General features: G+C 69.5%; 52 protein-coding genes (1 of these 52 running past the window's edge). 25 read left to right on the top strand and 27 right to left on the bottom strand.

The genetic code is table 11. From position 1 onward, the window contains the following. The 6 genes from HPO96_RS36570 to HPO96_RS36545 form a co-directional block, all read left to right on the top strand. Positions 1–1,206, top strand: partial view of a glycoside hydrolase family 76 protein gene (locus HPO96_RS36570; protein WP_171679070.1) — the 3' portion only. It extends 249 nt beyond the left edge of the window; 1,206 of the gene's 1,455 nt are visible here — the last part of the coding sequence; the start codon falls outside the window, past its left edge; it ends in the stop codon at positions 1,204–1,206. Between the two features lie 9 nt (positions 1,207–1,215). After that, entirely contained in the window at positions 1,216–1,626 is a 411-nt protein-coding gene (locus HPO96_RS36565) for a hypothetical protein (protein WP_171679069.1), read from the top strand. Positions 1,627–1,657: 31 nt separating this feature from the next. Continuing rightward, positions 1,658–2,812, top strand: a complete 1,155-nt coding sequence (locus tag HPO96_RS36560) for an ROK family protein (RefSeq protein ID WP_171679068.1) — start codon at positions 1,658–1,660, stop codon at positions 2,810–2,812. A gap of 73 nt (positions 2,813–2,885) precedes the next feature. Next, a complete protein-coding gene (locus HPO96_RS36555; protein WP_171679067.1) occupies positions 2,886–6,431 on the top strand; it encodes a DUF8189 domain-containing protein in 3,546 nt (1,181 codons plus the stop codon). A gap of 28 nt (positions 6,432–6,459) precedes the next feature. Then, entirely contained in the window at positions 6,460–6,948 is a 489-nt protein-coding gene (locus HPO96_RS36550; protein ID WP_171679066.1) for a DUF2505 domain-containing protein, read from the top strand. A gap of 109 nt (positions 6,949–7,057) precedes the next feature. Beyond that, positions 7,058–7,243 carry a hypothetical protein gene (locus HPO96_RS36545; RefSeq protein ID WP_171679065.1) on the top strand — a complete coding sequence of 62 codons (186 nt, stop codon included), beginning with the start codon at positions 7,058–7,060 and terminating at the stop codon, positions 7,241–7,243. Here the strand turns inward: HPO96_RS36545 and HPO96_RS36540 are convergent. Then, entirely contained in the window at positions 7,240–8,124 is an 885-nt protein-coding gene (locus HPO96_RS36540) for an alpha/beta fold hydrolase (protein WP_171679064.1), read from the bottom strand. The genes HPO96_RS36545 and HPO96_RS36540 overlap by 4 nt on opposite strands. Before the next feature lie 139 nt (positions 8,125–8,263). Here HPO96_RS36540 and HPO96_RS36535 point away from each other — a divergent pair, with 139 nt between their 5' ends. Continuing rightward, the gene (locus HPO96_RS36535) at positions 8,264–8,896 is read left to right on the top strand and encodes a TetR/AcrR family transcriptional regulator (RefSeq protein WP_171679063.1); all 633 of its coding nucleotides are present in this window, start codon (positions 8,264–8,266) and stop codon (positions 8,894–8,896) included. Positions 8,897–8,920: 24 nt separating this feature from the next. Here the strand turns inward: HPO96_RS36535 and HPO96_RS39980 are convergent, their stop codons facing one another. The 3 genes from HPO96_RS39980 to HPO96_RS36520 form a co-directional block, all read right to left on the bottom strand. Then, complete coding sequence (locus tag HPO96_RS39980; RefSeq protein WP_171679062.1) at positions 8,921–9,109, bottom strand: hypothetical protein; 189 nt, start codon at positions 9,107–9,109, stop codon at positions 8,921–8,923. A 204-nt stretch (positions 9,110–9,313) separates the two neighbouring features. Beyond that, on the bottom strand, positions 9,314–9,553 hold the full coding sequence (locus HPO96_RS36525) for a hypothetical protein (protein ID WP_171679061.1): 240 nt from the start codon (positions 9,551–9,553) through the stop codon (positions 9,314–9,316). 230 nt (positions 9,554–9,783) lie between these two features. Beyond that, on the bottom strand, positions 9,784–10,149 hold the full coding sequence (locus HPO96_RS36520; RefSeq protein WP_171679060.1) for a hypothetical protein: 366 nt from the start codon (positions 10,147–10,149) through the stop codon (positions 9,784–9,786). A 128-nt stretch (positions 10,150–10,277) separates the two neighbouring features. On the opposite strand from HPO96_RS36520, the gene HPO96_RS36515 reads away from it, so the two are divergent. Then, positions 10,278–11,159 carry an NAD-dependent epimerase/dehydratase family protein gene (locus HPO96_RS36515; protein ID WP_171679059.1) on the top strand — a complete coding sequence of 294 codons (882 nt, stop codon included), beginning with the start codon at positions 10,278–10,280 and terminating at the stop codon, positions 11,157–11,159. A 145-nt stretch (positions 11,160–11,304) separates the two neighbouring features. After that, entirely contained in the window at positions 11,305–14,601 is a 3,297-nt protein-coding gene (locus HPO96_RS36510; RefSeq protein WP_171679058.1) for a S8 family serine peptidase, read from the top strand. Positions 14,602–15,738: 1,137 nt separating this feature from the next. Here HPO96_RS36510 and HPO96_RS36505 read toward each other — a convergent pair. Beyond that, positions 15,739–16,800 (bottom strand): hypothetical protein, encoded by a 1,062-nt coding sequence (locus HPO96_RS36505; RefSeq protein ID WP_171679057.1) that lies wholly within the window; start codon positions 16,798–16,800, stop codon positions 15,739–15,741. 77 nt (positions 16,801–16,877) lie between these two features. Then, on the bottom strand, positions 16,878–18,506 hold the full coding sequence (gene pruA, locus HPO96_RS36500; protein ID WP_171679056.1) for an L-glutamate gamma-semialdehyde dehydrogenase: 1,629 nt from the start codon (positions 18,504–18,506) through the stop codon (positions 16,878–16,880). A 125-nt stretch (positions 18,507–18,631) separates the two neighbouring features. Between pruA and HPO96_RS36495 the strand changes: the two genes are divergently transcribed. Continuing rightward, positions 18,632–19,498 (top strand): alpha/beta fold hydrolase, encoded by an 867-nt coding sequence (locus HPO96_RS36495; RefSeq protein WP_171679055.1) that lies wholly within the window; start codon positions 18,632–18,634, stop codon positions 19,496–19,498. Here HPO96_RS36495 and HPO96_RS36490 read toward each other — a convergent pair. Genes HPO96_RS36490 through HPO96_RS36475 form a run of 4 tightly spaced genes read right to left on the bottom strand, consistent with a single transcriptional unit; the run spans position 19,495 to position 22,848 of the window. Beyond that, entirely contained in the window at positions 19,495–19,944 is a 450-nt protein-coding gene (locus tag HPO96_RS36490) for a VOC family protein (protein WP_171679054.1), read from the bottom strand. The genes HPO96_RS36495 and HPO96_RS36490 overlap by 4 nt on opposite strands. Before the next feature lie 15 nt (positions 19,945–19,959). Next, positions 19,960–20,859 carry a non-homologous end joining protein Ku gene (gene ku / locus HPO96_RS36485; protein WP_171679053.1) on the bottom strand — a complete coding sequence of 300 codons (900 nt, stop codon included), beginning with the start codon at positions 20,857–20,859 and terminating at the stop codon, positions 19,960–19,962. A 13-nt stretch (positions 20,860–20,872) separates the two neighbouring features. Further along, a complete protein-coding gene (locus HPO96_RS36480; RefSeq protein ID WP_171679052.1) occupies positions 20,873–21,391 on the bottom strand; it encodes a DUF6912 family protein in 519 nt (172 codons plus the stop codon). After that, positions 21,388–22,848 (bottom strand): WS/DGAT/MGAT family O-acyltransferase, encoded by a 1,461-nt coding sequence (locus HPO96_RS36475; protein WP_171679051.1) that lies wholly within the window; start codon positions 22,846–22,848, stop codon positions 21,388–21,390. Before HPO96_RS36475 ends, HPO96_RS36480 begins: the two co-directional genes overlap by 4 nt. A 172-nt stretch (positions 22,849–23,020) precedes the next feature. Between HPO96_RS36475 and HPO96_RS36470 the strand changes: the two genes are divergently transcribed. After that, positions 23,021–23,506 carry a cupredoxin domain-containing protein gene (locus HPO96_RS36470; protein WP_171679050.1) on the top strand — a complete coding sequence of 162 codons (486 nt, stop codon included), beginning with the start codon at positions 23,021–23,023 and terminating at the stop codon, positions 23,504–23,506. Next, the gene (locus tag HPO96_RS36465) at positions 23,503–24,831 is read left to right on the top strand and encodes a hypothetical protein (RefSeq protein ID WP_171679049.1); all 1,329 of its coding nucleotides are present in this window, start codon (positions 23,503–23,505) and stop codon (positions 24,829–24,831) included. Before HPO96_RS36470 ends, HPO96_RS36465 begins: the two co-directional genes overlap by 4 nt. On the opposite strand, the gene HPO96_RS36460 is transcribed toward HPO96_RS36465, so the two are convergent. The 5 genes from HPO96_RS36460 to HPO96_RS36440 all read right to left on the bottom strand — a co-directional run bounded on the left by HPO96_RS36460 (position 24,792) and on the right by HPO96_RS36440 (position 29,562). Continuing rightward, positions 24,792–26,027 (bottom strand): glycosyltransferase 87 family protein, encoded by a 1,236-nt coding sequence (locus HPO96_RS36460; RefSeq protein WP_337796953.1) that lies wholly within the window; start codon positions 26,025–26,027, stop codon positions 24,792–24,794. The genes HPO96_RS36465 and HPO96_RS36460 overlap by 40 nt on opposite strands. Beyond that, positions 26,024–26,683, bottom strand: a complete 660-nt coding sequence (locus tag HPO96_RS36455) for an HAD family hydrolase (protein WP_171679048.1) — start codon at positions 26,681–26,683, stop codon at positions 26,024–26,026. The genes HPO96_RS36460 and HPO96_RS36455 overlap by 4 nt, the downstream gene beginning before the upstream one ends. Before the next feature lie 57 nt (positions 26,684–26,740). Next, entirely contained in the window at positions 26,741–27,529 is a 789-nt protein-coding gene (locus tag HPO96_RS36450; RefSeq protein WP_171679047.1) for a DUF4097 family beta strand repeat-containing protein, read from the bottom strand. Positions 27,530–27,634: 105 nt separating this feature from the next. Next, on the bottom strand, positions 27,635–28,903 hold the full coding sequence (locus HPO96_RS36445; RefSeq protein WP_171679046.1) for a CpaE/TadZ family protein: 1,269 nt from the start codon (positions 28,901–28,903) through the stop codon (positions 27,635–27,637). Then, positions 28,903–29,562 (bottom strand): SAF domain-containing protein, encoded by a 660-nt coding sequence (locus HPO96_RS36440; protein ID WP_171679045.1) that lies wholly within the window; start codon positions 29,560–29,562, stop codon positions 28,903–28,905. The genes HPO96_RS36445 and HPO96_RS36440 overlap by 1 nt, the downstream gene beginning before the upstream one ends. 175 nt (positions 29,563–29,737) lie before the next feature. Here HPO96_RS36440 and HPO96_RS36435 point away from each other — a divergent pair, with 175 nt between their 5' ends. After that, positions 29,738–29,986, top strand: a complete 249-nt coding sequence (locus tag HPO96_RS36435; RefSeq protein WP_171679044.1) for a helix-turn-helix domain-containing protein — start codon at positions 29,738–29,740, stop codon at positions 29,984–29,986. Between the two features lie 3 nt (positions 29,987–29,989). Here HPO96_RS36435 and HPO96_RS36430 read toward each other — a convergent pair whose 3' ends face one another. After that, complete coding sequence (locus HPO96_RS36430) at positions 29,990–30,535, bottom strand: hypothetical protein (RefSeq protein WP_171679043.1); 546 nt, start codon at positions 30,533–30,535, stop codon at positions 29,990–29,992. Positions 30,536–30,692: 157 nt separating this feature from the next. Here HPO96_RS36430 and HPO96_RS36425 point away from each other — a divergent pair, with 157 nt between their 5' ends. The 10 genes from HPO96_RS36425 to melA all read left to right on the top strand — a co-directional run bounded on the left by HPO96_RS36425 (position 30,693) and on the right by melA (position 41,023). Then, positions 30,693–31,979, top strand: coding sequence for a LysM peptidoglycan-binding domain-containing protein (locus tag HPO96_RS36425; protein WP_202886866.1), 1,287 nt, complete (start codon positions 30,693–30,695; stop codon positions 31,977–31,979). A gap of 1 nt (position 31,980) precedes the next feature. Continuing rightward, a complete protein-coding gene (locus HPO96_RS39435; protein ID WP_171679042.1) occupies positions 31,981–32,811 on the top strand; it encodes an Rv3235 family protein in 831 nt (276 codons plus the stop codon). Between the two features lie 146 nt (positions 32,812–32,957). Continuing rightward, complete coding sequence (locus HPO96_RS36415; protein ID WP_171679041.1) at positions 32,958–33,995, top strand: hypothetical protein; 1,038 nt, start codon at positions 32,958–32,960, stop codon at positions 33,993–33,995. A 30-nt stretch (positions 33,996–34,025) separates the two neighbouring features. Continuing rightward, a complete protein-coding gene (locus tag HPO96_RS36410) occupies positions 34,026–34,724 on the top strand; it encodes a helix-turn-helix transcriptional regulator (protein WP_337796952.1) in 699 nt (232 codons plus the stop codon). A gap of 198 nt (positions 34,725–34,922) precedes the next feature. Then, entirely contained in the window at positions 34,923–35,744 is an 822-nt protein-coding gene (locus tag HPO96_RS36405) for an endo alpha-1,4 polygalactosaminidase (protein WP_171679040.1), read from the top strand. A gap of 34 nt (positions 35,745–35,778) precedes the next feature. After that, positions 35,779–37,071, top strand: coding sequence for an ABC transporter substrate-binding protein (locus HPO96_RS36400; RefSeq protein WP_171679039.1), 1,293 nt, complete (start codon positions 35,779–35,781; stop codon positions 37,069–37,071). Then, positions 37,071–37,994 carry a carbohydrate ABC transporter permease gene (locus HPO96_RS36395; RefSeq protein WP_171679038.1) on the top strand — a complete coding sequence of 308 codons (924 nt, stop codon included), beginning with the start codon at positions 37,071–37,073 and terminating at the stop codon, positions 37,992–37,994. Before HPO96_RS36400 ends, HPO96_RS36395 begins: the two co-directional genes overlap by 1 nt. After that, the gene (locus tag HPO96_RS36390) at positions 37,991–38,803 is read left to right on the top strand and encodes a carbohydrate ABC transporter permease (protein ID WP_171679037.1); all 813 of its coding nucleotides are present in this window, start codon (positions 37,991–37,993) and stop codon (positions 38,801–38,803) included. The genes HPO96_RS36395 and HPO96_RS36390 overlap by 4 nt, the downstream gene beginning before the upstream one ends. A gap of 1 nt (position 38,804) precedes the next feature. Then, positions 38,805–39,731: a carbohydrate kinase family protein gene (locus tag HPO96_RS36385; protein ID WP_171679036.1), complete on the top strand. Its 927-nt coding sequence runs from the start codon at positions 38,805–38,807 to the stop codon at positions 39,729–39,731. After that, complete coding sequence (gene melA / locus HPO96_RS36380) at positions 39,728–41,023, top strand: alpha-glucosidase/alpha-galactosidase (protein ID WP_171679035.1); 1,296 nt, start codon at positions 39,728–39,730, stop codon at positions 41,021–41,023. Before HPO96_RS36385 ends, melA begins: the two co-directional genes overlap by 4 nt. Here the strand turns inward: melA and HPO96_RS36375 are convergent. From HPO96_RS36375 to HPO96_RS39830, 8 genes are all read right to left on the bottom strand, one after another. After that, the gene (locus HPO96_RS36375; RefSeq protein ID WP_171679034.1) at positions 40,987–41,943 is read right to left on the bottom strand and encodes an NAD(P)H-dependent flavin oxidoreductase; all 957 of its coding nucleotides are present in this window, start codon (positions 41,941–41,943) and stop codon (positions 40,987–40,989) included. The genes melA and HPO96_RS36375 overlap by 37 nt on opposite strands. A gap of 202 nt (positions 41,944–42,145) precedes the next feature. After that, positions 42,146–45,073 carry a preprotein translocase subunit SecA gene (secA, locus tag HPO96_RS36370; protein WP_171679033.1) on the bottom strand — a complete coding sequence of 976 codons (2,928 nt, stop codon included), beginning with the start codon at positions 45,071–45,073 and terminating at the stop codon, positions 42,146–42,148. Positions 45,074–45,258: 185 nt separating this feature from the next. Further along, positions 45,259–46,470, bottom strand: coding sequence for a winged helix-turn-helix domain-containing protein (locus HPO96_RS36365; RefSeq protein ID WP_171679032.1), 1,212 nt, complete (start codon positions 46,468–46,470; stop codon positions 45,259–45,261). 1 nt (position 46,471) lies between these two features. After that, entirely contained in the window at positions 46,472–47,752 is a 1,281-nt protein-coding gene (locus HPO96_RS36360; RefSeq protein WP_171679031.1) for a BTAD domain-containing putative transcriptional regulator, read from the bottom strand. A gap of 127 nt (positions 47,753–47,879) precedes the next feature. Beyond that, complete coding sequence (locus tag HPO96_RS36355; RefSeq protein WP_171679030.1) at positions 47,880–48,284, bottom strand: AfsR/SARP family transcriptional regulator; 405 nt, start codon at positions 48,282–48,284, stop codon at positions 47,880–47,882. A 30-nt stretch (positions 48,285–48,314) separates the two neighbouring features. Further along, positions 48,315–49,682: a BTAD domain-containing putative transcriptional regulator gene (locus tag HPO96_RS36350; protein WP_171679029.1), complete on the bottom strand. Its 1,368-nt coding sequence runs from the start codon at positions 49,680–49,682 to the stop codon at positions 48,315–48,317. Positions 49,683–49,714: 32 nt separating this feature from the next. After that, the gene (locus HPO96_RS36345; protein ID WP_171679028.1) at positions 49,715–51,244 is read right to left on the bottom strand and encodes a BTAD domain-containing putative transcriptional regulator; all 1,530 of its coding nucleotides are present in this window, start codon (positions 51,242–51,244) and stop codon (positions 49,715–49,717) included. After that, the gene (locus HPO96_RS39830; protein ID WP_171679027.1) at positions 51,241–52,590 is read right to left on the bottom strand and encodes a BTAD domain-containing putative transcriptional regulator; all 1,350 of its coding nucleotides are present in this window, start codon (positions 52,588–52,590) and stop codon (positions 51,241–51,243) included. The genes HPO96_RS36345 and HPO96_RS39830 overlap by 4 nt, the downstream gene beginning before the upstream one ends. A gap of 184 nt (positions 52,591–52,774) precedes the next feature. Between HPO96_RS39830 and HPO96_RS36335 the strand changes: the two genes are divergently transcribed. Next, positions 52,775–53,557: a hypothetical protein gene (locus HPO96_RS36335; RefSeq protein ID WP_171679026.1), complete on the top strand. Its 783-nt coding sequence runs from the start codon at positions 52,775–52,777 to the stop codon at positions 53,555–53,557. A 115-nt stretch (positions 53,558–53,672) separates the two neighbouring features. Next, complete coding sequence (locus tag HPO96_RS36330) at positions 53,673–54,473, top strand: S1 family peptidase (RefSeq protein ID WP_171679025.1); 801 nt, start codon at positions 53,673–53,675, stop codon at positions 54,471–54,473. 65 nt (positions 54,474–54,538) lie between these two features. On the opposite strand, the gene hpf is transcribed toward HPO96_RS36330, so the two are convergent. The 3 genes from hpf to HPO96_RS36315 all read right to left on the bottom strand — a co-directional run bounded on the left by hpf (position 54,539) and on the right by HPO96_RS36315 (position 57,545). Further along, complete coding sequence (gene hpf, locus HPO96_RS36325; RefSeq protein WP_171679024.1) at positions 54,539–55,162, bottom strand: ribosome hibernation-promoting factor, HPF/YfiA family; 624 nt, start codon at positions 55,160–55,162, stop codon at positions 54,539–54,541. A gap of 249 nt (positions 55,163–55,411) precedes the next feature. Beyond that, positions 55,412–55,786: a ComF family protein gene (locus HPO96_RS39825; protein ID WP_337796951.1), complete on the bottom strand. Its 375-nt coding sequence runs from the start codon at positions 55,784–55,786 to the stop codon at positions 55,412–55,414. Positions 55,787–56,486: 700 nt separating this feature from the next. Next, positions 56,487–57,545 carry an LpqB family beta-propeller domain-containing protein gene (locus HPO96_RS36315; RefSeq protein WP_272954793.1) on the bottom strand — a complete coding sequence of 353 codons (1,059 nt, stop codon included), beginning with the start codon at positions 57,543–57,545 and terminating at the stop codon, positions 56,487–56,489. Positions 57,546–57,671: the final 126 nt, after the last annotated feature.

Genomic DNA, 57,671 nt, shown 5'->3' with positions numbered 1-57,671 from the left:
CCCGGTGACGAGGTCTGGCTGGACCGCTCGATGGACGGCGGCCGCAGCTGGAGCGGCGGCAGCAAACTCGGCGCCACCACGACGCCGGCCGGCCAGCGCGGCTGGCGTACCCAGATGTACAACGTCGACGACTGGCAGAACCTAGGCGTCGGCGCGCTGCGCGTCTGCGGTAAGGCCAACGGCCGCCCCGAGATCACCTGCTCCCCCTGGGCCCGGACGACGTGGAACGCGTGGGACCGGCGTACGGCGGCCGCCACCGCTCTCATGCAGGACTACAACCTCACCACCGGCCTCTTCCGGACGACGGGCTGGTGGAACTCGGCGAACGCGCTGAACGCCCTGATCGACAACATCCGGGTCAGCGGCATGCAGAGCTACAAGTACGCCATCGGCCGCACCTACGACCTCAACCTGAACGCGCACCAGGGCCAGTTCCGCAACGACTACATCGACGACACCGGCTGGTGGGGCCTGACCTGGATCGCGGCGTACGACCTGACCGGCGAAACGCGCTACCTGCAGACAGCACGGATCGACGCCGACCACATGGCCGCGCACTGGGACAACGTCTGCGGTGGCGGCGTCTGGTGGAGCCAGGCGAAGACGTACAAGAACGCGATCACCAACGCGCTCTACATTCAGCTGAACGCCGCACTGCACAACCGGATGCCAGGTGATACCACCTACTTGCAGCGGGCGCAGAGCGGTTGGACATGGTTCCAGCAGACCGGAATGATCAACAGCGCGAACCTGGTCAACGACGGCATCGACCTGTCGACCTGCCGCAACAACGGCGACACCACGTGGACCTACAACCAGGGCGTCCCGATCGCCGCACTGACCGAACTGCACAAGGCGACCAACAACTCGGCGTACCTGACCACTGCGCGCCAACTGGCGAACGCGTCGACCACTGCGAGCGGGCTGCACACGTCTGACGGCATCCTGCGGGAGCCCTGCGAGAACGGCGACTGCGGCGGTGACGGCCCGTCCTTCAAGGGCATCTACGCCCGCGCGCTCACCACGCTCAACCAAGCCCTCTCCGACCGCCCCTACACGGCCTACCTCCGCAAGCAGGCAGACCGCGCGTACGCCGCCGACCGCACGCCCATGGATCAGTACGGCCTGCGCTGGGCAGGTCCGATCGACAAACTCGACTCAGCTCGCCAGCAGTCAGCTCTCGACCTACTGAACTCCCCTGTCTAACGTTGGCAAGTGGACATCGAAAGCTACGGCACGCAGTGGCGCGCGACGCTGCTGCGTGCCGACCGCCCCTCGGACTGTCTCTTCCGGCTCACTCTGCTGGTGGACCCCAGCCGTGGCGCCGAGGGCGTCGTCTTCACCGAGTTCTACGACTACGCCCCGCTGGGCACCGACCCCGGCCGTGAGTACGGCTACAGCGTCAACGCGCCGTACGACGCTCTCGACGTCCTCGCCGATGCCTACTCCCCCGGCGACGGCCCGGCCCGGGAGCGGCTGGCCGACGGGCTGGCAACACTCGTCATGCAAGGCGTCCTCGGCAACAACCTCCCGCTCAAAGGGAACCAGGCCAAAGTTCTCGAAGGTTTCCTGGCCGCCGGCGTCACCGCCACCAAGAGCAATTGGTTCTGGATGAACTCGGACTGATTTGAGCCGGTATCCGGCATAATTCGGCGGCATGACAGCGGGGACGGACCTGGGCGGACTGCGGCGGATCAACGAACTCGCCGTCCTGGGCGCGATTCGCGGCGGGGCCGAAACGCTGACCGAGGTCGTTCGGCGGACCGGGTTGGCGCGGGCGTCGGTCGGCGAGGTGACGCGCGATCTGGTCGCCAGCGGGTGGATCAGCGAGGTGGCGCCGGTGGTGCGCGGCCGTGGGCGACCGGCCGTGCGGTACATGTATCCGGCCGCGGCCGGAGTGCTGGTGGGTGTCGACGTAGGAGCGTTCAACCTGCGCGTGGTGGCCGGAGATCTGAACGGGCGGGTGCTGGGCTGGGAGCGGCGGGCAACGACCCCGGAACTGCCTGCCGGGCGGCGGATCGAGCTGATCGCCGTCGCGATCGCCGAGTGTCTGCGCGCGGTCGGCCAAGGTGCGCCCTGGGGGATCGTTGCCGGGAGCACCGGGCGGGTCGACGACCGGAAGGTCGTACTGTCGGCCGCCATCCCGGACTGGACGGGCATCGAGCTGCGCGACCAGTTGCGCGAGCGGTTCCCGGGCAGTGTGGTCGGGATCGGTAACGACAGCCGGCTCGCCGCGCTGGCCGAGCAGCGCCTCGGGCCCGGGCGGCCGGAGAGCTTGGTGCTGCTCCAGGCCGGACGGCGGACCGGGCTCGGGCTGGTCCTGAACAGCCGGCCGCACACCGGATTCGGCGGCACCGCGGGCGATCTCAGCCGCTTCCCGGCGCTGAAGTGGGAGGCCGCGATCGAGTACCTCGCGATGAGCGGTGTCGCCCCGTCCGGCGGGCCGACGGCGGACCCGGTCGCCGACACGCTGAACGCCGCGATCGAGGGCTCGCCCGAGGCGTTGGCCGCCGTCCGCCGGTACATCCGGATGCTCGCGAACACCGCGGGCGCGGTGGTCTCGATCCTGGATCCGGAGGTGCTCGTCCTGGGCGGCTCACTGGCGGCGTACGGCGAGCTGCTGCTCCCCTTGCTGGCCTCGGAGCTCGAACTGCTCGTACTCCGGATGCCGCGCCTCGAAGCCTCCGGCCTCGGCGCGGATTCGGCCGCCCTGGGCGCGCTCTGCGCCGCGGTCGAACTGGTGGACGCCGCGCTGCTCGGCGACGGCAGCGGCCCGTTGCCCGCACACCGGCGGCCAACCGTTTCCACCTGAGTCGAAGGGGGTTGCCAGCTCCGAGGACGCGACTTATATCTATGGAGTCCGTCCAAAATAAGGGAGACCGCCCATGCCCGAGCACACCCGCTCCACCGTCGGCCGACGGCAACTACTTGGCTGGATGGGCGCCGGCGCGGTGGTCGCCGGTACGCCGCTGGGCGCGCGGCCCGCGTCCGCGGCCGGCCTCGGGACGATGGCGGCCCCGCTGACGGTCTGGCTGCCGTCACCGGCCGACAAGATCAAGCGCGACCGCGCCTTCGGCCCGTCCACCGACGCGATCCGGTTGCAGGCGGCGCGGAACGAGTACGAGTCGGGCCAGATCGTTGTCCGGACGACCAGCGGCACCACCGAGATCGGTGTGACCGCGAGTGAGCTGACCGGCCCGGGCGGCGCGAAACTGAACGGGATCGAGGTCTTCGAGCAGCGCTACATCAACGTCACGTGGACGCCGCCGGACTCCGCGCCGTACGGACCTGGGGTCTACCCGGACGCGCTCGTCCCACTCACCCCGGCCCGGCGAATCGCCGTCGGCGCGAACGCCAACCAGGGCATCTGGTTCACCGTGAACATCCCGCGCGATGCGGCCCCCGGCCACTACACCGGCTCGCTGACGATCAGCGGCGGCACGACGCCGGTCGTCGTACCGATCGACCTCGAGGTGTGGAACTTCGAACTGCCGGAGAAGTGGAGTACGGCGACCGCGGTGTCGATCTGGTACCAGCAGGTCGCGCGGGCGCACGACGTCCCGTACGGCGATCCGCGGCACGAGCCGTTGATGCGCAAGTACTACGAGTTCCAGCTGAAGCACCGGATGCTGTCGAGTGACATCCCGGTTCCGGTCAAGCCGAAGTTCCAGTTCCCGGAGCGGCCCGACCTGCTCGCTCCGGGGCCGGGGCAGGACCCGGAGCCGGCCGAGTTCCTCGCCAAGGCGGATCAGTACCTGCGCGACTCGCGGGTGGTCCGCTTCCGGGTCCCGCTCTACACCAGCGGCGACTACGAGCAGGGCTTCCAGGTCGACGAGGTCAAGCTGCGCCAGGTCGTGGACGGCCTACGAGCCAAGGGATTACTCGACCGGGCCTACGGCTACTACGCCGACGAGCCGATGACGGATGCGGCGTACGAGCACGTCCGCAAGCTCTTCGCCACGGTCAGCAGGGTCGCGCCGGACCTGACGCATGTGCTGACGCTGGAGCGGCCGCCGGTGCAGAAGCTGCTGGACTTCGTCCGCGCTTGGTGTTTCGTGATCACTGTGCCGAAGCCGGAACTGCCGGAGATCGTTGCCCAGCTCAAGGAGCGTGGCGATCTGGTCTGGTGGTACACGGCCGTCACCCACCACTACCCGTTGCCTGGTGTCTTCATCGCCGACAGCGGCGTCGGACATCGCCTCTTGCCGTGGATTCAGTATGGGCTCGGTATCGAGGGCTACTTGTTCTGGTCGAGTACGGTCTTCGGCAAGTGGATGGGCCCTGGCTACAAGGTCAGCGATCGGTGGACCGATCCGTTCGGGCTGGGTACCGAAGCCGGGGACGGCTTCCTGATGTACCCCGGGAACGCCGTCGGCGTGGACGGGCCGGTCGGGACCGTGCGGCTGGAGTGGATGCGCGAGGGGTTCGAGGACCTGGAGTACCTGGCCCTGTACGACCGGAAGGCGGACGCGCTCGCCGCGAGCTGGGGTGTCGCCAAACCCGAACGGGGCTTGGGTTCCTACCACGAAGTCCTGTACGACCGACTGGCGCCGTACCGGGACGAACCGGCCTTCTTCCACCACGTGCGGGCACAGGTCGGCGCCGAAGTCGCGCAGTTGTTCGGGCCGACGCCGGCACTGGTCCGGATCGACCGGCCCACGGCCGGGCACGTGGTGGTCGAGCTGATCACCCTCAAGGATGCCGCAGTGACGATCGGCGGTGCAGCCAGTACGGCGATCGCGGTGACCGGCCCGGCGGCGACCCATCGGATCGTTCTCGACCTGCCCGCGGGTGAGCGGACGGTCGCGATCTCTGTTGCTGGCAGCAACTTCTCTCGAACGGTCAAGGTCGGTGCTGCCGCGACCCCGCACGAGATCATGATCAACGCCTTCGAGACCACCGCCGACGTCAGCCGGCTGACCACGCGGGAGGCCTCGGCGACGTTGAGCGACCAGCATCCGACGACCGGCGGCCGATCGGCGAAGCTGGTCTTCAACGCGAACGCAGCCGACCCGGCCTGGGCCGGGGTCTACCTGTACACGCAGAAGGACGGGCAGCCCGAGCAGTCGATCGGCCGTAACGACTGGTCGACGATGGACGCGGTCGCGTTCGACATCTACAACGACTCCGACCGGCTCGTCCTGATGCACTGCGACTTCTACGACCCGGTACGGGTCGACGACGGCAACCCGTTCTACCTGGCGCCGCGCAAACAGCAGCGGGTCGTCGTACCGCTGACGCGCCTGGTCAGCGACCTGTCGCGGATCACCTCGATCAAGCTGCGGGTGGACAAGCGGGACACCGCGCTGACCGTCTACCTGGACAGCGTCCGGTTCCTGCGCAGCAAGACCGGGCTGCCGGCGCCAGGCACATGGTCGCGGCAGGATGCCGAGCAGCGCCTCACGTTCCAGACTGTGCGGGCGAACGGAACGATCGGGTATGGCCGGGAGAACGGCGCTGGGTTCGACGTAACGAGCGTGGCGGCCGGTGTGAGCGGGCAGGTGTCGGGCACGGTCGATACCGCCGGCCGGATGAACCTGGTCGGGCTCACACCGACCGGTCAGCTGCGGTGGAGCCGGCTCGATCGGAGCTGGACGCACACGACCGTCGATCCGCTGCCCGGGAACGGGCCGCGAGCGAGGTTGACCGGGACGCCGACCGCCGTCCTGGATGCGCTCGGCCGGTTGACCTACTTCGCCCGAACGACCGAGGGGAATCTGATCCGCGGCCGGCAGACCGCGCCCGGGGCAACGACCTGGGTGGCGGCGTACGTGCTTGATCTGAGCGGTAACCGGATGCGGGTGGGCGCGGATCCGGCGAGTGTGCAGGATCCGTCCGGGAAGCTGACGTACTTCGTCCGGGGTCACAACGGCGAGCTGATGCACGGCTGGGAGAGCGCGCCGGGCAGCGATCAATGGGCCGTCGATCTCATTCGCCAAGGGGGTAACGGGGTTGCCGCCGTCCTCGAGGGGCGGCCGGGAGTGACGCAGGAGATCTCCGGGCGGATCACGTTCCACGGGCGCTCGGTGGCCGGCGCGATCGTGCACGGCTGGCAGTCGACGCCGGGGAACGGACCGTGGCGGTGGGACACCCTGCCGCTGACCGTAGACGGAACCGCGGAGACCGTCACGATCGCGGGCGATCCGGTCAGCACGCTCGATGCCGCCGGCAAACTCGCGTACTTCGCCCGGACGACGGACAACCGGATCTTCCACAGCTGGCAGCGCTCGCCGGCCAGCGGGCCCTGGGACGGCACGGTGATCCGGGTCGACGGCGTCGCGGCGCAGATAGCGGGCGAGGGGACGGCGGCGCAGTCCGCGGACGGGCGGTTGCACTACTTCGCCCGGCTCGCGTCGGGCCGCCTCGGGCACTGGTGGCAGGACGTGCCGGGCAACGGCCCGTGGCGCGGAGGCGAGGTTCCCGATGCCTGAGCGGACCGAGTGATGCCATGATGGCGCCATGGAGCTGAAGCTTTCTGCGTCGTACGACGCCACGCCCGAGGAAGTGTTCGCGGTCGTCACGGACAAGACGTTCCGGGAACAGGCCTGCGAGAAGACCAACGCGTTGTCGTACGACGTCCAGGTGAGCACGTCCGGCGCCGACACCGTCGTCAAGGTGACCCGGGAGATGGCGTCGGACGACGTCCCGGACATCGCCCGCAAGTTCGTCGGCGGCACGCTGACCGTCGTCCAGACCGAGACCTGGCACGCCGCGGCCGCCGACGGCTCCCGGACGGCGGATGTCAGCGGCGAGATCAGCAACACGCCGGTCAGCCTGAAGGGCACCGCGAGTATCACCCCGGGCGGCGCTCAGACCGCCCAGGGCATCGAGCTCGACGTGAAGGTCGCCGTCCCGCTGATCGGCAAGAAGATCGAGCCGTTCGTGGTCGACGCCATCCGCAAGGGGCTGGAGAAGGAGCACGAGCTCGGCCAGGAGTGGACCAAGTAGTCCCGATGAGCGACACCCCCGCCCCCCAGGTGCGCGGGGGTGTCGTTCACCGTTTCGCTCGGCCTCCGATGGCATGGTGGTCAGTGAGTGCGCTCCGGAGGTGAGCCTGATGCGGAAGTTGCAGGTAGTGGCCGATACCGCTCAGTTCTGCGTGATCTGCGCGGGGACGATGCCTTTCGAGCGGGTCGACGCGGTCGATCACGCGGGTGACGAGACGGCCGAGCTGGTCTGCGTCGCGTGCGGATACGCGCTGCTGGTAGACCCGCTGGTGCAGGAGCTCGACCGGTCTGCTTAGAGCGGCGGGCCGAACCCGCAGAGCACCGGCTTGGCGCGCGCCGGGTCGAGGGCGTTCGCGACCAGCTGGGCGACCGTCGGGTCGAAGGCGAGGCCGACGTGGCCGACCGGGTCCAGCGGGCAGACGTCCTGGACGAACTTGTTGGTGACGCCGGGCTCGCGGATGAACGACGTTTCGTGCGGCGTGACGAGCGCGTCGAAGCGGCTCGCGATCACGGTGTACTTGACGCCGGGCTGGGCGATCGGGCCGGCGGTGAGCTGTTTGATCGCGGAGCCACCGACGATGATCTCCTTGCACGCCGGGCAGCCGAAGTCCCGGAGTACCTGGTCGACGAGCGGGCGCAGCCCGAGGTAGTCGCCGACGCTGACGAGGCCGGCGAACGTGGTCCCGTGCGTGGGCGGTGCGAGTGCGACCACTTTGCCGACGGCATCGGCGTACCCGCGGACCTTCGGGCCGTAGATGCTGTGGAAACCGCCCTCGGAGTGGCCGACGATGTCGACCTTCGCCGCGCCGGTGGTCTGCCGGACGCGCTGGACGAAGGCCTGGATCTGGGCGGCGGACTCGGCGATCGGGATCGTGCCGCCGACCGGGATGACCGGCGACGCCTGGCCGTAGGTGAGGGTGAAGGCGCAGTACCCCTTCGCGGCCAGGTACGGGCCGAGGAACGAGTAGTTGCCGGGGCCGTTCCCGCCCAGCCCGTGCAGCAGCACGACCGGGTTGGGGTGGGCGGCCGAGGGCCGGCAGGACCAGTTGTCGAAGCCGGACGAGGGCGCTGCGGTGGCGGCGGGAGTCGTGGTGACCAGGGCGGTCGTCACCACGGCGGTCGCGAGCACGGCCTGGGCGGCTCGGCGTAACAAAGTGCTCTTCAAACGGTTGAACATGACGGGACTCCCCGTGACGTATCGGTCGGTGACCGGTGGGTAACGGAAAGTTGAGCAGGTTTCCGGGTCATGAACAAGAGCTCGTGTTCAAAACACATCACTTGGTTACGCAGACCGCACCGGGGGTAACGTCCAGCCCATGAGTCGGACCATTCGGGGGCTGGACGCCGAGCAGCGGCGCGCCGAGCGACGTGAGCAATTGCTCGACGCCGCGCTCACCCTCTTCGCCGCCAACGGCTACCTGAACACGTCGATCGAGCAGATCTGCACCACGGCGTACATCGGCACCAAAAGCTTCTACGAGCTCTTCAGTAGCCGCGAAGACTGCTACGTGGCTCTCCTCCGCCGCACGTCCGAGCGCCTCGAGGCCCGGATGGCCGAGGCGGCCAAACAAGCCAACGGCAACGAACGCCAAGAGGCCCCCCGGCTGCTGGCCACCTTCGTCCACGCCCTCGTCGACGACCCGCGCGTCACCCGCGTCACCTTCGGTATGGCGGCCGGCATCTCCGAATCCGCCGAACGCGAACGCCGCACCAACCGCCGCTGGTCCGCCGCCTTCCTCGAACAACTCTGGGACGCCTACGACGGCCCACCCACCGACGAACAACGCCCCCTCCGCCACTCCGTCGCCATCGGCCTCGTCGGCGGCATGTTCGACCAGATCTCCGACTGGCTCCTCGACGCCGACCTCACCAACCCCAAGCAGGTAGACGTCCTCATCGACGACCTCACCACCTTCTACATCACCGTCCGCCGCGGCCTAACCCGCTGAACACCGCATTCGTCGCCGCCGGATTCAGCCGGGTGACCGGTCCGCCGCCAGGCACGTAGATCGTGTCGCCGACGGCGGCCGCGGCCATGCCGTGCCGCGGGGTAGGCAGGTCGGCGTCCCTGACCCAGGCGCCGGTTCGAGCGTCGTACGACTCGTTGTGCGGGAAGACACCAACCCGCCGAGCACATAGATCTTCCCGCCCAGCGCCACCACGCCATGCTCCTACCGCGGCCCACCCACGAGCGGCGCCAACGGGTGTCGGCGGCGGCATTGGGAACGAACAGCGTGCTGCCGAGCAGGAACCTCATCACGGGCCGACCGGGACGAGAGTGTTCCACGAGTCGTAGGAGTCGCGGATGATGTAGTGCTCGACCGTCTTGTCCAGCCAGAGGCTGACGTTGCGCCCCGATCCGACAGTCACCTTCCGATTGCCCTTCTGAAGTCGAACACGACCTCGGTCGTGTTCTTGCTCCGGTTGTACACATAGGCCCAGGCCGCCCGGCCCGGGGTGTCGGGAGCGTTGTCGATCTGGATGGTGAGGTCCGGCCCGCCGGAGTAGCTCCAGGTGTAGTTGCGGGAGCCGTTCGTGGCGGTGGGATTCGCCGCGGCCCGGCACCGCGCGACGATACCGGTCTCGCACACGCTCAGGCCGGTCACCGGCGAGTTGTACGACCTGCGCCAACTCGTGTTCGGCTTGATCTCACTGTCGGGCTGGCGGTTGTTCTCCCGGAGCCGGGCCCTCGGCCGAGGACCGTGGGAGAACCAGGGCGGAGGCAGTCAGCACGAGCGCCGTCATCGCGGCGCCGCGGCGCAGAAGTTGGAATCTCACGCACCGCTGGACAGCAGCCCCCTCCGCCCTGCGACACCTCAGCCCCAGGGACCCTCGGCTAGATCTTCCCCGAGCAGCGGATCGGGGTGGCGCCGTTCAGTTCGCACAGCTGGGCCCACTCGACCTCGTGGTCGATGATCTCGTAGGCCTTGGCCTGCCGGTAGCCGAGCACGAACTTGCTGCTCGGGTTCACATTCGGGTGCTTCAGTTCCAGCCTGAGCGTCGTCCCCTTCCGCCCGTTGTAGAACCACACCCACGCCTTGACCCGGCTGCTCGGATGCCGATCGATCTGCATCTCGTGCCCGTTCCATTTCAGGTTCGCGTCGTATGCCGCGGACGCAGGCAACGGCACACTCACAACCGCCGTAACCACCGCGACCGACAGTGCCAACCCGCGGACCACTCGTTTCTTCAGAGATGTCATGCCGCAAGAGACAGGAGTATCCCCGACTTTGTGACAGCCAGGCGCTGTCACGAATTTGGCGGCTGGTCGGTCATAGGTGCCGAAACCGTTGATGCGGGCAACTTTTTTCGAGGTGGAGGTTCTTTGCGATGAAGGTGGCACTGACTGGGGCTACTGGGTTTATCGGGTCGCACGTTCTGACGAACTTGCTGGACCATGGTCACGAGGTGACGGCGTTGCTGCGCGATGACCGGGGCATGGATGCGCTGGCTGTTCGCGGGGTCAAGTCGGTGGTTGTTGACCTGGTGGATCAGGCTGGGGTGACGGAGGTGTTCGCGTCGACGGATGGCGCTGTTCACACCGCTAGTCCGGGTGATGCGAGTAGTGCGCAGGTGGACTCGTCGGTGGCAGACGCGGCGATTGCGGCGTACGGCGGCAGCGGGCGGCCGTATGTGCACACGGGCGGGGTTTGGACGTACGGCAACAGTGTCGCGATCACTGAGGAGTCGCCGTTCGATTCGTCGTCCGTTATCGCTTGGCGGGCGGCGATTGAGGATCGGTTGCTGGCGGCGGACGGGGTGCGCACCACGATCGCGATGGCGTGTAACGCGTACGGCGATGGGGGTAGCGGGTCGATCCCCGGCATCGTGCTGGGGTCGCCGCGGGATGCTGCGGATCGGCTGATTGTGCTCGGGAGTGGTGAGCAGCGGTGGGCTCTGGTGCACGCCGCGGACCTGGCCGACTTCTACCGCCGTGCGCTGGAGAACGATGCGGCCCACGGTCGGTACATCGTCGGCAACGGCGCGGCCGCGACGCTCCGCGAGCTCACCGAGGCTGCGGCGGCGTCCATCGGCGCGGCCGGGGTCGTGCCGGGCTCGGTCGAGGAGGCCCACAACCGCCTTGGCGAAGGCTTCGCCGATGCCCTCCTCCAGGACCAGGTCGTCACCACCACGAAGGCCGCCGACGAGCTCGGCTGGCGCCCCGTCCGTCCGACCTTGCTCGAGGTGTTCCAGGGCGTCGTCCGCAGCTGAGCCCCGGAGCGCCACCGCTGCACAATTGCTCGACACGCCGAAGACCCCGGGCGTGTCGCCCAGTTGTGCAGCTCTGGCGGTTCGCAGCGTTTGGCGGGTTCGCACGTCCTTGGGGCGTAGAGATCAACCTTAGGGAGAACTCATCGTGCGAACCATCGCCAGATCGAGGCCGGCTGCCCTGGCTGCCGTTGCTTCCATCGTGGCCCTGGCGCTCGGCGTACCGGCCGAGGCCACGCCTGTGCCGTCACCGCCGGGGCCTGCGCCCAAGCCTCAGGTACGGCAGGTCACGCTGCTGACCGGCGACCGCGTGACCCTTCGCGACGGAGATCGCGGACCGGCCATGATCGATGCGGGCGCCGGTCGCGAGCAGATCAGCTTCGACACGTATCGCGCGGCGAACCGGCTGTACGTCGTACCGTCCGACGTCCGGGACGACGTGGCCCGCGGGCGGCTCGATCGGCGCTTGTTCGACGTGACCGGCCTGATCGCGGCCGGGTACGACGACCGGGCGAGTACGTCGATCCCGGTGATCGTCACGTACGCCGCGACGGCCCGGAAACGGTCGGCGATTCCGGGTGCGAAGGTGACCCGGCAACTGCCGATCGTCAACGGCGCCGCGATGTCGGTCGGCAAGTCCGCGAACTTCCTCAGCGGGACGTCGGGCGTCGACAAGGTCTGGCTGGACGGGAAGCGCCAACCGACACTGGACGTCTCCGTGCCCCGGATCGGCACTCCGGCGGCCTGGCAGGCGGGCTACACCGGGAAGGGCGTCAAGGTCGCCGTCCTGGACTCCGGGATCGACGCGACCCACCCCGACCTGACGACGCGCGTCGTCGCCGCGAAGAACTTCACGGCCGAAGCCGACGGTGATCGAATCGGGCACGGCACCCATGTCGCGTCCACGATCGCCGGTACCGGCGCGGCGTCGGGCGGGAAGTACAAGGGCGTTGCGCCGGACGCCGAGTTGTACGACGGCAAGGTGTGCACTGAGCTGGACTGTCCGGAGTCCGCGATCCTGGCCGGGATGGAATGGGCCGCGACCGAGGTGCGGGCCAAGGTCGTCAACCTCAGCCTGGGCGGTGACGACACTCCGGAGCTGGACCCGCTGGAGGCGGCCGTGAACCGGCTGACCGCCGAGACCGGCACGCTGTTCGTTATCGCGGCTGGGAACAGCGGCCCAGAGGACCGAACGGTGAGCTCTCCGGGCAGTGCGGACGCCGCCCTCACCGTCGGCTCGGTCGGCAGGGCCAACGACGCGCTGTCCCTCTTCTCCGGTCGCGGTCCGCGCGTCGGTGACGGCGCGGTGAAGCCGGACCTCACGGCCCCGGGCCAAAGCATCGTCGCGGCGAAGGCGAAAGACTCGAACATCGGCACCCCGGTCGGCGAGCACTACCTGACCTTGTCCGGTACGTCGATGGCAACACCACACACCGCAGGCGCCGCCGCACTGCTCGGGCAGCAGCATCCGGAGTGGAAGGCCGGTGAGCTCAAGGGCGCGCTGATGGGTTCGGCGAAACCGGCGTCCGACCAGACCGCCTTCCAGCAGGGCGCGGGACGAGTGGACGTCGCCAAGGCGATCGAGCAGACCGTCGTCAGCGATCCCGGCAATCTGTCGTTCGGTAAGGCGCTCTGGCCGCACGACGACGACGTACCAGTCACCAAAGAACTCACCTACCGCAACCTGGGCAACCAGCCCGTCACGCTCGCCCTCACCGCCGACCTCAAGGCACCGGACGGCAGCCCGGCTCCGGCGGACGCACTGACCTTGAGCGCAACCACGCTGACCGTTCCGGCCGGTGGACAGGCCTCTGTGCGTGCGACGTCGAACACCAAGCACAACGGCCCCGATGGCTTCTATTCGGGCCGAGTGACCGCAACCAGCGCTGGAGTCTCGGTAACTACCGCAGTTGGGGTCGAGCGGGAGGACGAGCACTACACACTGACGCTGAAGGGCATCGGCCCGGACGGCAAGCCCGCACCGCCCTCCGGGGTGGTCTACGGAGTGGCGGACGACCAGCTGACGTTTTACGGCACCGGGCAGCCGGAGGTGCAGCTGCGGCTCCGCAAGGGCGAGTACATGGTCGACAACCGCTTGGCCGTGGCAGGCTCGAAGTACTGGACGTCGCATCCGAACCTGCAAGTGACTGCGGACACCACACTGGTGCTGGACGCGCGGAAGGCGAAGCAGGTCGAGATCACGATCCCACGAGCTGATGCCTCGCTCGCAGTCGCGGCGATCGGCTACACCCGGACGCTGGATCCGGGGTCGGCCTTCGACTCGTACGCGGTGCTGCCCGAGCTGAACAGCTTCTACACGTTGCAGCTCGGTCCGGGCGTCGCAGACGACTCACTGCGCAGTCTGGTCACCACCCAATGGGCGAAACGGAACTCCGCCGGCCAGTTCGACAACTCGCCGTACCTGTACGCGCAGGCCGCCCAAATAGCCGGCCGATTCCCGACCGGGTACGTCCGCAAGCTGCGAGCACAGGACTTCGCGGTACTGCGGCAACAGCTGAACGCAGTCGGCAAGCAGCAGACGTGGCGCGCAGTGGTCGCACTGGTACCAGGCACCTTGGCACTCTGGACCACCGCTTTGCGCTACGACCAGCCGAGCAAATCCACCGTCATGGTGGAGGCCAAAGACGCCTCCTGGTACACGAACGTCGTGGAACCAACCGACCCGAGTGGCGACCCGGGCGGTCATCCGGACGACTACACCACCTGGCTGAACGGACCCATCCGCAAGTACGAGGCCGGCCGGACCTATCACGAGCGCTACAACGCCGCAGTGTTCGGAACGGCGTCCAACCACTCCTTCCGGAACGACGACTGGCTCGCCGTGTACGCCCACGGCTTCGTCGATGCCGACGGCAACCACGGCGAAACAGTCCTCGAAAGCCAGTCCAGCAAGCTCTTCCGCAACAACGAACTGGTAGGCGAAAACGATCGCTGGGGCTTCGTGGGCGCCGTCGACCTACCCGCGGAGAAGTCGGAGTACAGATTCGAAACCACACAGACCCGAACGTCGGCCGCCGGCCTGAGCACCCGAACCGACCTACGCTGGACGTTCACCTCCGCGGAGACCACCACGGAAACCCGCATCCCCTTACTAGGCATCGGCTACCGCGCACCAGTCGGCGCCGACAACATCGCCGACCGGACTCCGACAACCGCCCTACCCGTCATCCTCGCCGGCGATAAGGACCCCGACACCGGCGTCCCCCTCCCGCTGCCGACGATCAAGTCGATCGAGGTAGAGGTCTCCGGCGACGACGGCGCGAGCTGGAAGCCGACGACGGTGTCAGCGGCTGGGCCGGGTGCGTACCGGGCTGTGTTCGCCACCCCGGCGGGCGCACGTGCGGTGTCGTTGAAAACCAAAGTGGTGGACACCGAAGGCCGGGTAACCGAACAAACCACCATCAAGGCCTACCCGCTGCGCTAGGCGCCCCTTTCGACAACGAGATCCGCGACCGCCACCCACGCGGTCGCGGATCTCCTGGTTGGAGCGCGGGGTGGTCCCCGCCGATGGGCGCGCGCGAGCGCGCAACCCGCGAGCAGCAGGTCCCGCGGGAAACGAGCTGCGGCCAGCATGTCGAGCGGCAGCGAACAGCTCGGCGGCAGCCGGACCCCAGGCCCCGCGCCCACTCCACTCACCACACTCGCCGTCACGCGACAGCCGTTGGACGCGCGGCAGCGAGCAACCCGCCAGCGGCAGCGAGCAGGTCGAGCGCCAGCGAGCACACCAGGCGACGGTCCCACCCACGGGCGCCAGCGAGCAGGCCGAGCGGTAGCGAGCAGGCCGAGCGGTAGCGAGCAGGCCGAGCGGTAGCGAGCAGGCCGAGCGGTAGCGAGCAGGCCGAGCGGTAGCGAGCAGGCCGAGCGGTAGCGAGCACGCTGGCGACAACCCGGGCCCCGGGCCTGCGCCCACCGCCATTCGCTCCACTCACCAGGCTCTCCGCCAGGCGACAGCCGATGGACGAGCGGCAGCGAGTAATCCGACGGCAGCCCGGCGAACGAGCGGCAGCAAGCAGGCCGAGCGGAGCGGATGCCCCGGCGGTAGCCGAGGGGAGCGGTAACTCGCGCATCAAGCGGTAGCTCGCAGCGCGAGCGGAGCGAGTGCCCCGGTGGCAGCCGGCATCGAGCGGCAGCTCGCACATCGAGCGACAGGTCGCGCAGGATACGAGCGATGGCGAGCAGATCGAGCGCCAGCGAGCACACCGGCGGCAGCCCCCGATGGACGCGCGAGTACGCGCAACCCGCGAGCGGCAGCGAGCAAGTCGAGCGCCAGCGAGTAGCCAGCGCGGTAGCCCGGTGAACGAGCGCCAGCAAGCAGGCCGAGCGGACCGAGTGCCTCGGCGGCAGCCGGGGGTCGAGCGACAGCTCGTGCATCGAGCGGTAGCTCGCAGGGCTTGGGGTGGGTGGGGCGGGCGCGTAGCACGCGATGGAGGAGCGGGCGTAGCGGGCGCGGGGGAAGCAAACCCTCTCAACCACAGTTCGTTCGCGGCGGCGGGTCGCCGGGAGGTGAGTCGGCGAGCGCCGGAGGCGCCAGAAGAACTGTCGCCGCCGGAGGCGGCGTCCTTTACTCGTAGACGAGGGTACGGAGGGCTACGTGGCCTTCTTCGTCGAGGACGTAGTGGGTGTGGCCTTGGGCGTCTACGGCTAGGCCTTCTACGCGGCGGATGTCGCCGAAGTGGTGGATGGACTTGGTGTCGAGGGGGGCGGGGGTGGGGGTGAGGGTGAAGGCGATGTGTTCGGAGTCGGCGAGGGCGCCTTCGGGGTGGTCGGCCAGGACGGTGGCGGATTTTCCGGCGGCGTCGAGGTCGCCGATGATTGCGTCGAAGTGGACGCCGTCGCGGGTGTCGAGGGCGCGGAAGCCGGCGGGGGCGGCGGGGGTGCCGATGTCGGTGAGGGTCCAGACGCGGGTGCAGCGGGGGACGGCGTTCGGGTCGGTGAAGAGGTCGTCGACGTTGGCCAGTTCGACGAGGATGGGGTGGCCGGTGGCGGTGACGGGGTAGCGGATGCCCAGCAACAAGGTGCCTTCGGCGGTGAACTCGGCGGCTTCGATGTTGATCGGGTGGTCGGTGGGGAGGACGGTGCCGCTCCAGCTCTTGGCTTTCTGTTCGCCGGCGGCGATGGTGGCGTCGACGTACACCTGGCGGCCGAGGGGGCCGAGGGGGAGCAGGTCGGTGCCGGCGAGGGCGTCGTTGATCGCGCGGTGCAGGGTGAAGCGGAGGCGGACGACGTCGAGTTCGGCGGAGGTGCCGTCGTCGAGGGCGCGGGCGATGGCGGACTCGCGGACGCGGGCGATCCAGGAGCGTTTGGCGGCGAGCGGGCCGCGCTTCTTACCGAACTGCGAGCCGACCAGGTAGACGTACCCGCCGCGGGCGGCGCAGGCTTCGGCGTCCTCGGTCTTGCCGTTGTGGACGCCGGCGTCCGCGGGGACGCGGACCGCCGTCCAGCCTTCGTCCATGGCGGCGCCGGCGGCGTGGGCGAGGACGGCGATGGCGTTCTCGGCGGTGGCTTCGTCGAGGACGGTGACGAAGGCGCGCTCCCAGCCGCGGCGGGCCAGCTCGTCGGGCCCGAAGAGCCGGCAGAGGTCGGAGGCTTCGTTGGGCTCGAGGTGCAGGTCGGTCTCATGCATAACGGTGAAACGCTACAGCGGGCCGGACCGCTCCCGCTGCAGCGCCTTTCCCGGGTTGTCCCTGATCGATTCCAGGGTCAGCCCTGGTGCGGGTACCGGTAGTCCGTCGGCGGGGCGAAGGTCTCCTTCATCGAGCGCGGCGAGGCCCAGCGGATCAGGTTCCACATCGAGCCGGCCTTGTCGTTGGTGCCGGAGGCGCGGGCGCCGCCGAAGGGCTGCTGGCCGACGACGGCGCCGGTCGGCTTGTCGTTGACGTAGAAGTTGCCGGCCGCGAAGCGCAGGTAGTCGGCGGCCTCGGCGACGGCGTGCCGGTCCTGGGCGATGACGGCGCCGGTCAGGCCGTACGGCGCCGAGCTCTCCATCCCCTTCATGACGGCGGCGTAGTCGGCGTCGTCGTAGACGTGGACGCCGAGGATCGGGCCGAAGTACTCGGTGCTGAAGATCTCGTCGGTCGGGTCGTCGGAGACGATCAGCGTCGGCCGGACGAAGTACCCCTCGCTGTCGTCGTAGGTGCCGCCGGCAACGACTTGGAGGGCGTCGGTGGCGGCCGCCCGGTCCAGCGCGGCCTTGTGCTTGGCGAACGCACGGTCGTCGATGACGGCGCCGATGAAGTTCGACAGGTCGCTGACGTCGCCCATGGTCAGCGACTCGGTCTCGGCGACGATGTCGTCCTTGATCAGGTTCCAGACCGATCGCGGCACGTACGAGCGGGAGGCGGCCGAGCACTTCTGGCCCTGGTACTCGAAGGCGCCGCGGACCATCGCGGTCTTCAGGACGGCGGGGTCGGCCGACGGGTGCGCGAGGATGAAGTCCTTGCCGCCGGTCTCGCCGACCAGCCGCGGGTAGGTCTTGTACGACGCGATGTTCGTCCCGACCGTCGCCCACAGCGACTGGAAGGTCTTGGTCGACCCGGTGAAGTGGATACCGGCCAGATCCGGGTGCGTGAGCGCGGCCTTGCTGACGTCGATGCCGTCGCCGGTGACCAGGTTGATCACGCCGGCCGGCAGGCCCGCGGCCTCGAACAGCCGCATCGTCCAGTGCGCCGCGAACTGCTGCGTCGGCGACGCCTTCCAGACGACGGTGTTCCCCATCAGGGCCGGGGCGGTCGGCAGGTTGCCGGCGATCGCGGTGAAGTTGAACGGCGTGATCGCGTAGACGAAACCTTCGAGCGGGCGGTAGTCGACCCGGTTCCAGATCCCCGGGGAGGAGATCGGCTGGTCGTTGATGATCTGCCGCGCGAACGCCACGTTGAACCGCAGGAAGTCGATCAGCTCGCAGGCGGCGTCGATCTCGGCCTGCTGGACCGTCTTCGACTGGCCGAGCATGGTCGCCGCGTTGAGCGTGTCGCGCCACGGGCCGGCCAGCAGGTCGGCGGCCTTCAGGAAGATCGCGGCGCGGTCGTCGAAGGACAGCGCGCGCCAGCTCGGGGCCGCCGCGAGCGCCGCGTCCACCGCGGCCTGCCCGTCCGCCTCGGTGGCGTTGCCCAGAGTGCCAAGAACGTGGGCATGTTTGTGCGGCTGCACGACCTGGATCGAGGCGCCGCCACCGAGCCGCTGCTCGCCGCCGATCGTGCAGGTCAGGTCGATCGCGCCGGCCGCGTTGAACTCCTTGAGCTTCGCCTCCAGACTCGCCCGCTCGGCCGAACCAGGCGCGTATCCGCGGACCGGCTCGTTCACTGGGGTCGGGACAGCGGTGACGGCATCCATGGGTGTGGCGCTCCTCGAAAGGTGGGTTCGACTGGGTCTCAGCGTCTTCATGGTGCCATGTCCAACCCAGGACCACGAACCTGACAGGTCTGCTTCTCGTCCGCGTCACCGGGTAGGTTCGAGGCGTGAGCGGAGTCGGGCATTTCACGAACGCACAAGCGCAGGCCGAGTATCTCGCGCGGTACGACGAGACCCTGGCCGCGATCCCCGGCGAGCGCGAGAGCCGGGACGTGAGTACGACGTACGGGCAGGTGCGGGTCTACCGGTTCGGGTCGGCCGAAGGGGTGCCGTTCGTGCTGCTGCACGGGCGCGGCGCGACGACGGCGATGTGGACGCCGAACATCCCGGCGCTGGCCGCGGAGCGGACGGTGTACGCCGTCGACTCGCTGGGTGAGCCGGGGCGGAGTGTGCAGACGCTGCCGATCCACTCGTCGGCGGATCAGGCGGCTTGGCTGACCGAGGTGTTCGACGCGCTGGGGATCGGCCGGGCGCATCTGGCCGGCGTCTCCGGCGGCGGGTGGCTGGCGTTCAACCAGGCCGTGCACACGCCGGAGCGGGTCGCGTCGCTGGCGCTGATCGAGCCGGCGTACGTGTTCGCGCGGTTCGCGAAGAAGTTCCTGGCCGGTGGGCTCTCGCTGCTGCCCGCGGTGCCGGAGCGGTTCGGCGACCGGTTCCTGCAGTGGGTCTCCGGGGGTGCGGACCAGAACGACCCGAAGATCCGGCTGCTGGCCGCTGGGATGCGCCAGTACCGGATGGCGTTGCCGATGCCGGAGTACGGCAGTGACGAGCTGCTGCGCGGGCTCAGCGTGCCGGTGCTGGCGCTGGTCGGCGGGCGGAGCGTCGTCCACAACCCGCAGGAAGCCGTACGCCGGGCGCAGAGCTTGATCCCGGACAACGAGACCGAGCTCTGGCCCGATGCGTCACACGGCCTGTCGGGCGAGTTCCCCGCGGAGCTGAACGCGCGGCTGCTCGCCTTCGCCGCAGCGCGCTAAGCGCGCCACGGCATGTGCTGGAGCGCCCAGGTGTTGCCGTCCGGATCGGCGAACCAGGCGTAGAACACACCGCCCAGATCCTCGATCTCACTCACCTCGACGCCGCGGTCGACAATCTGCTGCCGGGCCCCGGCCAGATCCTTCACGACCAGATGCAGCCCGCGCTGCGACCCCACCGGCATGTCCATCTGCGGCAACCCGCTCGACAGCAGGATCGAGCAGTACGACCCCGGCGGGGTGAACTGCACGATCCGCACCCCGTCGGTGGGCGCGATATCCACGTCGCAGACCCACCCGAGCCGGGCGTAGAACTCCTTCGCCCGGTCGATATCCGCCACCGGTATCGGCAGCAACTCGAGCAGGAACGCCCCCGGCGCCACCAAAGGGTGCGCCGGGTCGACCGGAATGTCCGACGGGTCTTTCGGGACTTCGGTTTGTTCGCCCATCTCCCCCACCTCAGGTCAGGCCGACTTCTTGGCGGCCTTTTTTGCGGTTTTCTTGGCGGCCGTCTTCTTGGCGGCGGCCTTCTTCGGTTCGGCGGTCTTCTTGGCCGGCGCCTTCTTGGCGGGGGCCGCTTCGGCGCGACGGGCCTTGGCGGCTTCGACGGAGGCGCGGAGGGCGGCGACCAGGTCGACGACCTCGGCGGTCTCGGTCTCCTCCTCGTCGGCCTCGGGCAGCGGGACGCCGGCGGCCTTGGCCTCGACGACCTTCTCCAGGGCGGTCCGGTACTCGTCGTGGTACTGCTCGGGGTCGAACTCGCCGCGCAGGGTGTCGATGTACGACGACGCCATCGCCTTCTCCTGGGAGCGGATCTCGACGTCCTCGGGCGGGGCCGCGAACGACGCGTCACGCACCTCGTCGGGCCAGAGCATCACCTGGAGGATGAGGATGTTGTCGACCGTGCGGAGCAGGCCGAGGCTCTCCCGGGAGCGCAGCGCGACCTTGACCAGCGCGTACAGCTCAGAGCCCTCGAGGGCGTCCCGGAGCAGCACGTACGGTTTGGCGCCGGGCCCGCCGTCGGCCTGCAGGTAGTACGACTTGCCCAGATACAGCGGGTCGACCTGGTCGGCCGGCACGAACTCCAGGACGTCGATGACCTTCTTGCTGGTCAGCGGCAGATCCGCGAAGTCGTCCGGCTCGAGGACGATCATCCGCCCGTCCGGCATCTCGTACCCCTTGCCGATATCGGAGTACGGCACCTCCTCGCCGTCGATCGAGCAGATCCGCTTGTACCGGATCCGGCCGCCGTCGGCGACATGCACCTGACGGAACGAGATGTCCTTCTCCTCCGTCGCGGAGAACACCTTGATCGGGATCGTCACCATCCCGAACGAGATGGCACCCTTCCAGATCGCCTGCATGGCCACCAGCTCCCTAGGGTCTGCCGCGGGGTCCGTCCGCGGCGAGCAGATCGGGGATCTCCTGTGTCGCGTACCACATCAGATCTTCACCCTCGCACGCGTCGAGGGCAAAGAGGGCGTCGTCATCGCCGTTCTGAGCTTGTTCCCACAAATCGGCGGCCTTACCGACGACCGGCGTCGCGCCGGCCGCGTCCAGATGGACCGCGGCCACGGAGCGCCACGGGATGACCACATGCAGCTCCAGGCGGGCGTCGCCGAGCTCGGTGTCACCCGCGGCCGGCGGAACGGCGCTGACCTCGGCCGAGATCACCACCCGGCGGCGCGGGGTGCCCGGGTCGGCGGCGAGCAGGCCGACCGACGCCCGGGCGGCCTGCGCCATCGCGGCGTACTCGAGCTCCTCGTCGTCGCCCTCGGTGTACCACTCACGCAGCGCCGGGGTGACGGCGTACGCCGTGAGCGGGGCCGGGCCGACCTCGCCCGCGTGACACGCGTCGTCGAGCCGCTGCAGGGTGGCTGGGATGTAGACCCTCATGTATCCGCCTTCTTCGCGCGGGGTTTCTTCCGGCCCCGGGAGGCCCGGCTCCGGCTGCCCTTGGTGGTGTCGACCAACTCGTCGAGGGCATCTGTCACACATTGGGCGAAAACGGCGAGGTCGGGCATCGCGGTCCGGTCCGCGTTGAGCCCGTAGAAGACCTTCCCGTCGTACGACGTGACGCCCACGGACAAACCTTGCCCGGGCATCAGCGGTACGACCGGGTACGACGCGAGCATCGGCGCGCCCTGGGCGTACAGCGGGAACTGCGGACCGGGGACGTTGGTGATCACCACGTCGTCGATCGGGCGGACGGTCGCCGTCGCGACCCGGGCGGCCAGCGCGTGCAGCGTGGTGGGCGCGAAGCCGGCGATACCGACCAGTGAGCGGGCGCTGACCGCGCGGCCGGTGTCCTTGTGCACTTTGGTCTGGTACGAGATCTGGTGCAGCCGCATGACCGGGGAGTTCTCCCCGACCGGGAGCGTGACGGCCGAGGCGATCACCCGCGAGCCGAGCGACGTCGGCTCGTCGTCGTCATCGTCGCGAATGCTGACCGGGACCACCGCGCGCACGCTGCGGGTCGGGCCGACGCCCTCGCCGCGGGTCATCATCCAGGCGCGGACGGCGCCCGCGACCACCGCGAGGACGACGTCGTTGACCGTGCCGCCGTGCATCGCGCGGACGGTGCGGTAGTCCTCCAGGTCGGTCTGGACGGTGGTGAACCGGCGCTGACCGGAGGTCTTGACGTGCAGCGAGCTCTCCTGCGCGTGGCGCTGCGCGGCCAGCGAGCCGACGACGCCGCCGAGCACCTCGCGAACGGACGTCGAGCCGGTCAGGCTGGCCATCTCGGCACGGGCCAGCTCCAGGACGGCGGTCGGGTGTTTGGTCGCGTCGGCGACGACGCCGGCGATCAGCTCCAGCGCGGACGGCGGGTGGTCGGGCTGCCAGGTGTCGACGGGCGTGTCGTTGGGCTGGGCGGTCGAATCCAGCACGACCTGGCCGATGTCGACCGTGCTGTTGCCGTCGACAAGCGCCTGGTGGGACTTGGAGATGATCGCGAACCGGTCCCCCTGGAGGCCCTCGACCAGGTACATCTCCCACAGCGGGCGCGCGCGGTCGAGCCGCCGGGACATGATCCGGGCGACCAGCTCCAGCAGCTGGGCGTGCGTGCCCGGGCGGGGCAGCGCCGAGCGCCGGACGTGGAACGTGATGTCGAACTCCTCGTCGTCCACCCAGACGGGCCCGGCGAACCGCCCGGGGATCTGCTGGACGCGCTGCCGGTACCGCGGCACGAAGGCGATCCGGTCCCGGATCAGGGCCACCAGGCTCTCGTAGTCGAACTCGTCGTCGCCGTGCACCGGCGGCTCGAAGATGTCGACCGTGCCGGTGTGCATCGGGGTCGCGGGCGACTCGGTTCTGAGAAAGGTGAGATCCAAGGACGACAGCCGATCCGGCATACAGTCACCTTCCTCTCCGGCGGAATCGCTTTCGGTCACCCTAGCCGCCCCCACGGACAGTCGGCTGCGACACTGGCTGAACGGGAACACTGGACCTGTCACGTTCGTCAGGCAAGAGGGTGCGTCCCGCATCCCGATATCGAAAAGACCCCTTTGAAAGGCCCCTCGACCCATGCGTTCGACCCTCGCACGCGGCACCGCCACCGCTCTCCTGCCCGCACTCGCCGTCTTCGTCCTGGCCGGCTGCGGTAACGACTCCAGCAGCGGCTCCGGCAGCCCCACCACGAGTACGTCGAGCACGCCGACGCCGTCCGACCTGCCCACGAACACCCCGACCCCGGGCAAGCCGAACCCGTCGACGCCGTCGACCACGACCGACCCGTCCGGCGACCAGGCCGACGTGACGCTGAACATCACCGTTGCCAACGGCAAGGTGAACCCGAGCGGCGCGAACATCCATGTCAAGGCCGGGCAGACGGTGCTGATCACCGCGGTCAGCGACGCCGCCGACGAGCTGCACGTGCACGGCTACGAGAAGGAGCTGCACCTGACCCCGGGCAAACCGGAGAAGGTCTCCTTCACCGCGAACATGAAGGGCACCTTCGAGGTCGAGACCCACGAGAGCGGCAAGCTGGTAGCTAAGCTCGTCGTCTCGTGATCGGGGAGCTCCTTCCCCTGCACGGCATCGGTGGGCGGCAGGACCTGCCGGTTCCGTTCGGCCTTGCGGTCGGCGGGGCGGCGGTCGCCGTCGCGCTGTCGTTCGTCGTGCTCGGGCTGGCCTGGCGGACGCCGAAGTACCGCGGCGACGCGTCCGGGAAGCCGTTGCCGGCCGCAATCACCCGGACGGTCGACGCGGGCTGGTTCCGCTGGCTGCTCCGGCTGTTCGGGCTGGCAACCTTCCTGTACGCGATGTATGCGCTGCTGTTCGGCGTCGACCGGCTGACGAACCCGATCTTCGGGTTCGTCTACATCGTGGTCTGGGTCGGCCTGGTGCCGATCTCACTCGTGTTCGGCCCGGTCTGGCGCACGCTCAACCCGCTGCGCACGCTGCATCTGCTGTTCTGCAAGCTGCTCCGGCAACCGCCGTCCAAGGGGCTGCTCCGGTTGTCGCCGAAGGTCGGGCTCTGGCCGGCCGCGCTGGGCATCTTCGCGTTCACCTGGCTCGAGCTCGTCGCGCCGGACCGGGCGACCATCCCGGTCCTGCAGGCCTGGCTCGCGCTGTACGTCGTGATCACGTTCTTCGGCGCGATCCTGTTCGGCGATCGCTGGTTCGCGACCGGCGACCCGTTCGAGGTCTACGCGTCACTGATGGCCCGGCTGTCCCCGTGGGGCCGGCGGACCGACGGCGCGCTGGTGGTTCGGCGTCCGCTGGAGAATCTGGACGGCCTCAAGGCGCAACCCGGCCTGGTCGGGATGGTGGCCGCGTTACTGGGCTCGACGGCATACGACGGGTTCTCGAACTCGTCGTCCTGGATCGGCTGGGCGCAGAACCAGGTCATCTCGATGACCTGGCTGGGTTCCGCCGCGCTGACCGCGTTCATCCTGTTCGTGCTGGTCACGTACTCCGGCGCGACGCTGCTCGCGGGCCGGCTCTCGGACAGCTCGCGGACGACGCTGCCCGGGCTGTTCGCGCATTCCGTCGTCCCGATCGCGTTGGGGTACGTCGTCGCGCACTACCTGACCCTGTTCATCCTGGAGGGCCAGCGGACGCTCATCTACCTGAGCGACCCGCTGAGCAACGGCGCCAACGTGTTCGGCACCGGCCTGCTGGCGGTGAACAGCGGGATCACCAACCACAGCACGGCGATCTCGGTCATCCAGGTGGTCGCGGTCGTCTGCGGGCACCTGCTCGGCGTCGTCTCGGCCCACGACCGCGCGGTGGCGCTGTTCCCGCGGCACAAGGCGCTCGCGGGTCAGCTCCCGTTGCTGATCGTGATGGTCGGCTACACCGCCGGCGGGTTGTTCTTGCTGTTCTCCACCTGATTCGCGGTCGATCCGCTGGTGATCGCCAGCACGATGAAGGCGATCGCGCCGAGGAGCAGGTGCGAGTTACCGGGGATGGCCTGCCAGAACGTCCAGTCGAGCTCGCGGTCGTCGCGGAACGGGACCAGCCAGATCAGGCGCAGCACGAACAGGCCGTACCAGAGGATGCCGGTGGCAACCGCTGGGTTGAGGCCCCAGACGCGGTTCACGCTGCGGATGAGGGCCACGCCCAGCGGGATGATCCAGACCCAGTGGTGGCTCCAGGAGATCGGCGAGGCGTACAGGACCGCGAGCGCCATCACGGCGATCGCGGTCACCCGCTCGTCGGCAAGCCAGTACTTGCGGGCCAGCCACAGGACGGCGAGGCCGACGATGACCGAGGCAACGAACCAGGTCGGCTGCACCCAGCTCGCGGTGTTGCCGATCCGGTGCAGGAAACCGTTCAGGGACTGGTTGCCGGTGAAGGTGATCCCGCCGACGCGGTTGGCGTCGAAGACGACCTCGGTCCAGTAGCGCCAGGACTGCCGGGGCGCCAGCGCGAAGCCGATCGCGACCGTGGCGAGCAGGCCGAACACCGCGTTCCGCAAGGCCTTCCACTGTTTGGTGACCACGAGCAGCGCGAGGAACGGCAGCGGGGTGAGCTTGACGCCGATCGTGACGCCGAGCCAGAAACCGCGCAGGCGGGCGTCGTTCGGGCGGATCAGGTCCAGCACGATCATTGCGGTCAGCAACAAGTTGATCTGGCCGAAGTGCAGCGTCTCGAAGACCGGCTCGAGCGCGACCGACACCATGGTCAGCACGATCAGCACGGCCGCGCGCTTGCGCTGGGTGACGAACGACCAGAAGGTCTTCGGCAAGCTGGCCCGCCACAACAGCGTGATGCAGAGCACGGACGCCGTCGTCCAGATCACCAGCGCGACCCCGAACGGGACGGCGGCCAGCGGTACCATCGCGATCGCCGCGAACGGCGGGTACGTGAACGGCAACCCGATCCCGGGCAGCTTGGCGTCGTACAGGGCCGGGCCGTGCAGGAGCGCGTCACCGCCCATCCGGTAGACCCGCAGGTCGATCATGCTGCCGTACAGGTTCGCCGCCCAGAGCACGAGCGCGACGAACGCCGCGGTGCCGGCGATCCAGATCAGGGTCCGGCGGCGGTCGGTCGGCGGGGATGCGGGGGTGGTGGTCGTCACGCTCACGTCAGGTCTGCTCCGAACAGGGACTCCAGCTGCTGCCGGGTCTCGTCGTACGAGGTGTGCAGGATTCCGGTCATGCCGACGGCCTGCGCGCCGTCGACGTTCACTTGCAGGTCGTCTACGAAGACGCACTCCGCGGGCGTCAAGTTCACTCGGCGGGCGGCGAGCAGGAAGATCTCCGGCTCGGGTTTGCGCAGGCCGACCTCACCGGAGATGACGATGTCGTCGAACATGCCGTCCCAGGTGTCGCGCGGGTAGCTGTTCCCCCAGGAGTTCGAGAGCAGGGCGGTGCGGACGCCGTGCGCCTTGGCCCGGCGGATCAGCGCGTTCATCGCCGGCACGTGCTCGAAATGGGCGAACATCCGCTCGATCAGGCCCTCCGCGGGCACCGGCGTACCGTCCGGGCGGACCAGGATTTCGGCGAGTTTGCGCTCGAAATCCGGGACGGCGATCTGGCCGCGCTCGAGCGCGTGCACCGGGTTGAGCTCGGCCGTCTCGGTGGTCTCGGCGGGCAGCCAGGCCAGCACGGCCTCGACGTACTTGTCGAAGTCGAAGCCGTCGAGCTCGGCCCAGCGCCGGAGCGCCTGATCCAGACCGGACGTCAGGACGCCGCCCCAGTCCACCAGCAGCCCACGGGGCACCGCACCGACCTCAGCCATGGCCGCAAGACTACTCAGGACAAGTGAAGGCTACCGACGCGGTCCTGCCGGTGACTGTCAGCGACGGTACTCGACCGCCACATCGCCGGACGACGTCTTGACCGTGATCGTGCGGGTGGAGCTCGCGTCGGCCTTCACGTTCGGGGCGTTGTCGCCGGACGACGTCACGGTGTCGACCTTGTAGGTCTCGCTGCCCTCCGGGAGCACGATCTCGACGTCGCCCGAGCTGGCTTGGGAGTCGATCGACTGCGGCGGGCTGACGAACTCCAGCTCGGTATCCCCGGAGCTGGTCTCCGTCGTCACCGAGCTCGCGGTCAGACCGGCCGCCTCGATCCGGCCGGAGCTGCTCTCCATCCGGAGCGTGCCGCCGATGTCGTGCGCCTCGATCTTGCCCGAGCTCGTCTTCAGCTCCGCCCCGCCCGGCAGGCCGCTCGCGAGAATCTTCCCGCTCTCGTTCCGCACGGTCAGCTGGACATCGCTCGGCACAGTCAGCACGTACGTCGTCTCGCAGCCGAACGACATGAACCCGCAGCTGCCGTTCTTCAGCTTCAGCGTGCCGTTCTTGTACTCGGCCTTCGGGTCGGAGCCGAGCGCGTTCCGCTCGAACCGGCGCTCGACCTTCAGCTGGTCGCCCTCCCCGGACCGGACCTCCACGGTCGCAGAGCTGCCCTCGACGAGCAGCGTCTGCCCGTCGACGTCGTACGAGCTGTGCTCGGTCTTGGAGCCCTCGGTCGCCCCGGTCAGCGCCCAGTAGATCCCGCCCAGGATGAGCGCGACCGAGATCGCGATGCCGTAGCGCCGCTCGGCACTCATCGTGCTGGCCGGCCGGCCCTGTCCGTCGGACATCTGTCTCCTCTCGCTGACCTAAGACACCCTCTTAACAGGCTGACACAACCGTGGGCCCGGTGGCGGTGGGGTTTACCCCGGTCTTCCCCTGGCTGCACCCGGGCGTTAGCGGGGCAGCTCCGCGGCGACGGCGCTGGCGAGCTGCTGCAGGGACTTGCGGAGTTTGCTGGACTTCGCGGCCTCGACCAGGCTGCGGCCGTGTGACATCGCGGCGTCGACGGCGTTCAGGTCGTACGGCAGGAGGGCCGCGGCCTGGACGCCGGCGTACTGGCCGAGGGCATCGGAGACGGCGTTGGCCGGGGAGCTGCCGAGCGAGCCGGAGCGCAGCCGGTTCACCACGACGCGCAGGGCGACCGACGGGACGATCGCGCGGACGTCGTGGATCGCGCGGATCAGCCTGGTCAGGCCGACCGGGTCGGCGGATCCGACCACGATCACCTCGTCGGCCTCTTCCAGCGTGGCGACGGTCGCGCCGTTGCGGCGCGGGGCCAGCGAGTCGAACGAGATCTCCTCGTCGGTCTCGATGCTGAACCCGATGTCGACCACGGTGACCGGGGCGAGCATCCGCGCGATCTGCCAGATCGACTCGACGGCGGCCGGGCGCAGCTCCGTCCAGCGGTCGGCGCGGCTGAGGCCGGTCAGCACGAGCAGCTGCGGCTCAACCTGTCGCGCGTGTTTGGCCAGTGTCATCATGTCGAGCGTGCCGCTCGCGGCCGAGCGCGCCGCGGCGGCCAGGCCGGAGGTCTCGTCGAGCATGCCGAGCAGCTGGGCGACCGTGCCGCCGTACACATCGGCGTCGGCGAGAAGCGTCGGGAGGCCCTGGGCCGCGAGCTCGGCGGCCAGGCCGACGGCGATCGTCGTCCGCCCGGGGGCACCGGTCGGACCCCAGACGGCGATGACGCGGCCGTTACCCGAGGTGTACTCCGGGACCGGATCCGTCCGCATGGCCTCGACCGTCGTGGGGACGAAGCCGCCGGAGAAGTGCGAGATCGAGGCGGGCGGGCCGGCGTCGACCGCGTCGGTAACCGCGCGGCCGAGGTCTTCGGGGCTGACGTCGGCGGGGAGGATCCGCTCGATCCCCATCCGGCTCAGGCGGTCCTCGGCGCCGAAGGGCGCGCCGTTCTCGGTCGGGTCGACCAGGGCGAGCACGGGGATGCCACGAGCATGCAGCGCGGCGACGGCATCCGACGTCAGGCGGGACAGGTCATCCGCGACCAGGACCGCGCGGGCCTGGCCGCTGGCCGCGGCGGCCATCACGTCGGCGATGTCGACGCAGCGCCGGACGACGCGGATCCCCGGGGCGCGCTCCGTCCGGCGGACGACATCCGCCTCCCAGGGCGCGCCGGTGATCGCCAGCAGGACCGGGACCGACATCAGGCCGCCCGGCGGACGAGGGTCGGCTCGCCGACGCTCATCGCGGTCAGCGCGGCCGGGAGCTTCGGCAGATCCTCCGGGGCGAGGGCAATCAGCACCTGCCGGCGGGCCGAACCGCCCGCGACGCCCTTGACCGCGTCGATCTGCAGGACGCGAACGCTGGTCCAGACCAGCTTCGACGTCTGGCCGGTATCTTTCGGCACCACCCAGATGTCGACCCGGTCGCCGGCCGCGGTGTCGGCCGCGAGCCGGCCGGAGGCGACCGAGAGCGGCAGCTCGGTGCGGTCGCTGTCGGCCTGGGAGACGGCGGCGTCGCGCGGGACGAACTCACCGGCGTCGATCGCGCGGGCGACGACCAGGCCGGAGAGCTGTGCGTCGGCGGCGACGTACTTCTCGGCGTCCTGACCGCTGGTGAACCGGACCCGGACGGTGGTCAGGTCGTCGGCGGTCAGCTTCGTGCCGGCGGCGAGGTCGCGTTTGGCGGCCCAGATCGTGGTGGTGTCGTCGGCGGCCGACAGCAGTTTGGCGCCGGCCAGTGCGGTGACAACCACGAGCAGCACGCCGAGGACCAGCCGGCCGTCCTTCCACTTGGCCCGCCGGTTGCGCTGAGCCGGGACCGACGGCGCCCCGAAACCGCTCCGCACTCCTGTGTCCACCACGTCGGACTCTCCCCAGTCAGTCGTTCGTCACTCTCCGTCAGGTCATTCTGCCCTGCCGGGTGGTCCGCCGTGAGCGGTCATCCACAGGCTGTCACAGCCTGGGGACAAACGAGATCGTCCTGGTGCGAACCGTGGCAAACTGAAGGAACCAGTCCTGATCCGAAGGAGTTCGACGATGCCGGCACCGCGTTTCCTCCAGCTCGCCGATGTCGCCGAGGTGCTGAACATCTCCGCCAACCAGGTCTACGCGCTGGTCCGGCGCGGGGACATCCCGGCGGTCAAGATCGGCGGCCGCGGGCAGTGGCGGGTCGAGTCGACCGAGCTGGAGAAGTACATCGAGCGGCTCTACACCGAGACCCGCGAGTTCATCGACAGCCACCCGTTCGGCGAAGAGGCGGAGTCGGCGGAGGACGTGCGCCAGTAGGGCTTACCGGCGGCGTAGGGCGTTGAGGGCCTGGGTGGGGACGAGGCGGGTGTTGTAGACCTCGGTCCGGCGGCGGGGCGCGTCGAGCGAGTGCTCCGCGATCTCGAGGAAGTCGGCGCCGACGCGGTCGATCGTGCCGGTGACCGGCGTACCGCCGCAGAACAGCGTCACCGGTGAGCGGTCGCGGGCGATCCCGCGGAGCAGGTGCGCGAGGCCGAGTTTGCCGGCCACCGCGCCGACGGCAGGCTCGGCCCACGGGCCCAGGCGGTGGACGGCGGTCAGCGCCTCCACCGGGATCAGCCATTCCTCGGCACGCTCGGCCTCGAGCAGCAGGCAGTCCTTCCCGACCCGGGTGAGCAGCCCCTGGACGGGCTCGGCCCCGCGCAACTCGATCCGCACGACCGTGTCGACGGCGCCGCGAAGGCGGTCGAGCACGGTGATCTTGCCGACCTCGGCGCGGATCCGGTCCGCGACCTCGCCGTACAGGTCGCCGTCCTGGATCGCGTCGAACTGGGACTCCAGGTCCGCGAACAGCGCATCCCACCGCATGGCGTGAACCTACCTCGGCGCAGGTCACCTTCCGTGGCGGACGTCGACGCTCGGCGAGGTAAGCACTTGCAAACTGGCCTAATGTCCGGTCTATAGTGGTCAAGCCAACGCAAACTAAAGCAAACTCATAGATCGACGACGAAGTGGGGTGAACGGGATGGTTCGAGCGGTGAAAGGGCTGCTGGGGGTCGCGGCGCTGGGCGCGCTCGGGCTCGCGCTGCGCTGGATGACGGCGGGCTCGATCACCGCGGCGAACAGCCACGACCTCGACTCACTGACGGTGCTCGCCCTCGGCACAGTCGGCTGGGTCGCCTACAGCTGGCTCGTCCTCGTCGTCCTCGCCACAGTCCTGGAACAAGCCCCAGGCGTCATCGGCGCACTCGCCGGCGCCTGCGCCGGCCGCTTGACCTCCACCGCGGCCCGCACCCTCCTCCGCTCCACCCTCGGCCTAGCCGCCGTCACCCCCCTGACCCTCACCACAACCCAAGCCGCCCACCCCACCCCCACCTGGCAAACCACCAACCCCAAGTCCACGGTCGAGCTCGGCAGGGAGGCGTCGGCGCAGCGGAGCACGGCGCAGCACCCAACCGAACCCAAGTCATCGGTCGAGCTCACCGGCGAGACACCCGCCCGGCAAAGCGGAGCACAAGCCGCATCCCGCCCAACCGAACCCAAGTCGACGGTCGAGCTCGGCGGAGAGACGCCCGTCCGGCGGAGCGGGGCCCAAGCCGCGTCACGGCCGACCGAACCCAAGTCATCGGTCGAGCTCGGCGGGGAGGCGTCGGCACGGCGGACTTCGGCGCAGCGCGCGACTGAACCCAAGTCGGTCGAGCTCGGCGGCGAGCGGGCCGCGGGGCGGGGTGGGGCTCAGGCTGAGTGGCGAGCTACCGAGCCGAAGTCGTCGGTGCGGTTCAGCGGGGCGTCGGATGCGAACTGGCGGGCCACGGAGCCGAAGTCGTCGGTGCAGCCGGCGGCGGAGGGTGCGAGCAGCCCGCGCGCGGAAACGGCTGACGGGGAGCGGATTGCCCGGCCGGACGCCGGTGAGCGGGGTGCTCGCACGGCGGACAGGGAGCAGGTTGCCCGGGCGCACACCGGGGAGCACGTCGTCCGCACGGCTGACGGCGCGCAGGTTGCTGGGCCGGAGGCTGGTGAGCGGGGTGCTCGCGCGGGGGTGGGGCGTGAGCGTGTTGGGGTGCCGGATCGGCCGGGAGGTGTGGGGCGGTTTGCCGAGGTTGAGGGGGGTGAGCTTGTTGTGCGGCGCGGCGACAGTTTGTGGGCGATTGCGGCGCGCGAGTTGGGGGGCGGCGCGAGCTACCGGGCGATCGCCGTCCGAGCTGGCGAGTGGTATGCCGCGAACCGGCGGGTCATCGGCCCGGACCCGGATCTGATTCTTCCCGGCCAGGTGCTGCAGGCGCCCGGCCCGTCGACCCAGCAGGAGAACTGACATGAGCCGAGCCGAAGTAGCTGCCGACAGCCCCTACCAGTTTTCTCGCCCCGGAGAACTTGCCGAGGTGGTCGAGCTGCGCCCCGGGGGTACGAAGGTGCCGGGCGCGGAGACGGTGGAGCCAGGGCTCGCCGAGCAGGCCGTCACAGGTGTGCGGCAGGAGCAGAAACCGAAGATCGGGGGTGCTGTGATGGAACAGTTGGTGAGTGTGGGCGCGCCGCGACGCGCAAGCCGCAAGCTGCAAGCCGCGCCGGGCCTCGGCGCGGAAGGCCGCGCGGCCGACGTGGGAGCGGGGGCGGCTGGCGGTGGCGCAGCGGCTGTGGGAGCGGGCGGCGGCACGGCGAGAGCGGGCGCGGCGGGAGCGGGGGTTGTTGGGCGGGAGGTGCCGGCGGGGGTTCGGTTTGCGGGGGCTATGAGTGTGGGGGCTTTGGCGTTGCGGCGGCAGGCGCTGGGGCGGGTTGAGGGGGAGGGGGCGGTTGGTGGGGAGGGGGTGGGGGTGCCGGAGGCTCGGGAGTGGGGTGGGCGGTTGGCGCAGGCGGTGGCGGAGGTTTTGAGTGGGGATCGGCCGGCGGCGCAGTTGGTGCGGTTCACGGATGAAGAGGTGTTCTTCGAGTTGAACCGGCGGGTGCGGATGTTGGGGTTGAGCACGAATGCGTCGGGGCGGGTGTCGAAGGAGCGATGCGCATTGCGGTCGGTGCGGGTGTGCAAGCCGCGGGCGGGGGTGGCTGAGGTGGCGGCGCATGTCCGGCACGGGAGCCGGTCGCAGGCGATCGCGTTGCGGATGGAGGTCCGCCGGAACCGGTGGGTGTGCACGGCGCTCGAGGTCGGTTGACCGACGCTCGCAACGTGATCGAGCGGCGGCTGTCACCTGATGATGCGCGGATCGGCGTACCGTGAAAGTCGCTCAGGAGAACGACAACCGGCGTGCACTGGGGTGATGCCGGGGAGCTGACACCGCCGCGGGCTAGGTTCGAGGTCATGGCGTACGGCGGGTATCAAGGACCACCACCCAGACGCGGTCCCAGCGGGTTGGTGATCGGGCTGATCGTCGGCGGCAGCGTGCTGATCGCCGCGCTCGGCCTGATCACCGTCATCGCCGTGGTCGGCGTCGCGAGGACCGACCGCCCGGCCCCCAGCCGCGCCAATCCGGTCACGGTCGGCGGCGGCGTGTCCGGCCAAGCGCGCGAGCTGTACGGCGCCCTGATCGGCAAGCGGATGGAGTGCTCCGTCCGCTACACCGTCGCCGGCGGCGGCCTGGCCGGCTGCTTCAGCTGGGCCGACCGGGGCGAAACCCAGAGCGAGGTCGTCTTCCAGTACCGGACCGACGGAACCGTCACCGGCATCAATGCCAAATCGACCAGCACGCAGGCGAGCCGCACCACCGCCGCCTTCAAGCCGTACCTCGCCGCAACCGCCAAGGTCGTCTTCCGCGGTGACAAGGACAAGCTGAACGACCTCGTCGGCCAAGACGCCGAATTCGACGGCCTCTGGGGCAAATACGCGCTGAGCAACGGCGCGGCCGGCACCGCGCTCAGCGCGGCCAAAGCCGACAGCACCCCGCTCGCCGCGCCCCAACTGGCCGCTGAGACCGCCGAGCGCACCCTCGCGATCCTGCTCAAGAAGCAGGGCTTCACCTGCAGCGCCAACGACGAGGACTGCACCAGCCCACTCCGCGACGGCAAAGGCAGCAGAGCCGTGCGGATGACGGACCTCGGCGCAGCCGGCATCACCTACCTGCTGATCTCGATCAACGACTCCGGCGCGGGCGCCACGAAGGCGGCCAACCTCGCGGCGTACGGCGAGCTGGCGGAAACGACGTACGAGCTGGTCGAGGGCCCGGGGATCGAAGGAGTCCGGCAATGGCTCCAGCAGCACCAAGACGGTACGTCGCACACGGCGTACGTCGCCGGCTGGCGGATCGAGCTCCAAGCGACGTACGGGACGGCGGCCGACGTACCGACGGCGATCAGGTCAATCATGTCGACGGATGCGCCCTGGCGGACGCCCGACCAGTGAATTGTCGGTGGCCCGTTGCAGACTGGACGAGTGCCAGTCGAGCCGTACCGGGAGCGTCCAGCTCTCCTCCCCGGCGCCGAGGTGTGGACTCGGACCGCCGAGGGCGGGGAGTACCGCGTGCTGCCCGACGGCTGCATGGATCTGCTGCTGATGGACGACGAACTCGTCGTCGCCGGCCCCGACAATCGCGCCTGGATCGGCTCCGCCACCGCCGGGACTCGGTACGTCGGCCTCCGCTTCGCGCCCGGTGACGCACCGGCGTTCCTCGGCGTACCGGCGGAGGCCCTCCTGAACGAGCGGGTCGCGTTGAGCGAGCTGTGGTCACCAAGGCGCAGCCGGCGACTTCTCGATCGGGTCCGATCCGACGCCGACCCCGCCACCGCGCTGGATCTGGCAGTCGCCGAGCTGACCGCACCGGCCGACGGGCTGATCCGGCAGATCGTCCGCAGCATCCGAGCCGACGGGCTGAAGCGCGGCGTCCGTGAGCTGGCCGCCGGGGTCGGGCTGAGCGAGCGGCAGCTGCACCGGCGATCACTGCAGGCCTTCGGCTACGGGCCCAAGACCCTCGACCGCGTCCTGCGGATGAACGTCGCCCTCGATCGCGCCCGGGCCGGCCTCGCCCTGGCCGAGGTCGCGGCCGGCGCCGGGTACGCCGACCAGGCGCACCTGACCCGGGAGGTGAAGGCGCTCACCGGCGTCCCGCCCCGCGCGCTGATCGCTGCGCAGTAGCGACGTTTAGCTGAGGTTCTGCGCACTCGTTTGCAGCTTGGTCCTTGACGGCAGCCCGGGGCCGAGCCTTAACCTTGGCCGCAGTGACGCACCCAGCCGGTAGCGGATCGGTGATCCGAAGTCCGGTTTTCAGGCGCCAGGGCGGCCGGAACGGCGAGCCCGAGGCGGGGTAGCGTCCCCGGGACCGATGGAGCAATCGTGTCCGTTCGCCGTTCAGCATCTCGCCGTCTGCTCCTGGCCGCTCTGGCCTCCGCCCTCGCGGTGACTGCCGTCTACACCGCCGTCCACAACAGCGCGCCCGCCGCCGCGGCCGCGACCCTCCCGCCCACGCACGCGAAGTTCGACTACCAGATCGGCGGGCCGTACACGCCGCCGTCCGGCGTCCAGGTCGTCACCCGCGACCGGACGGCGCCGATCGCCGCCGGGCTCTACAACATCTGCTACGTGAACGCGTTCCAGGTCCAGCCCGGCGAGCAAGGGCAGTGGGCCTCCGACCTGCTGCTGCGCGATGCCCAGGGCAACCTCGTCATCGACGAGGACTGGGGCGAGCCGCTGCTCGACCTGCGCACCGCCGACAAGCGCACCCGCGTCGCCGCGAAGGTGAACGGCTGGATCGACGGCTGCGCGGCCAAGGGGTACAAGGCGATCGAGCCCGACAACTACGACAGCTACACCCGCTCGAAGAACCTGCTCACCGCGTCCCACGCCAAGGCGTACCTGAAGCTGCTCGCCACCCACTCACACTCGAAGAACCTCGCGATCGCGCAGAAGAACACCGTCGAGCTGGCCGGTGACCGGCAGTCGATCGGCCTGGACTTCGCCGTCGCCGAGGAGTGCGGCGAATGGGACGAGTGCCAGGACTATGTGAATGCCTTCGGCAACAACGTGATCGTGATCGAGTACACCGACGCCGGCCGCCGGACAGCATGCGCGGGTTTCAAGAACACGCTGACGATCGTCCAGCGGGACGTCGCCGTGTCGACACCGGGCAGCTCCGGCTACGTCCGCAAGACCTGCTGATCCTTTCCCCGTAAGACCTCACCTGGAGACCGTCATGTCTCAGCATGCCCCTGCCCTGTCCCGTCGCGATGTCCTTCGGGCGGCCGCGGCCGTCACCGCCGCCGGCGCCCTGGCCGCCTGCGGAAAGAAGGACGATCAGGCAACCAACGGCGTTGTCGACGTCGAGCTCTGGCACGGCCAGGTCGACACCGGCAAGGCCGCGATCGATGCCCTGATCAACGAGTTCAACCGCACCCACCCGGGGATCCGGGTCAGCGGCGGTGGCGGCGGGGTCACCGCGGACAGCATGCTGCAGAAGGTCACCGCGGGTCTGGCGGCGGGGTCCTACCCGGATGTCGCGTACATCTTCGGGTCGGACCTCGCCAGCCTGACCCGCAGCCCGAAGGTCGCCGATCTGACCGGCGCGCTCCGCCTCGACGACCACTGGCCGGCCGCGCGGGACGCCGTCACGGTCAAGGGCAAGGTCCGGGCCGCGCCCGCCCTGCTCGACTCGCTCTGCCTGGTCTACAACAAGAAACTCTTCCAGGCGGCCGGCCTCCCGGCGCCGAAACCGGGCTGGACCTGGGACGACTTCACCAGCACCGCCAAGCAGCTCACCGACCCGGCCAAGGGCGTCTTCGGTACCGGCTGGCCGGGCGTCGGCGACGAGGACACCGTCTGGCGCCTGTGGCCAATGATCTGGGACCTCGGCGGCGACGTGGTCTCCGCAGACGGCAAGAAGGTCGCGTTCGACCAGGTCGGCGCGCAAGCACTCGGCACCCTCGACCGGCTGCGCACCGACAAGTCCTTGTACGTCGACCCGAAACCTGGTGGCGAGCAGCTCTACCAGGTCTTCCTCGGCGGCCGGATGGGCATGGTCGCCACCGGCCCCTGGCAGCTGCCCGACATCGTCACCCGCGGCGTCGACTACGGCGTGGTCCCGCTGCCGACGTACTCGGGGAAGCCGGTGACGATCTCCGGACCGGACACCTGGACCGTCTTCGACAACGGCAAGGCGAAGGTCAAGGCGGCCACCGAGTTCGTGAACTGGCTCGGGCAACCGCAACAGGACATCAAGTGGGACGTCGAGGGCGGCAGCCTGCCGCTCAGCAAGGCGACCGCCGCGACCCCGGCCTGGACGAAACACGCCGCCGAGACCGAAGGGCTCAAGGTCTTCGTCGACGCGCTCGAAACGGCGAAGGTGCGGCCGACGATCCCGGCGTACCCGAAGATCTCGCAGTTCCTCGGCGAGGCGATCGTCTCGGTGCTGCTCGGGAAGAAGAGCCCGGACGACGCGATCCGGCAGGCCGTCGAGCAGTCGAACGGCGTCCTGGCGGTGCCGAGCTGATGGCGAGTGTGGTCGGCACGTTCACCCTCGACCCGCGGGCTCAGGCGGCCGCCAAGCGGCGCCGGCGGTCCGAGGGCGCGACCGGGTGGGCGTTCGTCAGCCCGTCGGTGCTGCTGATTCTCGGGTTGAGCGTCGTCCCGGTGTTGTGGTCGTTGCTGCTGTCGTTCCAGGTGAATGACCTGGTGTCGCCGAGTGAGTGGGTCGGGCTGGCCAACTATCGGGCGCTGATGCAGGATCCGGCGTTCGGCTCGGCGGTGCAGCACACGGCGATCTACGCGGCGCTCTATGTGCCGCTCAGCGTGGTCGGCGGGCTGGCGATCGCGGTGGCGCTCGATCGGAAGATCCGGCTGATCGGGCTCTACCGGACGCTCGTCTTCGTGCCGTTCGTGGTGTCGGCGGCCGCGCAGGGCGTGCTGTTCTCGTTCGTCCTCGACCCGGAGTTCGGCGTGGCCAACTCCCTGCTGCACAAGGTCGGACTGCCCGCGCAGGGCTTCTTCAGCAACCCCGATCAGGCGCTGTACCTGTTGGTCGCGATCTCGCTGTGGAGTGGCACGGGGTTCTGCGTGATCGTCTATCTGGCTGGTCTGCAAGGGGTTTCGGCCGATCTGGTCGAGGCGGCCCGCATCGACGGAGCCGGGCGGTTCGGCATCCTGCGGCATGTCGTCGTACCGACGTTGACACCGGTGACGGTGTTCTTGCTGCTGTTCCAGACGATCAACGCGTTGCAGGTCTTCGATCTGGTCTTCGTGACCACGAAGGGCGGGCCGCTCGGATCGACGACGGTGATCGTGTACTTCATCTGGGAGAAGGCATTCAAGACGTTCACGGCCGGCTACAGCGCCGCGGCGGCGTACGCGCTGGCGGTGGCATTGCTGGTGATCGGGATCGGGCTGCAGATCTCGCGACGGCGGGCGGCGCGATGAGGCGGCCGAGTGCGTGGCACCTCGTACTGGCGCCGCTGGCGTTGCTGTTCGCATTGCCGTTGCTGTGGCTGCTGGTCAGCTCGGTGATGAGCAACGCGGAGATCAACCGGTTTCCACCGGCGCTGATCCCGTCGAAAGTCGATCTCGGCGGATATCGGTACGTGATCGGGAACGCGTTGTTCCCGCAGTGGTTCCTGAACTCGCTGATCGTCTCGGCGGTAGCGGTGACGGCGAACCTGGTGCTCGGGTCGCTGGGCGGGTACGCGTTCGCGCGGATCCGGTTCGCCGGGTCGAAGGTTGTGCTCGGAATGATGCTGGCGACGATGGTGATCCCGTTCCAGCTGACGATGATCCCGACGTTCCTGGTGATGAAGCAGCTCGGGCTGATCGACACGCTCGGCGCGCTGATCGTGCCCGCGCTGGTGACACCGCTGGCGGTGTTCCTGTTCCGGCAGTTCTTCGTCAGCCTGCCGCGGGAGCTCGAAGAGGCCGCCTGGATCGACGGATGCGGGCGGCTGCGCATCCTGTGGTCGATCGTGTTGCCGCTGGCCCGGCCGGCCTTGAGCACAGTCGCCGTACTGACCTTTCTGAGCACGTGGAACGACCTGACCTGGCCGTTGATCGCGATCAACAGCGAAACCAACTACACCCTCCAGCTCGGACTGACCACCTTCCAGGGCCAGCACCACACGCAGTGGGCGGCGGTGATGGCGGGCAACGTCATCACCGTGCTGCCGGTGCTGCTCGGCTTTCTACTGGCCCAGAAGGCGTTCATCCGTTCGCTGGCTGCTACCGGAATCAAGGGCTGATATGACTTACGACCTTTTGGTGATCGGCGATGCCAACCCCGACGTGGTCGTCGGGCCTGTCGAGCAACCCATCTTGTTCGGCCAGCGCGAGCGGCTCGTCCCCTCGGGCGCGCTGCTGCTCGGCGGCTCCGCGGCGATCATGGCGTGCGGAGCCGCGCGCCTCGGCCTCCGCGTCGCCTTCGTCGGCCGCGTCGGCGCCGACCCGGCGGGCGACTTCGTCCGGACGGCGCTCGCCGATCGCGGCGTCGACGTCTCCGCCCTGATCGTCGACCCTGCGCTGCCGACGCCGCTGACGACCGTGCTCACATCGGGCGACGACCGCGCCATGCTCACCTCCCCCGGCTGCATGCCGAGCACCACGGCGGACGACGTCCCCCTCTCCCTGCTCCGCTCGACCCGGCACGTGCACGCGGCGTCCTTCTACTTGATGCCTGCCCTCGCCGCGGGCCTCGCCGCCCTCTTCAAGGAGGCGAAAGCCGCCAAGGCCACCACTTCTCTGGACCCCAACGACGACCCCACCGCCCGCTGGGACCGGATGGTTCTCGATCCGGTCCTCCGCGTCACCGACTACTTCCTCCCCAACGCCGCCGAGGCCCAGGCGCTCACCGGCCACCCCACGGTGCCAGATGCCGCCGGCATCCTCGCCCGCCGCGGCCCGCTCGTCGTCGTCAAGAACGGCGCTGCCGGCGCGTTGAAACATGACGGGGTGAAGGTGACTACAGCCCCGGCCCTGCAGGTCGACTACGTGGATGCAGTGGGCGCCGGCGACAGCTTCGATGCCGGCTTCGTGGCCGCCGTTCTCAAGGGCGCCGGTCGCGACCGAGCCCTGGCCTTGGCCGCCGCCTGCGGCTCGCTGTCGACCAGAGCACCCGGCGGCACCGCCGCTCAGCCGACCTGGGACGAAGCCATCGCGAGTGTGATCGCATGACGAAGATCGTGTTCGTGGGCGCAGGCAGCGTGGTCTTCACCCAAGGGCTGTTGGCCGATCTTTTCGGTTATGACCTCGGGCCGTTGCAGATTGCTCTGCACGATATTGATCCGGAGCGGTTGGAGACGGCGGCAGGAGCGGCGGCCTATTTGGCGCGGGAGAAGGGGGTCTCGCCGCAGATCACGTCTCATGTGGAGCTGCGGGCGGCGCTCGATGGCGCCGACTTTGTGATCAACATCGTCCAGGTCGGAATGAATGCGGCGACTCGGGTGGATTTCGAAATACCGGCACGGTATGGGATTCGGCAGACTATTGGCGACACGCTCGGCGTCGGTGGGGTTTTTCGGGCGCTGCGGACGTTTCCGGTGCTCGAAGGGCTCGCTCGGGATATCGCGGAGGTTTGCCCGGAGGCCTGGCTGCTGAATTACACGAATCCGATGGTGATGAATGTCGGGTACCTCGCCGCGCTGGGGGTGCGGAAGGCGGTGGGGCTGTGTCATTCGGTGCATTGGACGATGCACGACCTGGCCGCGCTGGTCGGCGTACCGCTCGATGAGGTGACGTACCGGGCGGCGGGGGTCAATCATCAGTCGTGGGTGCTGCGGTTCGAGCGTGACGGGGTTGACCTGTACGAGCGGTTGGACGAGTTGATCGCGGGCGACCCGGAGCTGCGGCGCCGGGTGCGGGTCGACATGTACCGGCGGCTCGGGTATTACCCGACCGAGACGAGTGAGCACTCGTCGGAGTACGTGCCGTGGTACCTCGGTCATCCGGAGGAGATCTCGCGACTCCGGCTTCCCGTCGGTGCGTACCTCGGGATCGTGGCCGACAACGTGGCGTCGTACGAGGCGACCCGGGATGCGCTGAAGGCGGGTGCGCCGCTCACGGTCGAGCCGACCGCGGAGTACGCGCCGCAGATCATCCACAGCATCGTCACCAACACGCCCCGGACGGTCTACGGCAATGTGCCGAACGACGGCCTGATCACCAACCTCCAGGCCGGGGCAGCGGTGGAAGTCCCTTGTCTGGTGGACGGTTCCGGGGTGCAGCCGACGTCGGTGGGCGCGCTGCCGGCGCAGTGCGCGGCGCTCAACCGTTCGTACCTGAACGTCGCCGAGCTGGTGATCAAGGCCGCGATCGAGGGCGATCCGCGCGCGATCCGGCAGGCTGTGATGGTCGACCCGGCCACCGCCGGGGCGCTACCGGTCGAGCAGATCTGGGCGCTCTGCGACGACCTGGTAGCTGCCCATGGCAACTACTTGGCGCCGCCGTTGAGGGCCGCCTGCAAGTAGCTCCGGTAGCCCGCGAAGCCGTCGAGGACCTCGGCGGCCGTGGGCTGCCCGGTCAGCGCGCCGACGCCTTGCCCCGCATAGATGGAGGCGCGGCTGGTGTCGGCCGCGCGCGACCCCTCGACGTAGTCGGCGTGGCCGGCGTCGTCCGTCTTCAGCTCCTGCTCGCGACCCTCCCATCGGTCGAAGTACTCGTTCCGCAGCGCACGGCCGCCGAACTCGTCCGGCCAGCCCGCCCGGGACGCCGCGTCGAAGACCGTGCCGTACACGGTGTCGGTCTCGTCCGCCGCGATCACCCGCTGCCGGACGGCGTCCGCCGTCAGGGCCTCCACGCAGGTGAGGAACGCCGTACCGATCCAGCCACCCGCGGCGCCGGCGGCCAGTACGGCGGCCAGCCCGCGCGGCCCGGAGATGCCGCCGCCGGCCAGTACTGGGAGGTCCGTCAGGTCCAGGACGGCCTGGAGCAGCGGAAGGGTGCCGACCGCGTTCCGCCCGTGGCCGCCGGCCTCGGCCCCGCGGACGACGATCACGTCGACCCCGGCGGCGATCGCCTCGCGCGCGTCCGCGACCGTCCCGGCCTGGGTGGCGACGACGATCCCGGCGTCCCGGAGCGGACCGACGTACGCCGAATAGTCGCCGAAGCTCAACGAGACCAGCTGTGGCCTCAGTTCCAGCACGGCCGCGAGATGCTCGGGCCGCTCGGCCACCGACCAGGCCATCAGCCCGATCCCCCACGGCTTGCCGCCGGCCGCCGCGATCGCGCCCTCGGTCCGAATCCACTCGGCGCTCACGGCCGACCCGGCCCCCAGCATCCCCAGCCCGCCCGCCGCCGAGATCGCCGCCGTCAGCTTCCCGCCACTCACATTCGCCATCGGCGCCCCGACCACCGGCACCGAAACCCCGAACCGCTCACTCAGCCACATACCCCCAACACACCACACGCCCCTCCCCCGCCGCCATGCCCCACACCACACAAGCACGAACGACAGGAGGTGGTTACCGATCCAGCGCCTGCGACAGAGCCTCCGCCGCTTGCGAGGTCGGCTGCGTAGCCGACTACGTCCTGTTCTTCGGGCAAAAGCCGGCGGCCGGCCCCGAGGTGGGACCGGCCGCTGGGGGTGGTGCTCAGAACTTGTAGGCGTCCGACTGGGGGTCGCCGTGGCAGCGCTTGTACTTCTTGCCCGAGCCACACGGGCAGGCGACGTTGCGCGGGGTGCCGGCGTACATCAGCGAACCCTCGTCGACGGCGTCGCCCATCACGGAGACCTCGTCGTCGCCGTCGATGGTCGGGGCCGAGTAGGTCAGCCGCTGCGGCTTCTTGTCACCGGTCAGGCCCTTGGCCCGCAGCCGCGGCGCCGCCGGGCGCTCCTCGTCCTGGACGCGGCCCGGGACCTCTGCCACCGGGGCGCCCGGCGTCAGGATGTCCTGGACGCGGCGGCCTTCGAGACCGGCGCCGTTCAGGTCAAGATCCACCCCGGCCGCCTCGGCCGCGGCGTTCTGCTCCATCTCGGCGCGCATCGCGTCGATGTCGACCTCGACGTTGAAGATGAACGCGACCGACTCCTCCTTGATCGACTCCATCATCGAGGCGAACATGTCGTAACCCTCGCGCTGGTACTCGACCAGCGGGTCGCGCTGCGCCATCGCGCGCAGGCCGATGCCCTCGCGCAGGTAGTCCATCTCGTAGAGGTGCTCACGCCACTTGCGGTCCAGCACGCTGAGCACCACGCGGCGCTCGAGCTCACGCATCGCGTCCTCGCCGAGCAGCTGCTCACGCCGCTCGTACGCCGCCTTGGCGTCCTCGAGGAAACGCTCGATCAGGAAGTCCTGCGTCAGGCCGGACTTCTCGCCGCCGGCCTCCTCGACCAGACCCTCCTCGGTCAGCTCGGTCGAGTACAGCGTCTTCATCGCGGTGAACAGGGCGTCGAGATCCCAGTCCTCGGCGAAACCGTCGGCGGTCGCGCCCTGGACGTAGCCGGTGACGGTCTCGTCGAGCATGTCCGCGACCTGCTCGCGCAGGTCGGCGCCCTCGAGCACCCGGCGGCGCTCGTCGTACACGACATGCCGCTGCCGGTTCATCACGTCGTCGTACTTGAGGATGTTCTTCCGGGTCTCGAAGTTCTGCGCCTCGACCTGGGACTGCGCGGACGCGATCGCCTTGGTGACGATCTTGTTCTCCAGCGGCTGGCTGTCGTCCTCGTTACGGGACATCGCCCAGTCGACCATCTCGCGCTTGAACAGGCGCATCAGGTCGTCCTCGAGGGACAGGTAGAAACGGGACTTGCCCGGGTCGCCCTGGCGGCCGGAACGACCGCGCAGCTGGTTGTCGATCCGGCGCGACTCGTGCCGCTCGGTGCCGAGCACGTACAGCCCGCCGGCCTCGCGGACCTCGGCCTGCTCGTCCTTGACCTGCTTCTCCCACTTCTCCAGCAGCGCGGGGTACTCCGCCTCGTACTGCTCGGGCTCCTCGGCCGGGTCGATCCCGCGGGAGCGCAGCTCCTTGTCGGCCAGGTGCTCGGGGTTGCCGCCGAGGATGATGTCGGTACCGCGGCCGGCCATGTTGGTGGCCACCGTGACGGCGCCCTTGCGGCCCGCCTCGGCGACGATCGCGGCCTCCCGCGCGTGCTGCTTGGCGTTCAGCACCTCGTGCGCGATGTTCTCCTTGCGGAGCTGCGCCGACAGCCGCTCGGACTTCTCGACGCTGGTGGTGCCGACCAGGATCGGCTGGCCCGACTTGTGCACGTCGACGATGTCCTTGACGACGGCGTCGAACTTGGCGTCCTCGGTGCGGAAGATCAGGTCCCGCTCGTCGGCGCGGACCATCGGCTTGTTGGTCGGGATCGGGACGACGCCGAGTTTGTAGATCTTGGAGAACTCCGCGGCCTCGGTCATCGCCGTACCGGTCATCCCGGCCAGCTTGTCGTAGAGGCGGAAGTAGTTCTGCAGGGTGATCGTCGCGAGGGTCTGGTACTCCTCCTTGATCTCGACGCCTTCCTTGGCCTCGATCGCCTGGTGGAGCCCCTCGTTGTAGCGGCGGCCGTGCAGCGTCCGGCCGGTGTGCTCGTCGACGATCAGCACCTCGTTGTCGACGACGACGTAGTCCTTGTCCTTGCGGAACAGGTCCTTGGCCTTGAGCGCGTTGTTCAGGTACGAGATCAGCGGGGTGTTGGCCGACTCGTAGAGGTTGTCGATCCCGAGCCGGTCCTCGACCTTCTCGATCCCGCGCTCCAGGATGGCGACCGTGCGCTTCTTCTCGTCGACCTCGTAGTCGGCGACCGGGCGCTGGTCCTCGGGCACCTTGTCGTCGGCGATCCGCGGCTTCAGCACGGTGGCGATCTTGGCCATCTCGACGTACCAGCGCTGGGAGTCCTCGGCCGGGCCGGAGATGATCAGCGGCGTCCGGGCCTCGTCGACCAGGATCGAGTCGACCTCGTCGACGATCGCGAAGTTGTGCTCGCGCTGCACGCAGTCCTCGATACTGGAGGCCATGTTGTCGCGCAGGTAGTCGAAGCCGAACTCGTTGTTGGTGCCGTAGGTGATGTCCCGGGCGTAGGCCTCGCGGCGCTCGGCCGGGGTCATGTCCGGCAGGATCACGCCGTAGTCGACGCCGAGGAAGTGGTAGACCCGGCCCATCCACTCGGCCTGGTACTTGGCCAGGTAGTCGTTCACCGTGATCACGTGCACGCCGCGGCCGGACAGCGCGTTCAGGTACGTCGGCAGCGTGCCGACCAGGGTCTTGCCCTCACCGGTCTTCATCTCGGCGATGTTGCCCAGGTGCAGCGCGGCGCCGCCCATGATCTGGACGTCGTAGTGGCGTTGGTGCAGCGTCCGCTTGGCGGCCTCCCGGACCACGGCGAAGGCCTCCGGGAGCAGCGCGTCGAGCGACTCGCCGTTCTCGTGGCGCTGTTTGAACTCCGCGGTCTGACCCCGCAACTCCTCGTCGGACATGCCGACGAAGTCGTCCTCGATCGAGTTGACCACTTTCGCGATGCCCTGGAGCTGACGCAGGATCTTGCCTTCGCCGATCCGCAGGACCTTGTCGATCACCTTCATGGTGGGGAGTTCTCTCCTTGCTGCTGAACGCCTGGTTGCGGCCGATGCCGACGGGCACGGCCGCCCCGGTGGGACGACGTGCGCCCCCCATCGTACGGGGCGCGGTGTGCCAAGCCACGCCCGCAGCGTGCCCTCGCCTGTATCTCCCCCACGCTCAGGCGTGGCGGAAAGTTCCCGTTAACCCGTCAGCTACCTCGCAGAACGTGGCTGAGCGCTGGCGCGAGGTCACCGCCGCCGACCATCCGGACCTGCTCCAGACCGAGCCAGCCGGCCAGCTGGACCAGCTCGGCGGCCAGCTCCTCGGCAGTCTCGGCCGGGGCCTTGGGCTCGGCGTGCGCCGACTGGACCAGCAGGACGCCGGCCGCCCGGTCCGCCTTCAGGTCGACGCGGGCGACCAGCCGGTCGCCGAGCAGGAACGGGAGCACGTAGTACCCGAAGACGCGCTTCTCGGCCGGGACGTAGATCTCGATGCGGTACCGGAAGCCGAACAGCACCTCCGTCCGCGTCCGCTCGAAGACGAGCGAGTCGAACGGGCTGACCAGGGCCCGCGTGTTCACCCGGCGCGGCAGCCGGGCATCCCGATGCAGGTACGCCGGGCGCTTCCACCCGTCGATCTGAACGGGCAGCAGCTCGCCCTCCTCGACCAGCTCGGCGATCGCCTGAGCCGTCGGGGCGGGCGCCGTCCGGAAGTAGTCCTTCAGACATTGCGCGGTCGCGACGCCGTGCGCCCGGGCCGCGATCGACACCAGCCCGCGGTGCGCCTCGTCGAGCGTCGGCGTCGGGGTCTGGACGACGGCTGCGGGCAGCACGCGCTCCGGTACGTCGTACTCACGCTCGAACTGCTGGTTACGCCGGGCGACGGTCACCTCGCCGGCGAAGAACAGATACTCCAGGGCGCGCTTCACATCCGACCAGTTCCACCCCCAGTGCTCACGGGAGCGCTCGACGTCGTCGTCGATCTGGCGGGCCGTCAACGGACCGTGCTCGCGGACGTCGGCGAGCACCTGTTCGACCAGGTCAGGACGCTCCTTGGCGATCGACCGCGGACCGCCCCAGGCCTCCGTCTCGGCGCGGGCCATCCGCCAGCGCATCAGCGGATGCGTCTCGACGGGCAGCAGGGACGCCTCGTGCGCCCAGTACTCCACGAGGCGTCGCGGGCCCTTGCCGGACGCCCGGTCGAGCAGCTCGCGCGGGTAGGGACCGAGGCGGGAGTAGAGCGGCAGGTACTGCGCGCGGCTGAGCACGTTGACCGAGTCGATCTGGAGCAACCCGATCCGGCCGAGCACCCGGGACAGCGCCCGCGCATCCGGAACGCCCTTGGGCCGCGGATCCATGAACCCCTGGGCCGCCAGCGCCACCCGCCGCGCCTGGGCCGTCGACAACACCTGCGTACTCATGTCACGGATTCTGCCCGGGCCCACCGACAGAACGCGGCGCGACCGAGATCATCATGTGCGCGCTGGCGAGGTGCATGATCACGTAGTAGCCGACGAGCGGCCAGCCGGTCGCCTCCTCGGGGAGGAAGAACGCTGTGCTCCCGGCCAGGTACAACGGCGCCGGGACCAAGTGCCACCACTTTCGGCGCCGGTAGGCCATCACCCCGGCAATGATCGCGGGCGCCACTCCCAGCGTCGCCCACGACAGCACCACTGCTCCGGCCTTCAGCGCAAACCGGCGCCGCTGGTCGGGCAGGGCACGCCGCGCCGGCGGAGACGGGTGCAGCACCGCCGCTGCAGCCAGCGGGTTGTGGACCTGGAACGGCTGTGGCGCCACCACGAGCGGAGCAGCCGCTGGAGGCAGCGGTAGGACAGGCGCAACCGGGTGGGGAGGCGGCTGCGGGACGTGGACAGCGGTCGGGGGCAGCTGAACGGCCGGGAGGGGATGTGGCTGGCTGAACTGGAAGGGACCGCCAGGCGGGGGTAGCGGCACGTGGTCGAGGTAGCGCTTCGGCTTGGCGCGGGGCACCGGGACCGGCTGCTCGGACTCCGGCAGCAGGGTCGGGTCGTCGACGGCGATCCGCCGGGCCAGCTCGCGCACGTCCGCCGACGGCGACCGGTTCTCCATCCGCTGCAGCCGTTTGCGCAGTTCGGCGTACTGGTTCAGGGCGTCCTGTTTGCGGTCGGTGCGGTACAGCGCCAGCAGGAAGGTCTTGCGATAACCCTCACGGAGCGGGTGAGCGGCCACCTGCTGCGCGAGGTCAGGCAGGATCTCGTGATGCAGCCCGCGCTCCAGCTCAACCTCGTACAGCGCCTCGAACGCCTGCAGCCGCACGTCCTCGAACCGCTCCCGCACCGCCGCGAAGAACGCTCCGTCGAACCCCTCCAGCAGCGCACCACGCCACCTGCCGAGCCCCGCACGCAACTCGTCCCCCGCCGCCTCCAGATCGCCTCGCCCCCGAGCGGCCCTAGCACTGAGAACCGCATCGTCGAAGCCGAAGCTGTCGACATCCGCCCGGTCCGCACACAGCATGTACCGATCACCGGACAGATGGATGAGGTTGCCGTCGGCCCCCGGAAAACGATGTGGGTCCACCAGATCCCGCAGTACGTCGATGGCCTCGCTCAACTGCTCCGACGCGTCCTCCGGCCCACCGTCCGGCCACGCCGCCGCCAACAGATCCGCCGCAGCAACTGGCTCATTCGGAGCAGTCAGCAACGCCCCCAAAACCCGTCGCTCCACCTCAGACCCAACCGAGAGCGAAACCCCCGCCCGCCGCACAACAAGCGGCCCGAGCACGCTGTAGCGAACACTCCCCATGGGCCTCCCTCTCCTGTTGTTCAGCAGCGATTTTACCGGCGAGAGAGGTCTATCCGAGGCGAGCTCTCAGACGGGTGGCGGCTCGACAACAAGCGAGGGCGGACCGGTAGGCGGCAGCCCACTCGTTGTACCGCTCCTGGTCTCCGAGCTCGGCGGCCTCGCCGATCAGGTCCTCGAAGCGGAGCAGGTCCAGCTCATCACGCTGCAGACAGAGCATGTACGGCCCCTCGCTGAGCTCGATCAACGCGCCATCGGTGCCGGGCAGCCGATCCGGGTCGACCAGCTCTCGGAGCTTCGCGACCTCGCTCCAGACATGCCGCCCACCGATATGAGCCGGCGTGTTCGAATGCAGCAGCAACGTCGCCAACAGCCGATGCCCTTGGCTGAACGGGACCGCGATTCCGTTTCGGCGCACGACGAGCGGACCGAGCAGCCCGTACGTCACATTCCCCATCCAGCCCCCAGGCCTGATCCGATCGTGATCCTACGGCGGCGGCAGGATCAGGAGGTGGTCGCGTAGTTCTGCGGTGAGTTTGACGACGCCTCTGGTTTCCAGGTCTTCGGGTCGGGTGAAGGGGGGTGACAGGCGTTGTTGGAGGATGCGGGCGGCTACTTCTGGGGTGACGCCGGGCAGGGTGGTGAGGAGGTCGGCGGGGGCGGTGTTGAGGTCGATCAGGCCGCCGTCGTCGGCGCCGCGGCCGAGGTCCGGGCGGCCGATGCCGGCTTGGCGTACGGCTTGGGGGTTGTAGCGGGCGTAGCGGCGCCAATAGTCGCGGGTTCGGCCCGCTTCGCGGGACTTGCGGCTGTAGGGCCACCAGGTGCGCGGCCACCAGCGGTGCTCGGGCATGAACAGGTCGACGAGCACGTGGACCAGCGCGACGATGGCCAGCGGAATGGCCACCAGGATCCCGTCGTCGGATGCGAAGGTCAGGATCGGCACGGCGGTGTAGACGGCGGCCGGGGCGAGCAGCGAGGGTCTACGGCGCTCGATGGCGCGATAGATGAAGTAGATGACCGCGCCGATCCCGCAGGTGAACAGCGACATCGCGAGGCCGCCCAGTGCCTTGGCCGGCTCCGTCAAGTGGGGTACCGACTTCGGCCGCGGCCGTGCGGACGGCTGCATGGCGGGCGCGGCCGGCGCGACGGGCAGCATCAGGAGCGGGTCGAAGTTGTACATGCGCGCCCAGAGCGACTTCAGGGCCAGGGAAGGGTGGGGGTTGAGTGCCGCGAGCTCTTGGTACTCCGCGAGGGCCTGCGGCTGCCGGCCGGTTCGGTAGAGGGCGATCATCAGCGCGGCCCTGGTGCGCTCCCGCAGCGGGTGCTGCGCGACCATTGCGGACAGCTCTGGCAGGACCTCCTCGTGGCGGCCGCGGGCGAGCTCGACCTCGTACAGGTCCTCGACGACGGTCAGACACTGCTCGTTGAGCCGGTACCGGGCTTGTTCGAACGGGTAGCCCCTCAGCCCGGCGAACGGCTCGCCACGCCACATCTTCAGCGCGCCTCGGTATGCGTCGGCAGCCTCGTCGCGGCGGTCCTGGTCACGGAGCTTGCGGGCTTTGGCGACGGCGTCCTCGAACCGGAACAGGTCCAGTTCGTCACGCTCCATGCAGAGCATGTACCGGCCGTCGCTGAGCTCGATCAGCGCGCCGTCGGTGCCCTGCGGCCGGTGCGGGTCGACCAGCTCCCGGATCTGCTCGATGTCGTCACGGACGTCCTGTCCGCCGACGTCCATCGGCCGATTCGGCTGCGTCAACAGCGTCGCCAGCAACTGACGCTGCGCTCCGACCGGGACCGGAGCCCCGCTTCGGCGTACGACGAGCGGTCCGAGCAGCTCGTACTCAACAGCTCCCACTCAGACCCCCAGATCTGTTGCGAAGCTGGATCTTATGGCGCGGGGAGGATCACCAGGAATGTCGCGACGGCGTCCGGGAGCGGCGACGGGAAGAGGCCGCGGTCGGACAGGTCCGACATGCTGTTGAACCGGCCCTGCTGCTCGCGACTGGCGACGATCAGCGCGGCGTGCTGGGCGCTGACGCCGGGGATGCGGGTCAGAACGCCTGCGGGTACTTCGTTGGGGTCGACGAGCCCGCCGTCGTCGTACTCGCGGTGCAGATGCGGGAGGCCGATCCCGAGCGACCGGGCGAACGCCGGGTCCCGCTCGAGGACCTGGCGGGCGCGCAGCCGCTGGTCGAGGGCGGCCAGGGCGCGGATTCGGCGTACCGACACCGGTGCGACGGTGAAGCCGACGTGTGCCGCGCTGCCGATCACCTCGACCACGAGCACGATGAATCCGAACCCGGCCATGGCCGAGCTGCTGTCGGAGTCGCTGAACGCCATCAGGAGGAGGCCGATCAGCCAGACGGCGAAATAACCGAGCGCGGCCAGCAGAAGGGTCTTGCGCCGGCGCAAGTAGGACAGGACCAACAGCCCGGCCACACTGCCGAGCCCGAAGGTGATCACCGTGATGAAGACAGCCGCCGCCTTCATCAGAATGCGCCCGAGGCGCGGGCGCTGCGGCGGGATCAGATCTGACATGGAGACCGGCCAGCCGCGCCCGAGCGACCAGTCCCGACCGCCGCGACGGGAGATGATCGCCGGCGGCTCGGCAACCGCAGTAGCTGTCGCACCACCGCCCGCTTGCCGGAGGGCCGGGTCGTTGCGCTGAATGCGCGCCTGAAGCTGCTGCAGCTCCGGACCGGGCTCGACGCCGTACTCCCCGACCAGATGGTCGTGCAGATCGCGGTACGCCGCGACAGCGTCCTCCGAGCGACCGGCGCGGTACAGGGCCAACATCTGGGCGCCGCGGAGGCGCTCGCGCAATGGGTACGCCGCAGCGAGTTCGGGGAGCTCTTCGGCCAGCAGACCGTGGTGGCCGAGCTCCAGCTCGATCTCGGCCCGGTCCTCGATCGCACCGGCGCGCAGCTCGGCCAGCTGTTTGCGGGCCTCGTCGAAGACCGCCCCGGCCAGACCGGCGAACGGCTCACCCCGCCAGAGGCTGAGCGCCTGCCGTAGCTTCTCGGACGCCTCGGCCAGCTCACCGGCTCGCCGCAACTCCCGGGCCGCACGCACCTGGGTCTCGAACTCGTCGACGTCCGAACAGCCCGGCGTCACGACGACGCGGTAGCCGCCGGACTCCAGGATCAACAGGTTCCCCGCGCTCCGCGGGGCCCGGTCGGGCTCCAGGATCCGGCGCAGACCGGCGACGTACTTCTGGACGACGTTCGTCCCGTTCACCGGCGGCTCGTCGTCCCAGACGGCGGCGACGATCCGCGCAGTCGGGATCACCTGGTTCGGCGTCACCAACAGCGTCGCGAGCACGGCCTGCTGTTTGGCGGGGCCGAGCGCCAGCTCCTCCTGCCCGCGGGTGACCCGCAGTGGTCCGAGCACATCGAACCGGACCGGTACTTCGTTCACCGGCGCTCCTCCTTGGGGGCGTCCTCGACAGGCACAACTAGTACGACGTCAGCGATCGGCCGCGGTAACGGCCATGAGAACACGCCACGCGCAGCCACATCCTCCAACGAGCGGAACGGGCCACGGTGATTGCGTTCGGCGATGATCAGCGCCGCATGTTCCGGTGGGACACCAGGCAGGGTACGCAGCACCGCCAGCGGCGCGCTGTTCAGGTCGACCAGCACCTGGACGGGCCGCGGGCTCTGGCGCGCCGGAACGAGCCAGGCCGCGTGCAGGCTGCACACCAGCATGGTCAGCACCCACAGCGTCACCATGACCCCGTCGATCGGCCTGAACTCGTCGGTCTCGCTCTCGCCGATCACGATGGGACCAGCGAACGACAGCACCAGGTAGCCGACCGCAGCCAAGGCCAACCGCCAGCTCCGGCGTCGGACGGCGAGCACGGCCATCATCGGCCCACAGCCGAGGCCGCCGGTGACTGGCGGCACGAGCACGGCCGCCACCTTCAGGAGCCGGTCCTGCAGCCGAAGCGGCTGCCAGACCGGCGGAGGCTGCCCGAAAGGGCGCACTTCGTCGACCACCCGCTCAGCCGGCGGCTGGGCCTTGTGGAGCAACTGCGCGTATGCACCCTGCAGCTCAGGGCCTGGGCGACCACCACTCAGCTGCAACGCTTCCTGGTACGACATGTGCGCCTCGGCCTGCCTGCCGGTGCGGTAGAGCGCCACGACCTGGGCGGCGCGGAGGCGCTGGCGGTCCGGGTACTCGGCGATCAGCCGCGTCAGCTCCGGCAGCAAGGTCGCCTCGTGCCCCTGCTCGAGCTCCAGCTCAGCCCACTCCTGCAACGCGTCGGCACGGCTCTCGGCCAGCTGAGCACGGACGGCGTCGAAGTAGCCACCCGGCAGACCGGCCAGCGGCTCGGCCCGCCACAGCGCGAGCGCGCTGCGGACCTCTGCGGCGGCCTCGACACACCGACCGAGCGCCCGGAGCGCTTGGACCTGCTGTACGCGGCTGGTGAACTCGCCGAGGTCCGAGCCGCCCGGAGAGACCGTGAGCCGGTAGCCGGTAGGTGTCAACGTCAGAGTCTGTGCAGCGGCGCGCGGCGTCCGCTCCGGCTCCAGGACGCGTCGCAGCCCAGCGACGTACTTCTGGACGACGTTGGCGCCGTTCTCGGGTGGGTCGGAGCCCCACACCTGGTCGACGATCTCGGTGGCCGGCAGTGGGTCGTTCGCGGCGAGCAGCAGGGCCGCGAGGACCGCCTGCTGCCGAGCCGGCCCGAGGTCGATCTCAGCCGAGCCACGGCGCGCCCGGAGCGGTCCGAGGAGCTCGAACCGCACTGCGTCGTCCACCCCGGCCTCCCGAACCCGAACCGTCGCCGGATTCTATCCAGCCGGTCGGACCACAGCAGACCACTGGACGGCAGTGGGAGCGCAGTGGACGGCAGTCGGACCGCAGCGAGCGCAGACTGCGATGAGTAATGGTCTTTACCAGAACACCGACCGATCGGGCGGTGCACCGGAAAGAGAGCACACCATGTCCTTCCCCTGGATTCGCAGCACTGCCGCCGGCCTGCTGATCGCGACCGCGGCCGTCGGCTGCGGCAGCGGCGACTCGGCCGCGGGCAACCAGCCGTCCACCCCGCCGCCGGCGTCCGCAAGCACGCCGACGCCGACTCCCACCCCGACCCCCACGACGCCGGACCTGTCCACGCTCGCCGCCCCGGCGCTGTTCGCCAAGGCCAAGGGCGTCGCGCAGACGAGCAGCAGCTTCCGCGTCCGCGGCTCGTTCGTCGATGCCGAGGGCAAGACGTCGATCGACGTCCACCTCACCAAGACCGGTGGTCAGGGTCTGTTCACGACCGCCGGGGTGCCCACCCGGATCATCGTGCTCGGCAAGACCGTCTATCTGCAGATGACCGAGAAGGCCGTCCGGCAGATGGCCAAGGAGGACAAGGTCAGCGCGGCCGAGACCGAGGTGATGGTCAAGCTGATGAGCGACAAGTGGATCAAGCTGAGCCAGCCCAAGGACAGCGGCTTCCAGGCGCTGGTCGAGCTGGCCACCCGGGACACCTTCATCGCCGGGGTGTTCGTGCCCAGCGGGAAGCTGACCAAGACGGCCGCGAAGACCGTGGACGGTGTCCCGGCGATCGGCCTGAACGACGGCGAGGGAACGCTGTGGGTGGATCGCCGGACCGCTCAGCCGGTGCAGATGGAGAGCGGCGGCGAGGCGCTCCGGTTCAGCGATTTCAACCGGCTGACCGCGCCGAAGGCGCCGCCGGCGGCGGACACCCTGGATGGGAAGGCGATGGGCCTCTGAGCAGGTCATAACTTCGGTATTACCGCAAGTGAGAGGTGCGCTACCCCGGGTAGCCGGGAGAGTCTTCGGTCAGGCCGTGCCGCCCGCACGGCCAATGACCCCTGGAGTGTGAGGCATGACAGGAAGACTTCAGCTGGTGCGCGTCCTGGTGGCCGCCGGCGCCGTGCTGGCCGCGTCCCTGGGCGCGGTGACCGCGACCGCGGCCCCCTCGCCGGACGGCCCGAAGACCCGGATCGTCGGCGGCGAGAAGGCGAACACCGCCGACACGCCGTGGGCGGTCGCGCTGAACAACAGCGGCTCCCCCTCACCCAGCGGTCAGTGGTGCGGTTCGACGCTGGTCAAGGCCGACAAGCTCGTCACCGCGGCGCACTGCGTGAGCGGCTACGACGTCGCGACGTTCACGGCGATCCAGGGGCTCGATGTCCTCACGGATCCCGGCGGCAAGAAGTCGAAGATCAGCAGCGTCTGGATCCACCCGGACTACGGACAGAAGGCCGGCCACGACGTCGCCGTCCTGACGCTGGCGACGCCGTTCACCGGCGTACCGACGCTGCCGCTGGAGACGGAGGCAGCGGCCGACAAGGTCGGCGCCGCGGCGGTCGTCTACGGCTGGGGTGAGACCGAGGGCAGCGGCCCGAAGGACACCTTCCAGAAGGTGGACGCGCCGGTGCTCGGTGACGAGTACTGCGCCAAGGCCTACGCGGACGAGGGCTTCTCCGGGCCGGACGAGATCTGCGGCGGCTTCGAGCAGGGCGGCAAGGACTCCTGCCAGGGCGACTCCGGCGGCCCGCTCGTCCTGAACGGCCGCCTGTTCGGCGTCGTCTCCTGGGGCGTCGGGTGCGCGGACGCCGGTAACCCGGGCGTCTACGCCGAGGTCGCGACGTACGCCGCCACCCTGCAGGAGCAGATCGGTTAGGGACCTTCACAGGGGAAGGAAAAGCGGGGCCGGGCTGATTGCCCGGCCCCGCTGTTTGTTGTCGGTCAGACGGCCAGGCGGATCACGCCGTAGTCGTAGCCGCGGCGCCGGTAGACGACGCTCGGTTGGTTGTCGTCGGCATCGACGAACAGGTAGAAGTCGTGCCCGACCAGCTCCAGCTCGTACAGAGCCTGGTCAAGGGACATCGGCTTGGCGGTGTGCGTCTTCTCGCGCATGACCAGCGGGCCGTCGCCCGTGACCGTCAGCGAGCCGAATTTGTACGTGGCCACCTCGTCCTCGGCGGCCGGCTCCTCCACCGGTGCGGCGCCGTTCAGCGGCTGCTTCACGTTCACCTGCCGCAGGCCCTCCGGCGCGCGCTCACCGCGGTGCACCCGGCGCCGGTCGGCCGCCTTGCGGACCTGGGCCCGCAGCCGGTCCAGGCAGACGTCGAACGCGGCCTGCTTGGTCTCGCCGCACGCCTCCGCGCGGACCACCGGACCCTTGGTGTACATGGTGAGCTCGACACGCATCGCACGATCGTGCTGTCGCGGGTTCTTCTCCTGGCTGACTTCCACCTCGCACCGCAGTACCCGGTGATCGACCTTCTCGATTCGCTCGAGTTTTTCCTCGACGTACTGCCGGAAGCGGTCACTGACCTCGCAGTGATGACCCTTGACAACGACGTCCACGGAAACCTCCATCGATCGGCGACTTCTTGTTACGTCTCCGGTCCCCCGAAAGCTCGGACCATCAACTCCTTGATGCCGGTAATTGGACACGGGGCGCCCGAAACGACAGACACCCGCGGCCCGGCCGGTCGGAGCCGGTGGAAAGGAATCCGGCTGATCCGGTCCTGCTCCACATCACTGCCCGACAAGCCCGTGCGGGTGTCATAGGCCAACGCTAGTCGGCTTCGGCGAAAACCGGTAGGGAAGTTCTCATGAACCAGACGACAGCCGCAGCCGGGTCGCGGCCACCACGGCACAGCCGAGCACCGGAATTCCCCGTGATTCCAAGGCGCGGCACGCCTCGCTGAGCGTGGAACCGGTCGTCATCACATCGTCGACCACCACGATCGGTTGATCCGTCAGCGTTTCAGCCCAGCGCGAACGGACCGCGAAAGCCCCGTCCAGGTTGGCCATCCGGGCCGCCGCCGACAGCTCCGCCTGGTCCTGAACCCGCCGCGTCACCCGCAACGCCGGCGCCACCCGAGCCGCCACCCCCTGCCGCCGCAACTCCCGCACCGCCGCCCGGGCCACCCGCCGCAACGGATCATGCCCGCGCCGCCGTACGGTCGCCGCCCGCGAAGGCACCGGCACCACCCAAACCCCCGCCCGCTCGCCCAGAACCCGCCTCACAGCCCCCGCCAGCACCCCACCCAACACCCGAGCCAACCCATACCGCCCGCGCTCCTTATGAGCTACCACCACCCCGCGCACCGGATCCCCGTAAACCACCCCAGCCACCACCGGCGCCACCCCAAGCGGCCGCTCCCGCACCCAGAACCCCCGCGCCCCCGCCAACTCCCCCCGACACCCCCGACAAACCCCAACCCCCGCCTTCCCACACCCCACACACCCCCCACCCACCACCAAATCCACCACCGCATCCCACACCCCCCAACCCTCCCCACCCGTCCCCCGCCCCCGCAACCACCTCCCACCCGACCTGTGGATAACCCACCCACGCCGAGCCCACCGTGCCGACGAACAAGCCGCGCCCCACCCACGCCGACGAACGAGCCACGCCCCACCCATGCCGACGAACGGGTAATAGTCCGCGAGCCGCCGGCAAACGCGCCGCACCTCGCACTCGGCACGCCCGGTCCCCCGACCTCTACCCGCTCGTCGGCACCCCGCCCACCGAACCACCGCGTTTGGCTGGTCAGCCAACCCGCGGGTGGGTGGGCCAACCGCCTGCAGCTGGCCCACCCACACCAGGCCTAGCGGGCCCAGCAAACAGGTGGGTGGGCCCAGCAAAGGGGTGGGTGGGCCCAGCAAACAGGGGTGGGGGTCAGCCGGGGTAGGTGGGGGTTATTTCTCGGGTGGTGTCGTTGGGGGAGGTCCAGGTGAGGTCTCGGGACTGCCAGTGGATGTGGTTGTCGGTGTCGCCGAAGACGGGGAGGGTGTCGACGTTGGGGTTGGAGGCGATGGTTTTGATGGGGAACTCGGCCGTGGCGCCGGGGAGGAGCTGGAGGCTGGAGCCGTCGGGGTTGACCAGCCAGGGGGCGCTGCTGTTGTTGCCGACGGCGACGCCGGCGACCAGGATGCCCTTCTTGGACCAGGCGGCGTCGGTGATCGCGGTGAGCGGGACCTCGAGGTTGCGGAGCTGGGCGAGTTTGAGCTTCTTGCTCTCGTCGTCGGTCTGGATGGAGGCGGTCTGGACGGAGTTCTGCCCGGATTTGACCGCCTTCATCACCAGGAGCACACGGACGCCGTCCGGCGCCATCCGGATCGCCTGCGGGCGCTGGCCGCGGAAGTCGGCGTCCACCTGCTCGACGGTTCCGTCCTTGGTGCGGACGCGGAGGCGCGGGGACGCGCTGTCGGCGCGGTCCAGGATCCAGAGGTTGTCGGAGAAGTCGTAGCTGGGCCGCAGCACCTTGCCCTGGGTCTCGATCTGTTTGATCGGCTCGTTCTTGCCGTTCTCCTCCGAGTCGAGTTTCGCGTACGCGACCACCCGCTCGCCGCCGATCGTCGTGACGATGGCCCCGGAGTCCGCCCGGAGGCTGACCGCGAAGGACTCCGCGTGGTGCTGGTAGAGCGGGCTGGTGGTCAGCGGCCGGGCGGCGTTCTCGGCGCCGTCGTCGAGGCCCTCGATCCGCTGCACCTTGCCGCCCTGCAGGCCGTACAGGTTGGCCATCTGGCCGGTGGACGGCGCCGGGTCGAACTCGGTGAACAACGAGATCGGCAGCACCTCCGGCGATTCGGGTAGCAGCGGCGCGCCGTTCACGGTGATCTGCACGCGCAGACTGATCTGGTTGAGCGTGTAGACGATCTGCGCCGCGAGCGCCCGGCGTTCGGTGTCGCGCAGCTGTCCGGCCGCGTCGTTGAGCGTGACCGTCGCCGTCCCCAGATGAACGGGTAATCTGCGTAACCATGACCCCTACGCGCTACGCCGACGGCGTCCCGAAGCTGCAGTCCCGACGCCCGCTCGCCTCGATCTACATCCGCCTGAGCGGCGCGGCCGACGAGGCGAACA

Source organism: Kribbella sandramycini (genome assembly GCF_013131805.1).
Classification (GTDB): Bacteria; Actinomycetota; Actinomycetes; order Propionibacteriales; family Kribbellaceae; genus Kribbella; species Kribbella sandramycini.
This window is presented reverse-complemented; position numbering and strand designations above follow the sequence as displayed.

Excerpts from the sequence above, each read along its gene's own strand:
- HPO96_RS36560 (WP_171679068.1), top strand. The coding sequence starts at position 1,658 with ATGACAGCGGGGACGGACCTGGGCGGACTGCGGCGGATCAACGAACTC.
- HPO96_RS36555 (WP_171679067.1), top strand. The coding sequence starts at position 2,886 with ATGCCCGAGCACACCCGCTCCACCGTCGGCCGACGGCAACTACTTGGC.
- HPO96_RS36550 (WP_171679066.1), top strand. The coding sequence starts at position 6,460 with ATGGAGCTGAAGCTTTCTGCGTCGTACGACGCCACGCCCGAGGAAGTG.
- HPO96_RS36545 (WP_171679065.1), top strand. The coding sequence starts at position 7,058 with ATGCGGAAGTTGCAGGTAGTGGCCGATACCGCTCAGTTCTGCGTGATC.
- HPO96_RS36540 (WP_171679064.1), bottom strand. The coding sequence starts at position 8,124 with ATGTTCAACCGTTTGAAGAGCACTTTGTTACGCCGAGCCGCCCAGGCC.
- HPO96_RS36535 (WP_171679063.1), top strand. The coding sequence starts at position 8,264 with ATGAGTCGGACCATTCGGGGGCTGGACGCCGAGCAGCGGCGCGCCGAG.
- HPO96_RS36520 (WP_171679060.1), bottom strand. The coding sequence starts at position 10,149 with ATGACATCTCTGAAGAAACGAGTGGTCCGCGGGTTGGCACTGTCGGTC.
- HPO96_RS36515 (WP_171679059.1), top strand. The coding sequence starts at position 10,278 with ATGAAGGTGGCACTGACTGGGGCTACTGGGTTTATCGGGTCGCACGTT.
- HPO96_RS36505 (WP_171679057.1), bottom strand. The coding sequence starts at position 16,800 with ATGCATGAGACCGACCTGCACCTCGAGCCCAACGAAGCCTCCGACCTC.
- pruA (WP_171679056.1), bottom strand. The coding sequence starts at position 18,506 with ATGGATGCCGTCACCGCTGTCCCGACCCCAGTGAACGAGCCGGTCCGC.
- HPO96_RS36490 (WP_171679054.1), bottom strand. The coding sequence starts at position 19,944 with ATGGGCGAACAAACCGAAGTCCCGAAAGACCCGTCGGACATTCCGGTC.
- ku (WP_171679053.1), bottom strand. The coding sequence starts at position 20,859 with ATGCAGGCGATCTGGAAGGGTGCCATCTCGTTCGGGATGGTGACGATC.
- HPO96_RS36480 (WP_171679052.1), bottom strand. The coding sequence starts at position 21,391 with ATGAGGGTCTACATCCCAGCCACCCTGCAGCGGCTCGACGACGCGTGT.
- HPO96_RS36475 (WP_171679051.1), bottom strand. The coding sequence starts at position 22,848 with ATGCCGGATCGGCTGTCGTCCTTGGATCTCACCTTTCTCAGAACCGAG.
- HPO96_RS36470 (WP_171679050.1), top strand. The coding sequence starts at position 23,021 with ATGCGTTCGACCCTCGCACGCGGCACCGCCACCGCTCTCCTGCCCGCA.
- HPO96_RS36455 (WP_171679048.1), bottom strand. The coding sequence starts at position 26,683 with ATGGCTGAGGTCGGTGCGGTGCCCCGTGGGCTGCTGGTGGACTGGGGC.
- HPO96_RS36450 (WP_171679047.1), bottom strand. The coding sequence starts at position 27,529 with ATGTCCGACGGACAGGGCCGGCCGGCCAGCACGATGAGTGCCGAGCGG.
- HPO96_RS36445 (WP_171679046.1), bottom strand. The coding sequence starts at position 28,903 with ATGTCGGTCCCGGTCCTGCTGGCGATCACCGGCGCGCCCTGGGAGGCG.
- HPO96_RS36435 (WP_171679044.1), top strand. The coding sequence starts at position 29,738 with ATGCCGGCACCGCGTTTCCTCCAGCTCGCCGATGTCGCCGAGGTGCTG.
- HPO96_RS36430 (WP_171679043.1), bottom strand. The coding sequence starts at position 30,535 with ATGCGGTGGGATGCGCTGTTCGCGGACCTGGAGTCCCAGTTCGACGCG.
- HPO96_RS36425 (WP_202886866.1), top strand. The coding sequence starts at position 30,693 with ATGGTTCGAGCGGTGAAAGGGCTGCTGGGGGTCGCGGCGCTGGGCGCG.
- HPO96_RS39435 (WP_171679042.1), top strand. The coding sequence starts at position 31,981 with ATGAGCCGAGCCGAAGTAGCTGCCGACAGCCCCTACCAGTTTTCTCGC.
- HPO96_RS36415 (WP_171679041.1), top strand. The coding sequence starts at position 32,958 with ATGGCGTACGGCGGGTATCAAGGACCACCACCCAGACGCGGTCCCAGC.
- HPO96_RS36400 (WP_171679039.1), top strand. The coding sequence starts at position 35,779 with ATGTCTCAGCATGCCCCTGCCCTGTCCCGTCGCGATGTCCTTCGGGCG.
- HPO96_RS36395 (WP_171679038.1), top strand. The coding sequence starts at position 37,071 with ATGGCGAGTGTGGTCGGCACGTTCACCCTCGACCCGCGGGCTCAGGCG.
- HPO96_RS36390 (WP_171679037.1), top strand. The coding sequence starts at position 37,991 with ATGAGGCGGCCGAGTGCGTGGCACCTCGTACTGGCGCCGCTGGCGTTG.
- HPO96_RS36385 (WP_171679036.1), top strand. The coding sequence starts at position 38,805 with ATGACTTACGACCTTTTGGTGATCGGCGATGCCAACCCCGACGTGGTC.
- melA (WP_171679035.1), top strand. The coding sequence starts at position 39,728 with ATGACGAAGATCGTGTTCGTGGGCGCAGGCAGCGTGGTCTTCACCCAA.
- HPO96_RS36375 (WP_171679034.1), bottom strand. The coding sequence starts at position 41,943 with ATGTGGCTGAGTGAGCGGTTCGGGGTTTCGGTGCCGGTGGTCGGGGCG.
- secA (WP_171679033.1), bottom strand. The coding sequence starts at position 45,073 with ATGAAGGTGATCGACAAGGTCCTGCGGATCGGCGAAGGCAAGATCCTG.
- HPO96_RS36365 (WP_171679032.1), bottom strand. The coding sequence starts at position 46,470 with ATGAGTACGCAGGTGTTGTCGACGGCCCAGGCGCGGCGGGTGGCGCTG.
- HPO96_RS36355 (WP_171679030.1), bottom strand. The coding sequence starts at position 48,284 with ATGGGGAATGTGACGTACGGGCTGCTCGGTCCGCTCGTCGTGCGCCGA.
- HPO96_RS36335 (WP_171679026.1), top strand. The coding sequence starts at position 52,775 with ATGTCCTTCCCCTGGATTCGCAGCACTGCCGCCGGCCTGCTGATCGCG.
- HPO96_RS36330 (WP_171679025.1), top strand. The coding sequence starts at position 53,673 with ATGACAGGAAGACTTCAGCTGGTGCGCGTCCTGGTGGCCGCCGGCGCC.